The 55,095-nt window shown below is 68.7% G+C and carries 57 protein-coding genes and 1 tRNA gene (1 of these 58 cut by a window edge); 23 read left to right on the forward strand and 35 right to left on the reverse strand.

The annotated features are described in order from the left end of the window. The 4 genes in view from H609_RS0111955 to H609_RS0111970 are tightly spaced (at most 37 nt apart) and all read right to left on the reverse strand, a layout consistent with a single transcriptional unit that may run on beyond the window. Positions 1-578 carry the 5' portion of a methyl-accepting chemotaxis protein gene (locus H609_RS0111955; RefSeq protein ID WP_018865950.1) on the reverse strand. 1,513 nt of this gene lie to the left of the window's left edge, so 578 of the gene's 2,091 nt are visible here — the first part of the coding sequence; the start codon lies at positions 576-578; its stop codon lies off the left edge, out of view. A 36-nt stretch (positions 579-614) separates the two neighbouring features. Next, complete coding sequence (locus H609_RS0111960) at positions 615-1,196, reverse strand: chemotaxis protein CheW (protein WP_018865951.1); 582 nt, start codon at positions 1,194-1,196, stop codon at positions 615-617. Next, positions 1,193-1,558: a PleD family two-component system response regulator gene (locus H609_RS0111965; protein ID WP_018865952.1), complete on the reverse strand. Its 366-nt coding sequence runs from the start codon at positions 1,556-1,558 to the stop codon at positions 1,193-1,195. The genes H609_RS0111960 and H609_RS0111965 overlap by 4 nt, the downstream gene beginning before the upstream one ends. 37 nt (positions 1,559-1,595) lie before the next feature. Continuing rightward, entirely contained in the window at positions 1,596-2,012 is a 417-nt protein-coding gene (locus H609_RS0111970) for a PleD family two-component system response regulator (RefSeq protein WP_026279175.1), read from the reverse strand. Between the two features lie 183 nt (positions 2,013-2,195). Here H609_RS0111970 and gshB point away from each other — a divergent pair, with 183 nt between their 5' ends. The 11 genes from gshB to H609_RS0112025 all read left to right on the forward strand — a co-directional run bounded on the left by gshB (position 2,196) and on the right by H609_RS0112025 (position 10,906). Continuing rightward, complete coding sequence (gene gshB, locus H609_RS0111975) at positions 2,196-3,143, forward strand: glutathione synthase (RefSeq protein WP_018865954.1); 948 nt, start codon at positions 2,196-2,198, stop codon at positions 3,141-3,143. Between the two features lie 5 nt (positions 3,144-3,148). Continuing rightward, positions 3,149-4,186 (forward strand): FAD:protein FMN transferase, encoded by a 1,038-nt coding sequence (locus tag H609_RS0111980; protein ID WP_028485035.1) that lies wholly within the window; start codon positions 3,149-3,151, stop codon positions 4,184-4,186. Beyond that, entirely contained in the window at positions 4,183-4,557 is a 375-nt protein-coding gene (locus H609_RS0111985; protein WP_018865956.1) for a NusG domain II-containing protein, read from the forward strand. The genes H609_RS0111980 and H609_RS0111985 overlap by 4 nt, the downstream gene beginning before the upstream one ends. A gap of 5 nt (positions 4,558-4,562) precedes the next feature. Further along, positions 4,563-5,114, forward strand: a complete 552-nt coding sequence (locus tag H609_RS0111990; protein WP_018865957.1) for a Gx transporter family protein — start codon at positions 4,563-4,565, stop codon at positions 5,112-5,114. Positions 5,115-5,183: 69 nt separating this feature from the next. Beyond that, positions 5,184-6,125, forward strand: coding sequence for an energy transducer TonB (locus H609_RS0111995; protein WP_028485036.1), 942 nt, complete (start codon positions 5,184-5,186; stop codon positions 6,123-6,125). Between the two features lie 62 nt (positions 6,126-6,187). After that, positions 6,188-6,766, forward strand: coding sequence for a YqgE/AlgH family protein (locus tag H609_RS0112000; RefSeq protein WP_018877220.1), 579 nt, complete (start codon positions 6,188-6,190; stop codon positions 6,764-6,766). A gap of 2 nt (positions 6,767-6,768) precedes the next feature. Continuing rightward, complete coding sequence (ruvX, locus tag H609_RS0112005) at positions 6,769-7,164, forward strand: Holliday junction resolvase RuvX (RefSeq protein ID WP_018865960.1); 396 nt, start codon at positions 6,769-6,771, stop codon at positions 7,162-7,164. After that, complete coding sequence (gene pyrR, locus H609_RS0112010; RefSeq protein WP_018865961.1) at positions 7,161-7,679, forward strand: bifunctional pyr operon transcriptional regulator/uracil phosphoribosyltransferase PyrR; 519 nt, start codon at positions 7,161-7,163, stop codon at positions 7,677-7,679. Before ruvX ends, pyrR begins: the two co-directional genes overlap by 4 nt. Before the next feature lie 19 nt (positions 7,680-7,698). Further along, positions 7,699-8,712, forward strand: coding sequence for an aspartate carbamoyltransferase catalytic subunit (locus tag H609_RS0112015; RefSeq protein WP_018865962.1), 1,014 nt, complete (start codon positions 7,699-7,701; stop codon positions 8,710-8,712). Beyond that, a complete protein-coding gene (locus tag H609_RS0112020) occupies positions 8,709-10,001 on the forward strand; it encodes a dihydroorotase (RefSeq protein ID WP_018877219.1) in 1,293 nt (430 codons plus the stop codon). Before H609_RS0112015 ends, H609_RS0112020 begins: the two co-directional genes overlap by 4 nt. Continuing rightward, a complete protein-coding gene (locus H609_RS0112025) occupies positions 9,998-10,906 on the forward strand; it encodes a dihydroorotate dehydrogenase electron transfer subunit (RefSeq protein WP_028485038.1) in 909 nt (302 codons plus the stop codon). Before H609_RS0112020 ends, H609_RS0112025 begins: the two co-directional genes overlap by 4 nt. Positions 10,907-10,957: 51 nt before the next feature. Here the strand turns inward: H609_RS0112025 and H609_RS0112030 are convergent, their stop codons facing one another. Genes H609_RS0112030 through H609_RS0112040 form a run of 3 tightly spaced genes read right to left on the reverse strand, consistent with a single transcriptional unit; the run spans position 10,958 to position 14,361 of the window. Then, on the reverse strand, positions 10,958-12,076 hold the full coding sequence (locus tag H609_RS0112030; RefSeq protein ID WP_018875956.1) for a PilT/PilU family type 4a pilus ATPase: 1,119 nt from the start codon (positions 12,074-12,076) through the stop codon (positions 10,958-10,960). A gap of 24 nt (positions 12,077-12,100) precedes the next feature. Beyond that, positions 12,101-13,273, reverse strand: a complete 1,173-nt coding sequence (locus H609_RS0112035; RefSeq protein ID WP_018865966.1) for a PilT/PilU family type 4a pilus ATPase — start codon at positions 13,271-13,273, stop codon at positions 12,101-12,103. 53 nt (positions 13,274-13,326) lie between these two features. Further along, on the reverse strand, positions 13,327-14,361 hold the full coding sequence (locus tag H609_RS0112040) for a type IV pilus twitching motility protein PilT (RefSeq protein ID WP_018865967.1): 1,035 nt from the start codon (positions 14,359-14,361) through the stop codon (positions 13,327-13,329). 141 nt (positions 14,362-14,502) lie between these two features. Here H609_RS0112040 and H609_RS0112045 point away from each other — a divergent pair, with 141 nt between their 5' ends. After that, positions 14,503-15,204: a YggS family pyridoxal phosphate-dependent enzyme gene (locus H609_RS0112045; protein WP_028485039.1), complete on the forward strand. Its 702-nt coding sequence runs from the start codon at positions 14,503-14,505 to the stop codon at positions 15,202-15,204. Between the two features lie 9 nt (positions 15,205-15,213). Further along, the gene (gene proC, locus H609_RS0112050; RefSeq protein ID WP_028485040.1) at positions 15,214-16,032 is read left to right on the forward strand and encodes a pyrroline-5-carboxylate reductase; all 819 of its coding nucleotides are present in this window, start codon (positions 15,214-15,216) and stop codon (positions 16,030-16,032) included. 588 nt (positions 16,033-16,620) lie between these two features. On the opposite strand, the gene H609_RS0112055 is transcribed toward proC, so the two are convergent. Beyond that, entirely contained in the window at positions 16,621-17,529 is a 909-nt protein-coding gene (locus H609_RS0112055) for a fructosamine kinase family protein (protein ID WP_028485041.1), read from the reverse strand. Positions 17,530-17,597: 68 nt separating this feature from the next. On the opposite strand from H609_RS0112055, the gene H609_RS0112060 reads away from it, so the two are divergent. Then, a complete protein-coding gene (locus H609_RS0112060; RefSeq protein ID WP_018879352.1) occupies positions 17,598-17,981 on the forward strand; it encodes a group III truncated hemoglobin in 384 nt (127 codons plus the stop codon). A gap of 286 nt (positions 17,982-18,267) precedes the next feature. On the opposite strand, the gene H609_RS0112065 is transcribed toward H609_RS0112060, so the two are convergent. The 14 genes from H609_RS0112065 to H609_RS0112130 form a co-directional block, all read right to left on the reverse strand. Continuing rightward, the gene (locus H609_RS0112065) at positions 18,268-20,334 is read right to left on the reverse strand and encodes a transglycosylase SLT domain-containing protein (protein ID WP_028485042.1); all 2,067 of its coding nucleotides are present in this window, start codon (positions 20,332-20,334) and stop codon (positions 18,268-18,270) included. Between the two features lie 115 nt (positions 20,335-20,449). Further along, on the reverse strand, positions 20,450-20,989 hold the full coding sequence (locus tag H609_RS0112070; protein WP_028485043.1) for a pseudouridine synthase: 540 nt from the start codon (positions 20,987-20,989) through the stop codon (positions 20,450-20,452). A 10-nt stretch (positions 20,990-20,999) separates the two neighbouring features. Then, entirely contained in the window at positions 21,000-21,656 is a 657-nt protein-coding gene (locus H609_RS0112075; protein ID WP_028485044.1) for a DUF1007 family protein, read from the reverse strand. Further along, positions 21,653-22,609 (reverse strand): 5'-3' exonuclease H3TH domain-containing protein, encoded by a 957-nt coding sequence (locus H609_RS0112080; RefSeq protein WP_028485045.1) that lies wholly within the window; start codon positions 22,607-22,609, stop codon positions 21,653-21,655. The genes H609_RS0112075 and H609_RS0112080 overlap by 4 nt, the downstream gene beginning before the upstream one ends. Further along, the gene (mdh, locus tag H609_RS0112085; protein WP_018875951.1) at positions 22,593-23,516 is read right to left on the reverse strand and encodes a malate dehydrogenase; all 924 of its coding nucleotides are present in this window, start codon (positions 23,514-23,516) and stop codon (positions 22,593-22,595) included. The genes H609_RS0112080 and mdh overlap by 17 nt, the downstream gene beginning before the upstream one ends. 30 nt (positions 23,517-23,546) lie before the next feature. Beyond that, the gene (locus H609_RS0112090; RefSeq protein ID WP_018867772.1) at positions 23,547-24,767 is read right to left on the reverse strand and encodes a malic enzyme-like NAD(P)-binding protein; all 1,221 of its coding nucleotides are present in this window, start codon (positions 24,765-24,767) and stop codon (positions 23,547-23,549) included. Positions 24,768-24,848: 81 nt separating this feature from the next. Further along, positions 24,849-25,715, reverse strand: coding sequence for a M48 family metallopeptidase (locus H609_RS0112095; RefSeq protein ID WP_018867771.1), 867 nt, complete (start codon positions 25,713-25,715; stop codon positions 24,849-24,851). Positions 25,716-25,730: 15 nt separating this feature from the next. Beyond that, positions 25,731-26,561, reverse strand: a complete 831-nt coding sequence (locus H609_RS0112100; protein WP_028485046.1) for a hypothetical protein — start codon at positions 26,559-26,561, stop codon at positions 25,731-25,733. Between the two features lie 49 nt (positions 26,562-26,610). Next, positions 26,611-26,817: a 50S ribosomal protein L31 gene (rpmE, locus tag H609_RS0112105; protein WP_018867769.1), complete on the reverse strand. Its 207-nt coding sequence runs from the start codon at positions 26,815-26,817 to the stop codon at positions 26,611-26,613. A gap of 367 nt (positions 26,818-27,184) precedes the next feature. Beyond that, a complete protein-coding gene (locus H609_RS0112110; protein ID WP_081659446.1) occupies positions 27,185-28,066 on the reverse strand; it encodes an NAD(P)-dependent oxidoreductase in 882 nt (293 codons plus the stop codon). Positions 28,067-28,075: 9 nt separating this feature from the next. After that, positions 28,076-29,698 (reverse strand): BCCT family transporter, encoded by a 1,623-nt coding sequence (locus tag H609_RS0112115; RefSeq protein WP_028485048.1) that lies wholly within the window; start codon positions 29,696-29,698, stop codon positions 28,076-28,078. Positions 29,699-29,877: 179 nt separating this feature from the next. Further along, positions 29,878-30,489: a 16S rRNA (guanine(966)-N(2))-methyltransferase RsmD gene (gene rsmD, locus H609_RS0112120; RefSeq protein WP_018875948.1), complete on the reverse strand. Its 612-nt coding sequence runs from the start codon at positions 30,487-30,489 to the stop codon at positions 29,878-29,880. Then, the gene (locus tag H609_RS0112125; RefSeq protein ID WP_028485049.1) at positions 30,476-31,780 is read right to left on the reverse strand and encodes a pitrilysin family protein; all 1,305 of its coding nucleotides are present in this window, start codon (positions 31,778-31,780) and stop codon (positions 30,476-30,478) included. Before H609_RS0112125 ends, rsmD begins: the two co-directional genes overlap by 14 nt. A 14-nt stretch (positions 31,781-31,794) precedes the next feature. Then, positions 31,795-33,207, reverse strand: a complete 1,413-nt coding sequence (locus tag H609_RS0112130) for a pitrilysin family protein (protein WP_026280266.1) — start codon at positions 33,205-33,207, stop codon at positions 31,795-31,797. A gap of 55 nt (positions 33,208-33,262) precedes the next feature. Here H609_RS0112130 and ftsY point away from each other — a divergent pair, with 55 nt between their 5' ends. The 4 genes from ftsY (at position 33,263) to rpoH (ending at position 36,872) form a co-directional block, all read left to right on the forward strand. Beyond that, the gene (ftsY, locus tag H609_RS0112135; RefSeq protein WP_018867763.1) at positions 33,263-34,270 is read left to right on the forward strand and encodes a signal recognition particle-docking protein FtsY; all 1,008 of its coding nucleotides are present in this window, start codon (positions 33,263-33,265) and stop codon (positions 34,268-34,270) included. Positions 34,271-34,280: 10 nt separating this feature from the next. Continuing rightward, complete coding sequence (gene ftsE, locus H609_RS0112140; RefSeq protein WP_018867762.1) at positions 34,281-34,958, forward strand: cell division ATP-binding protein FtsE; 678 nt, start codon at positions 34,281-34,283, stop codon at positions 34,956-34,958. Then, the gene (locus tag H609_RS0112145; protein ID WP_028485050.1) at positions 34,955-35,884 is read left to right on the forward strand and encodes an ABC transporter permease; all 930 of its coding nucleotides are present in this window, start codon (positions 34,955-34,957) and stop codon (positions 35,882-35,884) included. The genes ftsE and H609_RS0112145 overlap by 4 nt, the downstream gene beginning before the upstream one ends. A gap of 121 nt (positions 35,885-36,005) precedes the next feature. Next, positions 36,006-36,872 (forward strand): RNA polymerase sigma factor RpoH, encoded by an 867-nt coding sequence (gene rpoH, locus H609_RS0112150; RefSeq protein ID WP_028485051.1) that lies wholly within the window; start codon positions 36,006-36,008, stop codon positions 36,870-36,872. A gap of 296 nt (positions 36,873-37,168) precedes the next feature. Here the strand turns inward: rpoH and ccoS are convergent, their stop codons facing one another. The 10 genes from ccoS to H609_RS0112200 all read right to left on the reverse strand — a co-directional run bounded on the left by ccoS (position 37,169) and on the right by H609_RS0112200 (position 47,819). Beyond that, complete coding sequence (gene ccoS, locus H609_RS13460) at positions 37,169-37,390, reverse strand: cbb3-type cytochrome oxidase assembly protein CcoS (protein WP_018867758.1); 222 nt, start codon at positions 37,388-37,390, stop codon at positions 37,169-37,171. 42 nt (positions 37,391-37,432) lie between these two features. After that, positions 37,433-39,973, reverse strand: coding sequence for a heavy metal translocating P-type ATPase (locus H609_RS0112160; protein WP_038036301.1), 2,541 nt, complete (start codon positions 39,971-39,973; stop codon positions 37,433-37,435). A gap of 17 nt (positions 39,974-39,990) precedes the next feature. Next, positions 39,991-40,824, reverse strand: coding sequence for a FixH family protein (locus tag H609_RS0112165; protein WP_018867756.1), 834 nt, complete (start codon positions 40,822-40,824; stop codon positions 39,991-39,993). A gap of 114 nt (positions 40,825-40,938) precedes the next feature. Beyond that, positions 40,939-42,339 (reverse strand): cytochrome c oxidase accessory protein CcoG, encoded by a 1,401-nt coding sequence (gene ccoG, locus H609_RS0112170; protein WP_018867755.1) that lies wholly within the window; start codon positions 42,337-42,339, stop codon positions 40,939-40,941. Positions 42,340-42,518: 179 nt separating this feature from the next. Beyond that, positions 42,519-43,448, reverse strand: a complete 930-nt coding sequence (gene ccoP / locus H609_RS0112175; RefSeq protein ID WP_018867754.1) for a cytochrome-c oxidase, cbb3-type subunit III — start codon at positions 43,446-43,448, stop codon at positions 42,519-42,521. Then, positions 43,445-43,663 (reverse strand): cbb3-type cytochrome c oxidase subunit 3, encoded by a 219-nt coding sequence (locus H609_RS0112180; RefSeq protein WP_026279315.1) that lies wholly within the window; start codon positions 43,661-43,663, stop codon positions 43,445-43,447. Before H609_RS0112180 ends, ccoP begins: the two co-directional genes overlap by 4 nt. 18 nt (positions 43,664-43,681) lie before the next feature. After that, a complete protein-coding gene (gene ccoO, locus H609_RS0112185; protein ID WP_018877206.1) occupies positions 43,682-44,416 on the reverse strand; it encodes a cytochrome-c oxidase, cbb3-type subunit II in 735 nt (244 codons plus the stop codon). Positions 44,417-44,435: 19 nt separating this feature from the next. Next, positions 44,436-45,920, reverse strand: a complete 1,485-nt coding sequence (gene ccoN / locus H609_RS0112190; RefSeq protein WP_028485053.1) for a cytochrome-c oxidase, cbb3-type subunit I — start codon at positions 45,918-45,920, stop codon at positions 44,436-44,438. Between the two features lie 205 nt (positions 45,921-46,125). Continuing rightward, entirely contained in the window at positions 46,126-46,998 is an 873-nt protein-coding gene (gene bioC, locus H609_RS0112195) for a malonyl-ACP O-methyltransferase BioC (RefSeq protein ID WP_028485054.1), read from the reverse strand. Next, entirely contained in the window at positions 46,995-47,819 is an 825-nt protein-coding gene (locus H609_RS0112200; protein ID WP_028485055.1) for an alpha/beta fold hydrolase, read from the reverse strand. The genes bioC and H609_RS0112200 overlap by 4 nt, the downstream gene beginning before the upstream one ends. Before the next feature lie 47 nt (positions 47,820-47,866). Between H609_RS0112200 and plsY the strand changes: the two genes are divergently transcribed. Then, positions 47,867-48,481, forward strand: a complete 615-nt coding sequence (plsY, locus tag H609_RS0112205; protein ID WP_018875941.1) for a glycerol-3-phosphate 1-O-acyltransferase PlsY — start codon at positions 47,867-47,869, stop codon at positions 48,479-48,481. Between the two features lie 30 nt (positions 48,482-48,511). Here the strand turns inward: plsY and tsaD are convergent, their stop codons facing one another. Both tsaD and H609_RS0112215 read right to left on the reverse strand, forming a co-directional pair. Next, positions 48,512-49,543, reverse strand: a complete 1,032-nt coding sequence (tsaD, locus tag H609_RS0112210; RefSeq protein WP_026280265.1) for a tRNA (adenosine(37)-N6)-threonylcarbamoyltransferase complex transferase subunit TsaD — start codon at positions 49,541-49,543, stop codon at positions 48,512-48,514. 76 nt (positions 49,544-49,619) lie between these two features. Then, complete coding sequence (locus H609_RS0112215; RefSeq protein WP_038036303.1) at positions 49,620-50,819, reverse strand: class I SAM-dependent methyltransferase; 1,200 nt, start codon at positions 50,817-50,819, stop codon at positions 49,620-49,622. 82 nt (positions 50,820-50,901) lie between these two features. Between H609_RS0112215 and H609_RS0112220 the strand changes: the two genes are divergently transcribed. From H609_RS0112220 to H609_RS0112230, 3 genes are all read left to right on the forward strand, one after another. Then, a complete protein-coding gene (locus tag H609_RS0112220; RefSeq protein WP_028485057.1) occupies positions 50,902-51,624 on the forward strand; it encodes a pteridine reductase in 723 nt (240 codons plus the stop codon). Between the two features lie 64 nt (positions 51,625-51,688). Further along, the gene (locus tag H609_RS0112225) at positions 51,689-51,949 is read left to right on the forward strand and encodes an accessory factor UbiK family protein (protein ID WP_018867744.1); all 261 of its coding nucleotides are present in this window, start codon (positions 51,689-51,691) and stop codon (positions 51,947-51,949) included. Positions 51,950-52,007: 58 nt separating this feature from the next. Then, positions 52,008-53,513 (forward strand): YifB family Mg chelatase-like AAA ATPase, encoded by a 1,506-nt coding sequence (locus H609_RS0112230; protein ID WP_028485058.1) that lies wholly within the window; start codon positions 52,008-52,010, stop codon positions 53,511-53,513. Between the two features lie 81 nt (positions 53,514-53,594). On the opposite strand, the gene H609_RS0112235 is transcribed toward H609_RS0112230, so the two are convergent. Next, positions 53,595-54,485, reverse strand: a complete 891-nt coding sequence (locus H609_RS0112235) for a c-type cytochrome (RefSeq protein WP_028485059.1) — start codon at positions 54,483-54,485, stop codon at positions 53,595-53,597. 184 nt (positions 54,486-54,669) lie between these two features. On the opposite strand from H609_RS0112235, the gene H609_RS0112240 reads away from it, so the two are divergent. Next, positions 54,670-54,746: transfer RNA gene (locus H609_RS0112240), tRNA-Arg, on the forward strand. Positions 54,747-55,095: the final 349 nt, after the last annotated feature.

Consider the following 55,095-nt stretch of genomic DNA (forward strand, 5'->3'; position numbering starts at 1 on the left):
GCCTCGGCGCCACCCTGCAGCACCCGGCCGAGGTTGTTGGCGATCCGCTGGATCAGCATGGTCTGGCGTGCCGCCACATAGACCTGCTCGGGCGGCTCGCCGATCTGGGTCATGCGCCGCACGACATCATCGGACAGCCGCGACAGTTCCGGAGAGAAGGCCGCCACCGCGTCGGAGAACTCGGTGATCAACTGGATATCCGAACGCCCGAGGATGACCGTGTTGATATGGTCCCGATAGGCGGACCACTCGCGGTCCACGGTGGCGATGTCCTCCTGCAGGGGTTCCGGCAGCGGCTGCAGCCCTTCGCCCCCGGTGCGGATCCGTTCCAGACGTGCCTCGAAGTCATCCCGCAGCGACTGCAGGTCGGAGAATGCCTGCTCGGAACCCGCGGCGGCCTCCAGCGAGCTGGTGGCCAGCCGCTGCGACAGCAGGCGCAGGTCGTTGGCCAGCGCGATCCGGTCACGATACTGGCTCTGCTCGTACTCGTGGTAGGTAAAGGCCCCGCCGGTCGCGATCAGGGCCAGCACCAGCAGCCCCCCGAGGACAAAATTACGTGCGCGACGACTCGATCCCATCAGTTCATACCCCCTGTCGCAGCCCCGCGCCCCGCGTCATCCGACTGCGGCTGCGGACTGTTCGCTACTGGATGTACCGGCCAAGCCCGTGCCGGTAAAGCGATTGTTGTCATTCAGCAGCAGATCCAGATCCAGCACCGGATGCAGCCGGTGCCCGAGATCGAATCCGCCGGTAATAAAGGGTCGGACAGCCTCGGGGACCGAGACTTCCAGACGGCGTTGGGACGGGATGCAGCGGCGCATCCCCTCGACCTGGCTGACCAGCAGCCCGGCCATACCCTGGCCCTGCGGCGCCACCACGATCCGCTGCCCGGTCGCGTCGTCCGGCAATGGCCGGTCCAGCAACAGCTTGCCCATATCGAACACCGGCAGCACCAGCCCGCGCAGGTTGCCCACCCCCAGCACGGCGGCATCCGCCAGCGGTACGCGGGTGAGCGTCATCGGATCGGCCACTTCGGCGATCGCGTCCATGTCGACCAGAAAGCGGAAATCGCCAACACGCAGCAAGACCCCGCGCCAGCCCGTACCAATGTCCCGCCGCAACTCGCGATTGACGCGGCGCCCTTCGCGATCAAGGCTCGCGATCAGCGCAAACGGCGAGGACAGGTCGGTCTTCATGCGGAGAGGTACTTCCCGATGGTTTCCAGCAGGTTCTTCTCGACCACCGGCTTGGTGATATAGTCCCGGGCCCCCTGGCGCATCGCCCAGACCCGGTCGGTCGCCTGATCCTTGGTGCTGACCACGACGACCGGCACATGCGCCGTCTCCTCGGCCTGGGACAGCTGGCGGGTCGCCTGGAAGCCGTTCAGCCCGGGCATCACGACATCCATCAGCACCAGATCCGGGACCTGCGACTTCGCGGCCGCGACCCCGTCCTCGCCGCTCTCGGCGGTGGTCACCGAATGCCCGTGCTTCTCGAGCATGGTACGCAGCACGTGGATCTCGGTCGGGGAATCGTCAACGATCAGAATACGGGCCATGGGGTTCGTCTTTCCTTGGTTGGTGTGGCGGAACGCGTCATGCCGAGGGGCTGGCGTACTGACGCATGGCACCCAGGAGGTCGTCCCTGGTGAATGGCTTGGTGAGGTAATCCTCCGACCCCACGACGCGGCCTTTCGCCTTGTCGAACACACTGTCCTTGCTGGACAGCATGATGATCGGCGTGGCGCGGAACTGCTTGTTGTTCTTGATCAGCGCGCAGGTCTGGTAGCCATCCAGGCGCGGCATCATGACGTCGATGAAGATAATGTCCGGACGCGACTCGGCGACCTTGGACAGCGCCTCGAAGCCGTCCACGGCGGTAATGACCTCGGCCCCGTGCTTTTGCAGCAAGGATTCGGCGGTGCGCCGAATGGTCTTGCTGTCGTCGATCACCATGACCTTGAGTCCCTGAAACTCGGTGGCCGAGTCCGCTTCGGCAAGCGCGTTAGACACCTTCTCCCCCCCTGGCCATTTCGCCCCGAATCTAGCGGAAGCGGGGCCGTGTGACAAACAGCACACCATGATATTGCATCGCGCGCAGCGCAATGCATCGAACACCGCCACCACCCTCCGGGTGCCGCGCGAGCTTCGATCAGCGTGGCATACTGCCCGGACACCCCGCACGATCGAGGCAACGTGACCACGAACATTGCCATCCTGATGGACCCGGTGGCGGACATCAAACCCTGGAAGGACACCAGCTTCGCGATGATGCTGGCCGCGCAGGCCCGCGGGCACCGCCTGCACTATCTCGAGCCGGCCGATCTGTGGATCGAGGAGGGCCGCGCGAGCGCGCGCAGCCGCCCCATCGAGGTGCGTGACCAGCGCGACGACTTCTTCCGCCTGGGCGATCCGGAGACGGGCCCGGCGGCCCGTTTCGATGTGCTGCTAATGCGCAAGGATCCACCGTTCGATCTCGAATACATCTATGCGACCTACGCCCTCGACCTCGCCGAACGCGAGGGCGTGCGGGTGTCGAACCGGCCGCAGGCCCTGCGCGACGTCAACGAGAAGGCCTTTACCGCGCACTTCCCGCAGTGCTGCCCGCCCACGCTGATCACCCGCGACCGAAGCCGCATCCGCGCCTTCCTCGAGGTGCAGGGCGATATCGTGGTCAAGCCGCTGGACGGGATGGGCGGGGCGTCGGTGTTCCGCATCCGCCAGGGCGACCCGAACACCTCGGTCATCCTCGAGACCATCACCGAATTCGACCAGCGCAGCGTGGTCGCCCAGCGCTTCCTGCCGGAGTTCACCGAGGGTGACAAGCGCATCATCCTGATCGGCGGCGAGCCCTGCCCCGATGCCCTGGCGCGCATCCCCGCCGCGGGCGAGAGCCGTGCCAATCTCGCCGCGGGCGGCCGCGGCGAGGCCCGCCCGCTGACCGAGCGCGACCGCTGGATCTGCCGCGAGATCGCCCCGGAACTCAAGGCCCGCGGCCTGGATTTTGTCGGCATCGACGTCATCGGCGACTACCTGACCGAGATCAACGTCACCAGCCCCACCGGCGTGCGCGAGCTGGACGCCACCGGTCACGACCTCGCCGGCCAGTACATCGACTATCTCACCCGCCCGATCGAAGGATGACCGGCATGCGCCGCGCGACGACCCTCACCCTGCTCCTGCTGCTCGCCACCCTCCTGCTGGCCGCCTGCGGCCGCGAGGAACCGGATACCGAACAGCTGGGCTTCTACGCCTTCGGGACTCTGGTGGACCTCAGCCTGTACCCCGCGGGCCAGTATGACGTGGAGGCCATCGGGACCGCGGTTCAGGAGGAACTGGAGATCCTGCATACCTCCTGGCATGCCTGGGAACCCGGATCCCTTGGCCGGACCAACGAACTGCTGGCCCTGCAGGGCGAATTCAGCGCCCCGCCCTCGGTCCTGCCGCTGATCGAGCGCGGCCGCGAGATGGAGGCCCTCAGCGAGGGGCTGTTCAACCCCGCCCTGGGCAGACTGGTGGCGGCCTGGGGCTTCCATCAGGACGACCCCAAGGGCCCGCCGCCGGACGAGGCAACCCTGGCGGAACTGCTGGACGCCCCCCCGAGCATGCAGGATATCGAACGCAATGGCGTGCGCCTGCGGGGCACCCACCCGGACCTGCAGCTCGATTTCGGCGGGCTGGCCAAGGGGCTGGCGGTAGAGCGGGTGCTGGACCTGCTCGCGGAACTCGGGGTGGAAGCCGCGATCTTCAACGCCGGCGGCGACCTGATGACCCTGGGCCGCCCCGAGACACGCCCGTGGCGCGTGGGCATCCGCCACCCGCACGGCGGCGTGCTCGGCAGCATCGAACTGGACGGCGGCGAAGCCCTGTTCACCTCCGGCGACTACGAACGCGGCTATGACTGGGACGGCACGCGCATCCACCACGTGATCGACCCGCGCACCGGCCGTCCGAGCCAAGGCATCGACAGCGCCACCGTGCTCCACCACGACCCCGCCCTGGCCGACGCCGCTGCCACCACGCTGATGATCGCCGGGCCGGAGGCCTGGCCGGAATACGCCCGCAAGATGGGCATCGACCACGCACTGGTGGTACTGGAAGACCGCATCGAGGCCACGCCGGCACTGGCCGACCGGGTACAACCCGGCCGCGACCGCGAGCCATTCGTGGTGCGCGAACTGCCGTGAACGCCGGCCGGCTGCGCTGGGGTGACGCGCTGATCGGCAGCCTGGCCGCCGGGATCGTGGTGGCGGCCTTCGTGCTGGCCTACACCCCTGCGGGCGATGCCCGGGTGCTGGTCATCAGCCAGGCCGGGGTCGCGCCGCAGCACGAACCCCTGGATCGCGCCCGGGTCCTCGAGGTCCAGGGCCCGGCCGGCATCACCCGTATCGAGATCGAACCGGGCCGGGCACGCTGTGCCGACTCCCCCGGGCGCCAGGACATCTGCGAGTCCAGCGGCTGGCTGCAGGCCCACGGCGACGTTGCCGTCAGCCTGCCCAACCGGCTGACGCTGCAGGTGCTCGGCACCGACCCCGGCTTCGACAGCATGCATTATTGAATCCCGTGGCGCCCGGGCATCCGCAGGCCGGCAGCGACGCCCATGACCGGGCCATCGCCGCGCTCGCCGCCATCGCGATCGGCATCCAGATCCTCGAGGCCGCGATCCCCAGCCCGATCCCGGGCATCAAGCCGGGGCTGGCGAATATCGTCACCCTGATCACGCTGCTGGCCCTGGGCTGGCGCGCGGCCGTGGCGGTCACGCTGCTCCGCGTGGTCGGAAGCAGCCTGCTGCTGGGGACACTACTGAGTCCCGCCTTCTGGCTGTCGCTGGCCGGGGCCGTCGCGAGCCTCGCCCTGCTGGCGGTCCTGCGCCCCTTCGCCCCCCGCCATGTCGGACCGGTCGGTCTGGGCATCGCGGCGGCGATGGCGCACGTCGCGGGCCAGTTCCTGCTCGCCTGGGCGGTGATCATCCCGCATCCCAATCTGCCCCTGGTGCTGCCCCCGCTGTTGCTCGCCGCCCTGATCACCGGCAGCCTGACCGGTATACTGACCGCTCAGGTCCTCGCCGATCCGCGAATCCAGCGTCATGTCCACACTCCACAGCCCAGCCAGTAGCCCCCGTCGAACCCGCGCGCTTGTGGGCGTCGGGGCCGTGCGTGGCCGCCCCGCCGGGCCGGAGGCGGCATGACGCCCCAAGCCAGTCCGGGCACGCCCCCGCCGGAGACGCCGCGCGTGCAGGACCACCTGGGGACCATGATCTTCCTCGCGGTGGTCGCCCACGCGCTGATCATCCTGGGGATCGGCTTCGCGGTCGACCCGATCGAAAGCCCGACCCGCGAACCGCTGGACATCACCTGGGTCACCGATCCCGACGCCCCGCCGCCGGAGCCGGACGAAGCGGTCGAGCACATCGCCACCCGGGACCAGGCCGCCAGCGGCGAGGGCGAGGAGATCCAGGAGGCACAGGCGCCGGAGGCAGAGGATGCCGGGATCGGCGAGCCCGAGCCGGAGGGCCTCGATGCACCATTGCCGGAGGCCGGCCCGCTGGTCATGGACCCGGCACAGCCGGAGCCCGAACCGGAACCCGACGCGGTCACCGCCGACACGCCGGACGCTAGTACCGCGGCACCCGAGGTCGCCGACCCCGAGCCGCTGGAGTCCCCCGACGCCGAAGACCGGCCCTCTGCAGCAACCCTGATGAACCGTGGCCTGGAGAGCGCCCGCGCGGCCCCCGCGGAGGAGCGCCAGGCATTCTCGACCCGGGCCAGCCGCACCCGCTACCTCGACAGCCTCGCCGCGCGCAGCGCCCCCGAGGCTGCCTACCTGCAGGCCTGGATCAACAAGGTCGAACGCCTGGGGAACCTGAACTATCCGGACGAGGCGCGGCGGCGCGGCCTGTCCGGGACCCTGGTCCTGTCGGTGCGCATCAACCCGGCGGGCGAACTGCTCGATATCCAGGTCGCCCGCAGCTCCGGGGAACCGGTCCTGGACCAGGCGGCGATCCGCATCGTGGAGCTGGCGGCCCCCTATGCCCCGTTCACCGACGCCATGCGCGAGGAATACGACGAACTGGTGATCACCCGCACCTGGGCCTTCCGCCGCGACCAGATGCAGCAGATCCGCTGACGGATCGGCCCAGCCCCGCCGGCTGCCTTGCGACCGGCCGGGTCAGCATCGATACTGGAGCCATGAATCCGACGACCGCCCGCCACGAGCCCGACAGCCTGCGCGATCACTTCCTGATCGCGATGCCGAGCCTGAACGATGGCTACTTCAGCCATGCGGTCACCTATATCTGTGACCACGACGAAGAGGGCGCGCTGGGGCTGGTCATCAATCAGCCTACCGAGTTCTCGCTGCGCGAACTGCTGGAGCACGTGGAACTGGAGCCCGGCGAGGACCTGCCGGAGATGCCGGTCTACCGCGGCGGCCCGGTGCAGCCGGAACACGGCTTCGTGCTGCATTCCGCCGAGCAGACCTGGCGCGGCAGCCAGCCCATCACCGACTCCATCATGTTGACCACCTCGCGCGACATCCTCGAGGCAATCAACGCCGGGCAGGGCCCGCGCCGAGTCCTGATCGCGCTGGGCCACGCCGGTTGGGGCCCTGGCCAGCTGGAGAGCGAGCTGGCCGAGAATGCCTGGCTCACCGCCCGCGCCGACGCCGACATCCTCTTTGACCGCCCCAGCGCCGAGCGCTGGCGCGCCGCCGCCGAACTGATCGGCATCGACGTCAATCTGATCAGCTCGGCCTCCGGCCACGCCTGATCGTGGGGCTGCTGGCGTTCGACTACGGGCGACGCCGAATCGGGGTCGCGGTCGGCGAAGAGCTGACCGGCTCGGCCCGCGGCCTGCGCACGTTCGCCAGCGACGCGCCCGACCTGTGGTCCGGCATCGACACGCTGGTGGCGGAATGGGCCCCGGAGGGTTTCGTGGTCGGCTGGCCGACCCAGGCGGACGGCAAGCCCACGCCACTGGCGCGGCGCATCCGGGGCTTCGCCCGCACCCTCGAAGAACGCTACGGGCAACCGGTATACTGGAGCGACGAGCACCTGACATCCCACCTGGCCCGCGAGCGCCGCCGGCCGGGACGCCACGACCCGGGGCTGGACGCCCATGCCGCCGCGGTCATCCTCGAAGGCTGGTTTCTGGAGAACGCATCATGACGCCGGACGTCCCGACCCTGCTCGACGACATGGCCGAACAGGCCCGCCACCATCTCAAGACCCACGGGATCGACCAGCCGATCGTCGTCGGCATCCATTCCGGTGGCGTCTGGATCGCGGAGCACCTGCGCGAACGCCTGGGGGTGGAGCGCCCCCTGGGCAAGCTCGACATCAGCTTCTACCGCGACGACTTCTCGCGCATCGGCATGCACCCGCAGGTACGCCCCTCCGAGTTGCCGGAGGATCTGGACGGAGAGCACGTGCTGCTGGTCGACGACGTCCTGTTCACCGGGCGCACGATCCGCGCGGCGCTGAACGAGCTGTTCGACTACGGCCGCCCCGCCTCGGTAACCCTGGCGGTGCTGGTCGAGCGCGACGGACGCGAACTGCCCATGGAGGCCGCGATCGTCGGGGCCCACATGGAGCTCGGCAAGACCGAACAGATCAAGCTGCGCGGGCCCGAGCCGCTGCGCCTGGAGCGGGTCGCCATCGACCCCGAGGACCTGAAGGCCTGAGCCAGCGGAAGCACGACGGATGACCGAGACCCTGATCGCCCACCCCGGCGCGCGCCTGCCCGAACCGGGCCCGCTGCCCAACCGCCTGCAGCTGACCGACGACGGTCAGCTGCGCCACATGCTGACCATCGAAGGCCTGAACCGGGAGCTCCTCACCGAGATCCTGGACACCGCCGAGTCGTTCGCCAACATGAACGAGAAGGCGGTGAAGAAGGTCCCGCTGCTGCGCGGCAAGACCATCGTCAACCTGTTCTTCGAGGCCAGCACGCGCACCCGCACCACCTTCGAGCTGGCCGCCAAGCGCCTGTCCGCGGATGTGCTGAACGTGAACATCAACACGTCCTCGGCGGTGAAGGGCGAGAGCCTGCTGGACACCCTGCGCAACATCGAGGCGATGAACGTCGACATGTTCGTCGTGCGCCACGAGGAGAGCGGCACCGCGCACTTCATCGCCCGCCACGTGGCCCCGGGCATCAGCGTGCTGAATGCCGGCGACGGCCGCCACGCGCACCCGACCCAGGCGCTGCTGGACATGTTCACCATCCGCCGCCACAAGGGCGACTTCACCAAGCTGAAGGTCGCGATCGTCGGCGACATCCTGCACTCGCGCGTGGCGCGCTCGCAGATCCATGCGCTGAACATCCTGCAGACCGGCGAGGTGCGCGTGGTCGCGCCCTGCTCGCTGCTGCCGGCGGATGTCGACCAGCTCGGCGTGCACGTCTACAACGACCTCGACGCCGGGCTGCAGGATGTCGACGTGATCATCATGCTGCGCCTGCAGCGCGAGCGCATGGAACACGCCCACCTGCCCTCCGAACACGAGTACTACCAGCTGTTCGGCCTGACCTCTCGGCGCCTGCAGCTGGCCCATCCGACCTGCCTGGTCATGCACCCCGGGCCCGCCAACCGCGGGGTGGAGATCGAGTCCGCAGTGGCCGACGGCCCGCACTCGGTGATCCTGGAACAGGTCACCTACGGCATCTCCGTGCGCATGGCGGTGATGTCCATGGTGATGGGGGCCCACCAGGCATGAGCGTGCTGATCGAGAACGCCCGCATCCTCGATCCGGTGGACGGCTTCGATGCCGTCGGCTCGCTGTGCGTGCAGGGCAGCGAGATCCTCGCCCGCGGCCAGGCCCCGGACGGTTTCGAGCCCCGCCGGCGGATCGACGCCAGCGGGCTGTGGCTCATCCCCGGCCTGATCGACCTCGCGGCGCGCCTGCGCGAGCCCGGGCAGGAGCACAAGGCCACCGTCGCCAGCGAGACCCTGGCGGCAGCCCGCGGCGGAATCACCAGCCTGGTGGTGCCGCCGGACACCGAACCTCCGATCGACTCGCCCGCCGAGGTGGAGCTGATCAACCGCCGCGCCCGCCAGGCCTGCGGCGTGCGGGTGTACGTGCTGGGCGCGCTGACCCATCAACTGGAGGGCCAGCAGCTCGCCGAGATGGCGGCCCTGATGCAGGCCGGCGCCCGCGGGGTCAGCAACGCCAGCAAGCCGCTGGCCAGCCTGCTGGTCCTGCGCCGCGCACTGGAATACGCGACCACCTTCGGCCTGACCATCGTGCTGTCCGCCCAGGACCCGGCCCTGACCGGCTCCGGCTGCATGCACGAGGGCGCGGTCTCCACCCGCCTCGGTCTGGCCAGCATCCCCGAGGCGGCGGAGACCGCCGCGCTGGGCGCCATCCTGGCACTGGTCGAACAGACCGGGGCGCGGGTCCATGTGGCCCGCCTGTCCACTCGGCGCGGTGCGGAGATGATCACCAAGGCGCGCGCCGAGGGCCTGCCGGTCAGCGCGGACGTGGCCGCCCACCAGCTGTTCCTGACCGAGGTGGACGTCGCGGAATACGACCCGAACTGCCATGTGATCCCGCCCCTGCGGGGCCAGCGCGACCGCGACGGGCTACGCGCGGCGGTCGCGCGCGGCGACATCAGCGCGATCTGCTCCGACCACCAGCCGCACGAGCCCGACAGCAAACTGGGGCCCTTCGCCGGCACCGAGCCCGGCATCTCGGCGCTGGAGACCCTGCTGCCGCTGACGCTGCGCCTGGTCGAGGACGGGCTGATGAGCCTGCACGAGGCGCTGGCCCGGGTGACCACCGGGCCGGCGGAGATCCTCGACTTTGCCCAGGGCCGCCTGACACCAGGGGCACGCGCCGACTTCGTGCTGTGGGACCCGACCGCGATGCAGGAGGTGCGGCGCGAGGACTGGCTGAGCGCCGGCCACAACACCCCCTTCTTCAACTGGACCTTCTCCGGTCAGGTCCGCGAGACCTGGGTCGCCGGACGCCCGGTCTGGACCCTGACTTCCGAGGACACCGCATGACTGCGCGCGAGACCGCCGCCCGCCCCCACCGGGGCACGATCTTCCAGGAAGAGGGGCGCATCCTGGACCACCACGATGCCGGGGCGGACCAATGGATCCTGCGGGTCTTCGCCCCCGAATGTGCCCGCGCGGCCCAGCCGGGGCAGTTCGCCCACCTGCAGTGCGCGCCGCGACTGCTGATGCGCCGGCCGCTGTCGATCCAGCGCGTGGACCGCGAGGCCGGCTGGGTGGAGTTTCTCTACAAGGTCGTGGGAGACGGCACCCGCGCGCTGTCGCAACAGGTCAAGGGCGACACCCTCAGCGTGCTGGGCCCGATCGGCCAGCCCTTCCGCCTGCACCCGGAGCGGCCGAAGCGGCTGCTGCTGGGCGGCGGGGTCGGCATCCCGCCAATGATCTTCCTGGCCCATCGCCTGCACCTGCAGGGCGAGGCCGGACAGACCCACGCGGTGCTGGGCTCCGAGGTCCCGTTCCCGTTTCACGCGCGCCCCTCCGAGATCCTGTGGCCGGGGCTGCCGGACGGCGCGATTGCGACCCTGCCGCTGCTGGAGGACTGGGGCGTGGCCTGTCGCCTGACCTCGAAGGCCGGGCTGCCGGGCGCCTTTGACAGCTTCGTGACCGATCTCGGGCGCGCCTGGCTGGCCGGGCTGTCGCCGGCGGAACGCGACCAGGTGGAGATCTTCGCCTGCGGCCCGCACCCCATGCTCGAGGCCTGCGCGGAACTGGCGGCGGAGTTCGACCTGCCCTGCCAGGTCTCGCTGGAGGAGTTCATGGCCTGCGCGGTGGGCGGCTGCGCCGGCTGCACGGTCCCGGTGCGCACCCCGGAGGGCGTGGCGATGAAGCGGGTCTGCGTGGATGGCCCGGTGTTCGCGGCGGCGGATGTCTTTCCGGAGCCGGAGCGGGCCTGAGGGAAAGACCCTGGCCTGACTTTGGCTGGGGCTTCGCCGGCGAGCCGGCTCCTACTTGTCAGGGAGCTTGAGCTCCTCCTCGGTTTCGTCGGCGGAGGATACACCGCCGCCGAAGTTCAGGCGCCATTCGAGATCGGCGCGCGAGTCGGCCTTGTTCAGGGCCTCGTCCAGCATCACATCTCCGCTCTTGAACAACTTCACGATGGCCTGATCGAAGGTCTGCATGCCCACGGACGCGCCCTTCGCCATCACCTCCTTGATCTCGCTGATCTTCTCGTCCCGGATCAGCTCCGCGATGTAGGACGTATTGATCAGGATTTCCAGCGCGGCGACACGCCGCCCATCCTTGGTCTGCAGCAGGCGCTGGGCCACGATCGCACGCAGGTTCAGTGACAGGTCCGACAGGATCTGCGGGCGGTTGTCCTCGGGGAACAGGTTGATCACCCGATCCAGCGCCTGGGTGGCGTTGGTTGCGTGCAGGGTCGTCAGCACCAGGTGGCCGGTATCGGCGTAGGTCAGAGCCGCGCGCATGGTCTCGCGCGAACGCACCTCGCCGACCATGATCACGTCCGGCGCCTCGCGCATGCCCTCCTGCAGGGCATGGTCGTAGCTGGGGGTATCAATCCCCACCTCGCGCTGGCCCACGATCGAACGCTTGTGGCTGAACAGGAACTCGATCGGGTCCTCGACCGTGAGGATATGCCCGCTCTTGTTCGTGCTGCGGTAGTCGATCATCGATGCCAGGGTGGTCGATTTCCCGGTGCCCGTTGCCCCCACGATCAGCACCAGCCCGTCGTTGTGCGAGACAAACTCCTTTAGCACGGGGGGCAGGCCCAGCTGCTCGATGGTCGGGATCGCCACACGGATGAAACGGATGACCATCGCGACCTCGCCGCGCTGGCGATAGACGTTCACGCGAAAGCGTCCCAGTCCCTCGCGCGACAGGCCAAAGTTGACCGCGGTCTCGCGCTCGAAGATCTCCGCCTGGTGCTCGTTCATCATCTCGCGGGCGATACTCTCGGCCTGGCCCGGGGCCAGCGCCTTGCGCGAGATGGGCTGGAGCTGGCCGTCGACCTTGATGCTGGCCGGCGCGCCCGTCAGGAAGAACAGGTCCGACGCGGCCTTCTGCGCCATCAGTTTCAGGTAGGGCTCGATCTGCAACTGGCTCATAGTCTGTTTCCCTGACCCGACGCGCTAGCGCAGGTTGAAGTCCTCGGCGCGCTCGTCGACCGCCAGACCCTCGCCTTCATCCTTCACCGCGGGCGCGCCGTCATCCTGGGCACGCTGGCTGTCGAGCTTGATGCGCAGGCGCAGATCGTTCACCGAGTCGGCGTTGCGCAGAGCCTCGTCGTAACTGATCTGGCGATTTTCGTAGAGATCGAACAGGGCCTGGTCGAAGGTCTGCATGCCCTGCTCGCGCGAACGCGACATCAGCTCCTTCATCTCGTGCACCTCGCCCTTCAGGATCAGGTCCGACATCAGCGGGGTGTTGATCATGATCTCCACCGCCGGCACCCGGCCCTCGCCACTCTCCTTGCGCACCAGGCGCTGCGAAATCACTGCCTTCAGGTTCAGCGACAGGTCCATCAGCAGCTGCTCGCGCCGGTCCTCGGGGAAGAAGTTGATGATCCGGTCCAGCGCCTGGTTGGTGCTGTTGGCATGCAGCGTCGACAGGCACAGGTGACCGGTCTCGGCGAAGGCGATGCCGTAGTCCATGGTCTCGCGGTCGCGGATCTCGCCGATCAGGATCACGTCCGGCGCCTGGCGCAGGGTGTTCTTCAGCGCGATCTCGTAGTTCTCGGTGTCCACCCCGACCTCGCGCTGGGTGATGATGCTCTTGTCGTGCTCGTGCACGAACTCGATCGGATCCTCGATGGTGACGATGTGGTCGGCCGTGGTGCGATTGCGGTAGCCGATCATCGCCGCCAGCGAGGTGGACTTGCCCGACCCGGTACCGCCCACGAAGATCACCAGCCCGCGCCGCTCCTGGGTGATCTTCTCCAGCTGCGGCGGCATCTGGATGTCCTCGAATTTCGGGATCACCGAGTTGATCGTGCGCAGCACCATGCCCGGGCTGCCGCGCTGGGTGAAGACATTCACGCGGAAACGCGACACGCCCTGAAGGCCGATCGCGAAGTTGCATTCCTGGTGGCGCTCGAACTCGGCCGACTGCTTGTCGTTCATCAGCGAACGCACCAGCGCCTGGGTGTGCGAGGGCGTCAGCTTCTGCTCGGTCATCGGCACCACGCGGCCGTCGATCTTGGCCGCCGGCGGCATCCCCACGGTAATGAACAGGTCCGACCCGCCCCGGTCCACCAGGGCCCGCAGCAGGTCATGCATGTACTTGATCGCCTTGTCACGATCCATGGCGTTCTCCCCTGATACCCGGTGCGGCGTTCACGCCAAGCGGGCCGTATCGATCAAATGGAATCCGGGTTGGCCGCCTTGCGGCGGGCATCCTCGCGACTGATCACGCCCTGCGCCAGCATGTCCTTCAGGCACTGGTCGAGCGTCTGCATGCCGGTGCCGGCACTGGTCTGGATGGTGGAGTACATCTGCGCGATCTTGTTCTCGCGGATCAGGTTCCGGATCGCCGGCGTGCCGAGCATGATCTCGTGCGCCGCGATCCGCCCGCCGCCGATCTTCTTCATCAGGGTCTGGGCGATGACCGCGCGCAGCGATTCGGACAACATCGCGCGGACCATGTCCTTCTCCGCCGCCGGGAACACGTCGACGATACGGTCGATGGTCTTGGCCGCGGAGCTGGTATGCAGGGTGCCGAACACCAGGTGCCCGGTCTCGGCCGCGGTCAGTGCCAACCGGATCGTCTCGAGGTCGCGCAGCTCGCCCACCAGGATGGTGTCCGGGTCCTCGCGCAGCGCCGAGCGCAGGGCCTCGGAAAAGCCGTGGGTATCGCGGTGCACCTCGCGCTGGTTGACCAGCGACTTCTTCGATTCGTGCACGAACTCGATCGGGTCCTCGATGGTGAGGATATGCCCGTAGTCGTTCTCGTTGCGGTGGTTGACCATGCCCGCCAGCGTGGTGGACTTGCCCGAGCCGGTGGGGCCGGTGACCAGCACGATGCCGCGCGGGTAGTTCGAGATCTCCTCGAAGATGCGCGGGGCGCCCAGCTCTTCGAGGGTCAGGACCTTGGAGGGGATGGTCCGGAACACCGCGGCCGCGCCGCGGTCCTGGTTGAAGGCATTGACACGGAAGCGCGCCAGCCCGGAGACCTCGAACGAGAAGTCCGTCTCCAGGAACTCCTCGTAGTCCTTGCGCTGACGGTCGTTCATGATGTCGTAGATCAGGCCCTGGACCTCTTTGTGATCCATGACCGGCACATTCACCCGGCGCATGTCGCCGTCGATGCGCACCATCGGCGGCATGCCGGCGGAGATGTGCAGGTCCGAGGCCCCGTTCTTGACCGCGAAGGCCAGCAACTGCGTGATATCCATGCATCCCCCTGTTGTCGGGCGCCACGCCAAGGCGCGCCAGCACCCGGGTGGCAGCCGCAACCACCACGCCCTGTCGCTTGATGAAGGGCCGCGTAAAAATCCGCGGTGACCTTGTGTTCTTCCGGACTATATCATAGGGAAATGACCACACCAGACCATGCCCTGAGCGCCGTTCGGACCCGTATCGACGCCGCCTGCCGCGAGGCCGGACGCGACCCGGATACGGTCCGGCTGCTGGCCGTCAGCAAGACGCGCGACGCGGACGAGATCCGCGCCCTGCACGCCTGCGGCCAGTCCGCGTTCGGCGAGAACTACGTGCCCGAACTGGTGGACAAGTACGACGCCCTGGAGGCACCCCCCGCGCCGCTCGGACTCGAGTGGCACTTTATCGGCGCACTGCAGAGCAACAAGACCCGCGCGGTGGCCGAGCGGGCGGCCTGGGTGCATACCGTCGATCGCGAACGCATCGCGCGACGCCTCTCGGACCAGCGCCCGGCAGGCCTGCCGCCGCTGCAGGTCTGTCTGCAGGTCAACATCAGCGAGGAACCGCAGAAGGCCGGCGTGGCGCCCGCCGAGGCCGCCACCCTGGCCAATGCCGTGCGTGACCTGCCGGGCCTGGAACTGCGCGGCCTGATGACCATCCCCGCCGCCGAGGACGACCCGCGGCGCCAGCGGGAACCCTTTGCGCGCCTGCGCGACCTGCGCGATACCCTGCACAGCCAGGGGCATACACTCGACACCCTGTCAATGGGCATGTCCGGCGATCTCGAGGCCGCGATCCTCGAAGGCGCCACCCTGGTGCGGGTCGGCACCGCCCTGTTCGGCCCGCGTCCACCCAAATAAGGAGTCTGCATGACGGAACACCGCTTCGAGGTCGGCTTCATCGGGGCCGGCAACATGGGCGAGGCCCTGATCCAGGGGCTGGTCCAGTCCGGCCACGCCGCCGAACGCATCGCGATCGCCGACAAGAGCGCCGAGCGCGTGCGCGACCTGCAGGCCCGCTACCCGGGTCTGGCCAGCGCCGAGGCCACGGAACTGTCCGCCGAAGCCGCCACCCTGGTCCTCGCCGTCAAGCCGCAGACCCTGCCGGATCTGGCCCCGACCCTGCGCGAGGCGGTGTCCCGCGGCGAGCCCCTGGTGATCTCCGTGGCCGCCGGCATCACCACGGCCCAGCTGGCCGGCTGGCTGGGCGACGCCACGCGCCTGGTCCGGGCGATGCCGAACACCCCGGCCCTGGTGGGCGCCGGGGTCACCGGGCTGTACGCCGCCCCCACCGCCGGCCCCGCGGACCACACCACCGCGACCCAGCTACTGGAAGCGGTCGGACGCGCGATCTGGGTCGAGGACGAGGAGCAGATGCACGCGGTGACCGCCACCTCCGGCAGCGGGCCTGCCTACGTGTTCCTGATGATCGAGGCCATGCAGGAGGCGGCGCAGTCGCTGGGCCTGCCGGCCGATACCGCGCTGGAGCTGACCCTGGGGACCCTCGCCGGCGCCACCCGCCTGGCCACCGAGAGCGACGAGAGCGCTGCCGAACTGCGCCACCGCGTGACCTCCCCCGGGGGCACCACCGAACGCGCCCTGCAGGTACTGGAGGACGGCGACCTGCGCGACCTGATGCGCCGCGCAATGACCGCGGCCGCCGACCGCTCCCGCGAACTCGGCCGCTGAAACCCCAGGGAGACGCTGATTTAATCGCACGTCCGCGCTCGAGTCGCTTTTGCGTGCGAACAAGGCGCGGTGACCGCCGTGCAGTCATTCTGCACAAGGGAACCGCAACGCCGTTCCCGCGCCCGTTTTTGATCAACAACGGGCGGCCGAGCCCCTGCTCTCAATCGCTTGTGGGGTTGGTGCCCCCCGATTCTGAATGAATATGGCCCGATCCTGCGTTGCGCCGCTTGCGGGTAGAACCACTACCCGCTGCACGACGCGCCTTGTCTCGGAAAACAGGGGGCACCAACGCGGACGTGCGATTAAGTCAGCGTCTCCCTAGTTCACCACGAAGCGCACGAAGGCACGAAGAAGGGCCAGGTCAAGAGCGATTCACAGGAAGTTCGGAAGGAGGAAAATGGGTTGGGGGCTGAGGCCGGCGCCAGCCGCGACCGCAAAGGCAAAAGCGCGGGGCCGCGCCCCGCAGCCGCCCCACAAGACCTCTTCCTGACTTCCCTTCTTCCTGTAAACCCGCCCTTGACCTTCTTCGTGACTTCGTGAGCTTCGTGGTAAAACCGCCCTTGCCTTTCAAAGTCTCGACGTGGGCCGTCAGCGCAGTTCGGCGAGGAGCTGGCGGATCATGCGCTCGGCCTGGGCGCCGTAGCCGCCGCCGAACAGGTGGTCGTGGTTGAGGATGTGGTAAAGGTTGTAGAGCGTACGGCGCACGCCATAGCCCGGGTCGATGGGCAGGATCTCCTCGTACGCCGCCACGAAGTCCTGCCCGGGGTAGCCGAACAGCTCCATCATTGCCAGATCGGCCTCGCGGTCGCCGTAGTACACCGCCGGATCAAAGATCGTCGCGCGCCCGTCCGCCAGGAATCCCCAGTTGCCGCTCCACAGGTCGCCGTGCAGCAGCGATGGCTCGGGGCGGTAGTCGACAAAGAAGCCGTCCAGGGAGGCCTCCAGCTCCTCCAGCGCTCCCAGCAACGAGCGCGAGGCCCCGCGCTCGCGCGCCAGCCGGCGCTGGAAGCCCAGGCGCTCGTCGCGATAGAACGAGACCCAGTCGTCGTGCTCGGTATTCGACTGCGGGGTGCTGCCGATGAAGTTGTCGTGATCCAGCCCGAAGCGCGTCCGGGTCTTCCGGTGCATGTCGGCGATCCCGTGCCCCAGGGCCACACCGTCGCGACGCCCGCCCAGCGCGAGATCCTCCATCACCAGGAAGTGGGTACTGCCGGCGGAGCCAGTCCCCACCACCTCGGGGATCTTCAGCCGTTCGCAGCGCGCGAGTTCTTCCAGGCCGCGCGCCTCGGCGGCGAACATCGCGGCGCCATCGCCCCCGCTCAGCTTGACGAAGAAGCGACGCCCGTCGGTCCCGGTCAGGCGCTGCGCCTGGTTGATGGAGCCCCCGGAACAGGCCTGGCTTCCTGTCGGCTCGAACGGCGTTCCGGTATGGTCGGCAATGCACTGGGCCACCGCCGCCGTCACGGCATCGGGGCCCGCTGAATCGAATCGGTTCATCCTCGGCATCCGGGTTGCTCTGCTGTGTGCAGGGTACCGGCTGACGCAGGATTCGTCAGGAGACCCCCATGGCCTTTCGCAAGCTCGAACCCCTGTGCGACAAGATCGGCGCCGAGCGCATCCGCGCGGTGATCGACGACTTCTACCGCCGCCTCTCGGCCGACCCCGAGATCGGTCATCACTTCGAGCGCATTCAGGACTTCCCGGATCACGTGAACCGGATCGCCGATTTCTGGTACCAGAACCTGGGCGGGCGCCTGGAACAGCCGCCGACCATCGACATGGTCGGCAAGCACGCGCCGCTGAACCTGACCGAGGCCGACCTGGCCATCTGGATGCGCCACTTCAAAGCCACCACCGAAGAACACCTGGAGGCCCCGCTGGCGGCCGAATGGCAGCAACTGGCCGACGGCATCGCCAGCCGCATGCGCGAGGACATCATCCGCGGCTAGTTCCAGCACCCTGTTCTTCACCACGAAGCGCACGAAGGCACGAAGAAGGTCAAGGGCGATTCACAGGAAGGACCGAAGGTCAGAAGGAAAATGGATGGATGGCCCGAGGCCGGGTGGTGATGGCCAGGGCCAGGCGGGCCCCGGGTGCGACACAATGGCCTTCACCGTGAGCGCCCTCCCCGGGCGTCTCCCACCAAGAACCCTTCTTACCTTCCCGTCTTCCTGTAAACCGCTTTTGACCTGGCCCTTCTTCGTGCCTTCGTGAGCTTCGTGGTGAACAAACGCCCTAGCAAGCGTTGTCGGTGTAGCCCGGGGCGTCGCAGAAGGCCCGACTGAGGGTGATGCCCGCATCGCCCGGCAGGGCGGCCAGGTGGCGTTCGCGGCTGGCGGCCAGGCGGTCCTGCGGCGTGACCGGATACAGCAGCGTGGACAGCGACGGCGGCTCCTGCCCCAGGCGCACCGCGTACAGGATACGGTAGGCAAACACCCGGCGAATGTAATCGCGAGTCTCGGAGAACGGGATCAGTTCGGCCCAGATATCCGGGTCCATCGCCCGATCCTCCGGCAGCCAGGAGCGCACGCGGTGGGCCCCCGCGTTGTAGGCCGCGGTGGACAGCAGGCTGTGACCGCCAAAGCGGTCGAGGTTGCGCCGCAGGTAGTAGGTCCCGAGCCGGGCGTTGGTCGCCGGGTCGAGGATGTCCCAGTCGGAGTTCACCCGTACCCCGGCCGCCGAGGCGATCGAGCGTCCGGTCGCCGGCATCACCTGCATGATCCCCAGCGCGCCGGCCCCGGAACGCACGTCATGCAGGAACGCGCTCTCCTGGCGCGCGATGGCCATGGCCCAGGCCGGGTCGATGGCCTGTTCGCGGGCCCCGGTCACGATGAGGTCGTCAAAGGCCAGCGGAAAACGCAGCTCGATATCGTCCCAGTTACGCGCCCGCGCAGCGGTGAAGATGGCGCGGTCATGCCAGCCCCAGTCGGCGAAGGTGCGCGCCGCCGACTCCAGTTCCGGCGTATCCCAGCCCGCGATCGCATGGGTCCACTCGCGGCGGGCCTCGGCGTAGCGATCCAGGCGAACCAGCTCGCGCATGCGCTGCATGCCGGCATGCTCACGCATGGCCGCCCGGCGCCCGTCGTCCAGCACCAGGGGCTCATGCCCGATACGGTAGGGCTGGCCCAGCCGGTCAGCGGCCAGGAAGCCGTGGAAGTTGCGCTCGCGGGCGGCGCGCTCGTAGAAGCGCCGGGCAGCCTCCAGCGACTCGGTCTGCTCCAGCGCCCGGGCGTACCAGTACTGCCACGCCGCCTCGTCACGCACGTCGCGATCCATGGCGCGGATCGCATCCATCACCGTCGCCCAGTCGCGCTCGTACAGGGCCGCCCGCACCTGCCACTGGCGCAACTGAGTATCGAACACCTCGGGTTCCAGGCGGGCCATGAAGTCCAGGGCCTCGGGGCGATAGCGCAGGGCCAGACGCAGGGCAAGTGCGTGCTGCACGCGCCCGGCGGCCTCGGTCGACAGCCCGAGCGCGTCCCCGGACGCCTCCCAACCTTCCAGCGCGGCGTCCAGATCCTGTCGGACCCAGCGGGTAAAGGCCCGCTCCAGCAGCGCCTCGGCCGAGCGGTGATCGTCGGCCTGGAAGTCGACCTCCACCACCCGCGCGGGGCGGCTGGCCAGGTCCAGCCAGCGTTCCGCCCAGCGGCGATCGGCATCCGCCAGATAGCGCCGCAGATAACGGGCAAGACCGGTCTGGCCAGCCTTTACGGCAAGCTCGAAACGCTCCCAGGCAAGCTCGCCGGTCAGACCGTCGGCGTCGCGCCAGGCGGCCAGCACGGGGTCGCAGGCGGACGGACGGGATTGTCCGTGCAGCCAGATGGACTCCATGTCTTCCAGCGCGGCATCGCGGTCGCCGGCCTTCAAGAGCGCCTGGCGCCGATAGCAGTCCTGCTCGACCGACAGCGACGGCTTCGCCCCGGTGGCCGCGACAAACTCAAGGTAGTCCTCCCACTGCTCCTCGCGCGCGAGGTGCGTCAGGTAACTACTGCGCAGCCGCGCGGCCAGCGGGGTGTCGTCATGTTCGCGCACGAAGTCGCGCACGGCGTCGGGTTCGGCGCGACCGAGATTGCGCGCGAGTTCGCGGTAATCCAGATAGGGGGTCAGCGGATAGCCGGTCAGGGTGCTGCGCGCGGCGCGGTAGGCGGTCATGTCGCCCCGGTTCAGCGCCCGCTCCGCCAGCAGGAACAGGCTGCGCTCGAAGACGTAGCGGTCGTCCTCCGCGGCCGCCGCCGGCAGCGACGCGGCCAGAGCCAGCAACAGGCCGGCGAGCCCGACGATTACGTTCCTGGAAAGGCGCATGCCCTGCCCTCGCTTCAATGGTTGTTCATCATCGGCCAGCCCCGGGGCGCTTGCAACGGCTTCCGGGCGGTTTCGCGGGGGCATGGCGGCAGATCCGGCAAGAAGCGGCTCTGGATCAGGAATCCAGCACGCGAACCTCGCCGCGCGCCAGGCCGTCGAGGGCCCACGATCCGACCCGGTAGCGCACCAGACGCAGGGTCGGGTGACCCACTGCTGCGGTCATCCGGCGCACCTGGCGATTGCGCCCCTCGCGCAGGGTGATGGCCAGCCAGCGGGTCGGGATATGGCGGCGGAAACGCACCGGCGGATCACGCTCCGGAAGATCCGGTGGATCCATGCGCTCCACCTTCGCCGGGCGCGTGAGGCCATCCTTCAGCTCGATGCCCTCGCGCAGGGCAGCGAGCGCGGCATCGTCGGGCTCGCCCTCGACCTGGACCCAGTAGGTCTTGCTGGTCTTGTGGCGTGGCTGAGTCAGGCGGGCATTCAGGCGGCCGTCGTCGGTCAGGACCATCAGGCCCTCGCTGTCGCGATCCAGGCGTCCGGCCGGGTAGACGCCGGGGATTTCGATGTAGTCGGCCAGCGTCGGCCGCCCCTCAGGGTCGGTGAACTGCGGCAGCACACCCCAGGGCTTGTGGAACAGGACAATCCGGGCCATGAACGGCGCGTCAGTCGCAGCGCAGGGTGACGCGCTCGGCGAAGTAGCGACCGAGGTCGTAATCGACGCTGGCGCCGTAGTCCAGCGCCATCGCGCGCGCCACCATGGCCGGATCCGGGCGCGGACGCTCGAGCCGGACCTGGCAGGTCGCATCCACCAGCCCGGAGGCATCGACAATGCGCGTGCCGTGCGGCTCCTGGTGCAGGATCTCGATGAAATACGTCGGGTCGTAGACCTTGTACTCCAGCGGCGCGACGGCGGGATCCACGGGGGTCTCCAGCTCCAGCCGGAAGCGGAAGTGCAGCAGCCCGTCCTCCATCGCCATGCGCGGTTCCGCGGCGGCGGCGATGCCGATCGCGTCGTCCGCCACCTGCAGATGGCTGTACCAGCGGTACTCGTCGAGGTTGTCCAGGATCTCGCGGGCCAGCCCCTGCAGACGCGCCTCCGGGGTATCCCCCGGCTGATGCTCCTGGGCATCGTCGTAGAGGTATTGCCCGTAGGTCGGATCGAAGCGCCAGTGGTGGAGCATGTGGGTGATCTGCCCCGTGGCGTCGCGCTCGAAGCTGACGCGCAGGTCGATCCACGCATGCGGGTGGGCCTGCGCAGCGGCCGGCAGCAACAACGCCATCAGGATCAGGATCGCGGGGAATATGCGGCTTGCGGTCATGCGGTCTGTCTCGTATCGGCGCCGGCCCAGGCATTGGCGGCGGCCAGCAGAGGTGCATGATAGGTCGGGGCCACCCCCAGATCCCGGAGCCAGACCGCTGCATCCGGGTCGGGGCCCCGGGGCAGCATCTGGTTGACTGCCGGCAGCCCCGGGATCCGGTCGGCGAGACCCGTCAGCCGGCGCGCACGGCGCAGGCGATCGGCCGCCCCGGCGATGGCCGCGGCGACCGCCGGGGCGCGGCGGATATTGCAGCGGGCAACCGCTGCCGGGTCCGCCAGCACGGTGTCGAGGTCGCGCAGCCGGCGCAGGATGCGCGCGGCGCTCTTCGGGCCGACCCCATCGATCCCCGGAATGTTGTCGCTGGCGTCCCCGGCCAGCGCCAGCATGTCCGCGACCTGTTCCGGCCGAATGCGGAAGCGCTTCTCGATCGCGCGGCGATCCAGGTCAGTGCCGCGCTCCGGGTCATGCAGCCGGTCCGCATCACCCAGAATGACCTGGGTCAGATCCTTGTCGGCACTCTTCACGTCGATGCGATACCCGGCCGCGCGGCCGGAGCGGGCCAGACTGGCGATCAGGTCATCGGCCTCGTATTCCGGGTCGGCCAGAGTCGTAAAACCGAGCCTTCCCAGAAGCTCGCGGATCCGTTCGAACTGCTCGCGCAGCTCCGGCGGTGCCGGCGGGCGGTGGGCCTTGTAGGCCGGGTCGAGGCGGTGACGAAACCCCTGGCGCAGCCCGGTATCGAGGCAGAACGCCACGGGCCCCGGCGCACAGGCCGGCAACCACTGACAGAGCGAATGGACCAGGCCGTGCAGCGCGCCGCCCGGGCGGCCCTGCGGGTCGGGATCCAGGCCGCGCGCGAACCAGGCACGGAAGACGAAGATGCTGCTGTCGATCAGCGTCAGGGTCGGCCGTGGCGCATCCGGGAGCGGCGCGGATTCAGGCGAGGCGTTCAAGGTCCTTCCGCACCCCGGCGATCGACTGGTCGAAGGCGGCGCGCTCCTCGGCGTTCAGATCCAGCTCGATGGCGCGTTCCATGCCGCCCTGACCGAGGATACAGGGTACGCCCATGGCGACATCGCGCTCGCCGTATTCGCCGTCCAGCAGCGCAACCGTGGGCAGCACCCGGCGCCGATCCAGGGCGATCGCTTCGACCATCTCGGCGATGGCCGCGGCCGGGGCGCCGTAGGCGCTGGAGGTCTGTTTCAGGGCGAGGATCTCGGCCCCGCCGTGGCGGGTGCGCTCGACGATGTTGTCCAGCGCGGCCTGATCCATGAAGTGATGCAGCGGCACCCCGTTGACCGAGGAATAGCGCAGCATCGGGACCATCGCATCGCCATGGCCGCCCAGTACCAGCGCCTGGATGTCGTGGGTGGACAACCCGGTCTCCAGCGCAATGAAGGCGGCCATGCGCGAGGTATCCAGCACCCCGGCCTGGCCGAATATCCGGTCGCGGCTCCAGCCGGTCTTCTGCCAGGCGCGGTAGGTCAGCACGTCCACCGGGTTGGAGACCACCAGGATGCGGCTCTGCGGGGCATGGACCAGGATGTCCTGCAGGATCAGGTCGAGGATCTCGACGTTCTTGTCCAGCACGTCGGAGCGCGACATGCCGGGCTTGCGCGGCAACCCGGCCGTGATGATCACCAGTTCGGCACCGGCGATCACCGAGGGCTCGTGGCTGCCGCTCAGCCGGGTGTCGAAGCGCAGCAGCGGGGCGGTCTCCTGGATATCCAGGGCAGCACCGGCCGCCGCGCCCTCGCGCACATCCAGCAACGCGATCTCGCGGGCGACATCACGCCGCGCAAGGAACTGGGCGGTGGATTCACCGACGCGCCCGGCGCCGACGATGGCGATCTTCTGCATGCGCTGCTCCTCCTCTGCGGTTGGGGCGGGCTACAAGCGGGCGACCCCGCTGTCGCGGGCAGCCTGACTGATCGCCTGTGGCACGGTATCGATCAGGCGCGGATCGAACGGGGTCGGCAGGATGTAGTGCGGGCCGAACTCGAGCGCATCCCGCCCGTAGGCATCCAGCACGGACTGCGGTACCGGCTCGCGGGCCAGCCCGGCGAGCGCGTGGACCGCCGCGACCAGCATCTCGTCGTTGATGGTCCGCGCGCGCACATCCAGCGCGCCGCGGAAGATGAACGGGAAGCCGAGCACGTTGTTCACCTGATTCGGGTAGTCCGAGCGCCCGGTGGCCATGATCAGGTCGTCACGGGTCTCGTGCGCAAGCTCCGGGCGGATCTCCGGGTCCGGGTTGGACAGCGCGAAGACCACCGGCTTCGGCGCCATGGACCGCAGCATCTCCGGGGTCAGCAGGTCCGGACCGGACAGGCCGATGAAGACATCGGCGTCACGGCAGGCATCCGCCAGGCTGCGCGCCTCGGTGTCCACCGCGAAGATCTGCTTGTACTCGTTCAGGTCGTCGCGCTGGCTGTGGATCACGCCCTTGCGATCCACCATGTACAGGTTCTTCTTGGCCGCGCCCAGGCGGACCAGCAACTGCATGGAGGCGATCCCGGCGGCGCCCGCGCCGACGCAGACGATCTTCGCCTCACTGAGCTTCTTGCCCTGGATCTCCAGCGCGTTGACCAGGCCGGCCGCGGTGATGATCGCAGTGCCGTGCTGATCATCGTGGAAGACCGGGATGTCCAGGCGCTCGGACAGGCGACGCTCGATCTCGAAGCAGTGCGGCGCCGCGATATCCTCGAGGTTGATGCCGCCGAACCCGCCGGCGATGCGCGCGACGGTGTTGATGAAGTCCTCCGGCTGCGGGGCGTCCACCTCGATATCGAAGACGTCGATATTGGCGAAGGTCTTGAACAGCACGCCCTTGCCCTCCATCACCGGCTTGGAGGCCAGGGCACCGACGTTACCCAGCCCCAGCACGGCGGTCCCGTCGGTGATCACCGCGACCAGATTGCCCTTGCCGGTATAGCGATAGGCCAGCTCCGGATCCTCGGCGATCGCGCGCACCGGCGCGGCGACACCCGGCGAGTAGGCCAGGGAGAGGTCGTCCTGGGTCGCCGTGGGCTTGGTGACCTGGATGGCCAGTTTTCCGGCCGGCTGCTGCTCGTGGTACTCCAGCGCGCGCTGATTGAAATCCTTGGACATGGTGTAGCGGGGCCTTTTTTCGATCGGGAACAAATAAACGGCGTGCCGCCCGGCGCGAGTCCGGGCGACGGGAGAGATCCTTCAGTTGACCGGGTGCGTGGGGACGCGGCTGTTGCGCGCCTCTTCGTACAGTGGCCGGAAGCGATCGGCCATCCGGGTGAGGTCACGCTGGCGCGATTCCGGCGCCGGGTGGGTACTGAGGAAGACCGGGTGGCGCCCGTTGGACTGGGCCGCCATCTTGCGCCACAGGCTCGCCGCGGCGTCGGGGTTATAACCCGCGCGGGCCGCCAGCTCCATACCGATCTCGTCGGCCTCGGCCTCCATCGCGCGACTGTGCGGCAGCTGGACCGCCAGTGCCGCGCCCAGCGCCGCCCCGGTCAGGGCAATCTGCGAACGATCCCCCGTCATGGCGTAGCCGGCAACCGCCATGTTGCTGGCCAGCGCCACCGACATCTTCTCCGCGGTGTGGGCCGACAGCGCATGGGCGATCTCGTGCCCGATGATCTGGGCCAGTTCGTCGTCGGTCAGCTCCAGCTGCTCGATGATGCCCGAGTAGATCGCCATCTTGCCGCCCGCCATGGCGAACGCGTTGATGGTGTCCGGGGCCTCGATGACCACGATCTCCCAGTCCCAGTCCGCGGTCTCGGAGCGGTACTTCACGGCCTGGGCGACGACCTTTTCGGTAATGCCATGCACTCGCGCGGTCATCTCGGGGTCGGCATTGATCCGGCCTTCCTCCCGTGCCGGTGCCAGCATCTCCACGTAGGCGGTACGCGAGGCACTGATGGCCTGGCTCTCGGAGACCAGCATCAGCTGCGAGCGACCGGTCACCGGGTTGGTGGTGCACCCGGGGATCGCCACCGCAAGGCCACCGGCAACCAGCACCGCCAGGAGCAGAGAGCCCAGGCGACCGCGGACCGGCCGCCACGACTTGGGAAACGCACGCATTATTCCAGCACCTCGCTAGTCCTCTACCTCGAGATCGAGCGGATGCCGAATGCGCATCCGGAGTCGGTCTCTCCAAGGATACACCTGACCGCGCGCGACCACCGCCTCACCGATCAAGGATTCGGGATCCAGCTCGGGCCAATGATCGCGGTCATCCCCGCGGATCAGCAAATCCAGGGGGCCCTCCAGCACCAGTACCCAGTGGCGCCCGGTCGCGCGCACCGCAGTCACCTCGGCCATCACCCGCAGCCGGCCCTGACGCAGCGCGCCATCCAGCGGATCCAGTACCCGGGCGGGCATGGCCGCCGGGCGCTCCAGCCACAGCCCCCGTTCTGCGGCTCGCGCCTCGGCCTCGGCCGCGTACAGGCAGGCATCCAGCGGCACCGGTCGCGGCCCCGGCCGCGGCATCGCCGCGCCCGCCGCGATCAGATCCGCCGCCAGCAAGGCGCCATCTTCACTCCAGGCATGCATGCGCGGGGTACCTCCCGGATCCCGCGCGGGGTCCGCGGGGCGCAGCGTCAGGCGCTGCCCCGCCGCAGCCAGGCGGATTTCAAGGGCTTCACGTATTCCCTCATGCAGGCGCAGATCGCGCAGCGGAGTCAAGACCTCCGGCAACGGGGCGGCCGGGGCCAGACCGATCAGGCGGATCGTCCGCCCATCGGCCAGGTGCAACCGGTCGAACCCCACGACACGCTCGACCTCGACCTCCTGCAACCCGCGCGGGTCCTGATCCGCCAGCCGGCACTCCGCCGCAGCCATTCCAGCCAGCAGCAGGAGCACGGCCCCCACAACGCAGACGAGGGCGCCCCGCAGGACGCCCTCGTCGGTTCGGACACGGCCCGCCATCGCGGTCACGCACCCGGTCGCGTTGCGCGCCTGACGGCGCGCCGCGGCTTCAGAATGCGAAGCGGCGGTTGAACTTGTCGACCTGGCCGGCGGTATCAACGATCTTCTGCTTGCCGGTGTAGAACGGGTGGCACTGCGAGCACACGTCCACATGCATCTCGTCGCCGGAGGCGAGAGTGGAGCGGGTCTCGAACTGCGTACCGCAGCTGCAGATAACCTTGACGTTGTGGTAGTTCGGATGGATGTCGGCTTTCATGGTCGGCTCACGCAGGTTCTGGCGAAAAGTCCAATAGGATAGCCGGCTCCGGGCCTTCAGCGCAAGACCGGTTTACGGTGCCATTTGGGCAGGGCATTTGAAATCCAGGCGGCAAACCCCTGAATGGCCACGTGGTTTTGCCCACCGAACAACCTGTGGATAACTTTGTGGACGAATTGTCGCCCCCGGAACGAGACGCTCGCGGGACGTCAAGGGGCGCCGCCACCGATGAGACAAAAAACCCCCGCAACACCTTGATCTCAATTGTTTTACTCTCCGAAAACCACCACGACCCGGCGTCCCTGACGGACACAGGCGTACCCGCTCGGACTGCGGAGACGGCTGTGCATAAAGCCGCGGTCCGCCCTCATCGCCCTGGCGAGTCCGGGACAATCGCCGTGTAGATGGCAGAGTAATCCGCGTCCGCCAGGCCCTGGGCCTGCGCCCGATCCAGCAGATCCGCCAGCAACGGCAACCATGGGCCCACCAGATGGGCATCCTCGACCGCCTGCTCGGTCAGGCGCACATCCTTCAGCAAGTGCTTGACCGGAAAATTGGCCGTGCCGAAGTCGCCGGAGACCATCTTGCCCAGCTTCTTGTCGAAGGTCGGGGCGTACAGGGCGCTGTCACGCAGGATGTCCATGAAGGTATCCACCTCCACGCCCTCGCGCCGCACCAGCCCCAGGCTGAGGGAAAACGCAGCGGTCAGGCTCGCAATCAGCTGGTTGAAGGCGAGCTTCAGAGCCGCCCCCTGCCCCACGGCGCCGACGTGCCGGGGCGTCTCGCCCAGGGCCGCCAGCACCGGCCGCGCCCGGACAAAGTCCGCCTCGCGGTCGGCACCCGCCATGATCAGCAGCCGTCCATCGCGCGCCTCCGGGATGGAGCCCAGCACCGGGGCCTCCAGGTAGCAGGCCCCGGCGGCGCGGACCCGCTGTGCCAGGGCCCGGCTCTCGGCCGGCAGGATGGTCGCCATCTGGATCACGCAGCGCCCGTCCAGCGCCCCGTCCGGCAGCTCGTCGAGCACCGCGCCAATGGCGCCGGCATCGCTGAGCATCAGCACCAGCACATCGGCCTCCGCGACGGCCGCGGCGGGGGCGTTGTGGACGGTGACCCCCTCGGCCGCCAGATCGCTCGCGCGAGCGACCGTGCGGTTGTAGGCCACCACGGGAAATCCGGCCTGCAAAAGACGCAGGCCCATGGGTTGCCCCATGAGCCCGCATCCCAGCAGCGCCACTCGGGACGCAGTCATGCTGACCCCCTACTTGATCTTGTCGTCCAGATCATCCGTATACCCGAGCAGGGTATGCGGCGGCGGGGCCTCCTTCTGGTACTTGCTCGGCGTGACCGCCTCGGTCTGGTGCAAGCTTCGCCACAGGCCGATCACCATGATCAACATGATGACCGAGAACGGCAGACCGACACTGATCGCGGCCGCCTGCAGCGCGGCCAGTCCGCCCGCCAGCAGCAGGATGGAGGCGACCACCCCTTCGAGGATGGCCCAGTACACGCGCTGGGTGACGGTCGGGTTACGCACGTCGCCGGAGGCCAGGGTGTCGATGACCAGCGAACCGGAGTCCGAGGAGGTCACGAAGAACGTCACGATCAGCAGCGTCGCCGCCGCCATCACCGCCACGGCCAGCCAGTCGAAGAGCGGCAGGGCCTGGAGGGTGACAAACAGCGCGGTGGACACGTTTTCCGAAACGGCGCCGGCCAGGTCCGCAACGCCGTCGAGCTCGTAGCTCATCGCGGTACCCCCGAACACGGCCAGCCAGACGAAGGCAGCGGCGGTCGGGGCCAGCAGCACCCCGGCGACGAACTCGCGAATGGTGCGCCCGCGCGAGACCCGCGCGATGAACATACCGACGTACGGGGCCCAGGAGATCCACCAGCCCCAGTAGAAGATGGTCCAGGAGGTGGCCCAGCCGGAGTCCTCGATGGTGTCGGCCCACAGGCTCATCTCGGGCAGGGACTGCACATAGACGCCGGTGCTTTCCACCAGCAGACGCAGGATGAACAGGGTCGGCCCCATCACCAGCAGCAGGGCGATCAGGATCGCCGCCAGGCCAATATTGAAGTTGGACAGGCGCTTGATGCCCTTGTCCACACCCAGCGCCACCGAGACGACGGCAATCAGGGTGATGATCGCGACCAGGACGATCTGCATGAAGGTGGATTCCTCGATCCCGAACACGAAGTTCAGGCCCGAGTTGATCTGCATGACGCCAAGGCCCAGCGAGGTCGCCACCCCGAACATGGTGCCAAACAGCGCCACTACGTCGACGAGGTGCCCCCACGGACCATAGATCCGATCACCGATGAACGGGTACAGCGACGAGCGGATCAGCAGCGGGAGGTTGTGGCGGTAGGCGTAGTACGCCAGCGACAGGCCAACGACGATGTAGATCGCCCAGGCGTGCAGGCCCCAGTGGAAGAAGGTGTAGCGCATGGCCTCGGTGGCCGCCTCGGCACTCTCGCCCTCCGCATGCGGCGGGCTGAGGTAGTGGAACATCGGCTCGGCGATGCTCCAGAACAGCAGCCCGATCCCCATGCCCGCGGAGAACAGCATCGCGAACCACGCGGCGTAGCTGAAACGCGGGGTCTCGAACTGGTCGCCCAGGCGCACGCCGCCGTAGCGGCTGAACATCAGATACAGGGAAAAGACCAGGAATACCGTCACGACCAGCATGTAATACCAGCCGAGATACTGCCCGATGCCACTTTGGAGCTGCTCGAAGATCGCCTCGGCACGATCCGGGAAGATGGCCCCGAAAGCCACGAAGGCTGCGATTATCAGGCTGGCGGTATAGAAGACCGGGCTGCAGATCACGCCAAAGCCGCCGAGGCGGGTTTGCGTCAGACCGGGGGTGGACTGCTCATCCATTCGGTTTCCCCTTTTTTTCCTGTGGCAAGCGCAAGACCGAGCGGTCCGGTTCCGGAGTTTTCCGGAAGCCGCGCGGGGAGGCGCCCGATGGGCGTTGTCGCGGTAGGTGGGACAGCATCACCGTAGCGAAAGACTCGCCGCACTGCAAAACCGCGACAGGCGTCACGGCCCGCGCGGCCTCACGCCTCGGTGCGGGTCGAGTTCCGGGCCAGCAGCAGGGCCCGAGCCTGCCCGCCCTGGCGCTCGCGCTCGATCTGCCAGCCCCCCGCGGCGAGAAAGGCGAGATCCGCCTCGGACTCGATCTCCACATAAACCCGGCTGTCGGCGTGCAGCCAGCCCTGCGCGAGCAGGCCCTCCAGCACCGGAGGGACATGCCCCTGCCCGAACGGCGGGTCCACCAGCACGAGATCGTAGGCAAGGCCCTCGGGGGGTGGGCCGGCCAGCAGGCGCCGGGCGTCATCCCGACGCACGCTGACCTGCCCGGCGCCCAGGGTCTCGCAGTTGGCCTGGAGCTGGGCCGCGGCGCGCGCATCGCGCTCGACCAGGAGCACCGCATGGGCCCCGCGCGAGGCCGCCTCCAGCCCCAGCGCCCCGGTTCCGGCGAACAGATCCAGCACCCGTGCGCCCGGCAACCGGGGCTGCAGCCAGTTGAACACCGTCTCGCGCAGGGCATCGGCAGTCGGCCGCAGGCCGCCCACCGCAGGGACCGGCAGCCAGCGTCGCCGCCAGGCGCCGCCGATGATGCGGATGCGCGCCGGGCGCCCGGCGGGGGCCCGCCTACTCCTGCCCACCCACGATCACCGTGACCATCGCATCCGGGTTGATGCGCTCGCGCAGCCGGGCATTCAGTTCATCCAGCTCCACCGCCTCCATGCGCTCGATGTAGCGCTCCAGGTAGTCCAGCGGCAGGTCGTAGAAGGCCATCATCCCCAGCAGTCCGACGATATCGCTGTTCGAGGCCAGCGACAGCGGGAAGCTGTTGACCACGTTCTCGCGCGAGGCCTCGAGTTCTTCGGCATCGACCCCGTCGGCGTGCCAGCGCACGAGCGCCTCGCGCAGGGCGGTCACCGCCTCGTCCGCCTGGTCCACGCCGGTCTGCATACCGATACGGAAGGGGCCCTCGGCCGCCATCGGCTGCAGGCGACTGCTCACGGAATAGGCCAGACCACGCTGGCTGCGGATCTCCCGAAACAGCCGCGAGGTAAAGCCGCCGCCCCCGAAGGCGTGATTTGCAAGCGTCAGGGCGTAATGATCCTCGTCGCCACGTCGCAGCGCCGGGGCGCCCATCAGGATATGGGCCTGCTCGGAGGGAAACTCGATACGCTCCTCCACCGGCTCGTCGCGCGGCTCCACGGCCGGCAGCGGCTCCGCCGCCGCGCCCTGCGGCAGCGCCGCGGAGATCCGGTCGGCCACCGCCTCAGCCTCCTCGCGCGTCAGGCCACCAGTGATCGCCAGGGCACCGTTTCCGGTGGTGTAGAAGCGCTCATAGAACGCACGGGCATCCGCCGGCGCCAGGGCCTCCAGGGTCTCGCGCTTGCCGCCCGGCCAGTTGGCGTACGGGTGGTCGCCATACATCAGTTCGTAGAAGCGCCGGCTGGCGACGCTGCCCGGGTCCTGGCGCTCGCGCTGCAGCCCCTGCAGGGCCTGGCGCCGTGCCCGCTCGAAGTCGGCCTCGGGGAAGGCCGGCGCGGCCAGCACGGCGGTCAGGGTCTCCACCGCGGTATTCATCCAGTCCGGCTCGGTCAGGCTGCGCAGGCTGACGATGGCCATGTCGCGCAGCGAATCGGTGCTGAATTGCGCGCCCACCGACTCGAAACGCTCGGCCAGTTCGTCCGAATCCATCTCCTCCGTGCCGTGGCGCAGGGCGCTGCTGGTCAGCGAGGCCAGGCCGTGCTGGTCACCGTCGCGCGAGGCGCCGCCGTCGAACGTAAGACGCAAGTCGACCATCGGCAGGTCCGGCGCGGCCACATAGAGCACGCGCAGGCCCTCGTCGGTCTCCCACTGCTCGATCTCCACCGCCTGGGCCGGCAGCGCCAGCGCCAGCAGCCACACGAAGGCCGTCAGCCATCCTGCACGCATCATCTTGCCTCCCGTCATCACATGCCCCCCGCGGTTTCGCCATAGGGTTGCGCCGCCCCCGGATCGGGCGGGTCTTCGCCATCCAGGGGCTGCGGGTCGAGGATCCCGACCGTGCGGCGCTGCGGCACCAGATACTCGCGGGCCACGCGCTGCACGTCCTCGGCGGTGACCGCCCGCACGCGCTCGACGAAGCGATCGCCTTCCTGCCAGCCGACCCCGATGGTCTGCAGCATGCCCAGCTGGAAGGCCTGCGAGCGCACCGAATCGCGCTGGTACACCTCGGAGGCGATCACCCGCGCCTGCACCCGCTCGAGCTCGCTGTCGCTGACCGGCTCGTCCTTCAGGCGCTCCACCTGTTCCAGCAGGGCGGCCTCCAGCGTGTCGACGTCGGTATCCGCCGTGGGCACGGCCGCGATCAGGAACAGGTCATCCAGCCGGCTGAAGGGGCTGTAGCGGGCCGACGTCGCGCCGGCCAGCTCCTCGCCGCGCACGATCTCGCGGGCAAAGCGCGAGGCCTCGCCGGAATCGAGGATCCCGGCCGCCACCATCAGGGCATAGGCATCCACCGGATCCTCGACGGTGTTCAGCACCGGAGTCTTCCAGCCCATCATCAGATAGGGGAGTTCGGCCGGGGCCTCCACCGTGATACGGCGCTCGCCCTTCTGCGGGGTCTCGCTGCGCGGCTTCGCCTCCGGCAGCTCCCCGGCGGGGATGTCGCCGAAGTGCTCGCGGGCGGCGTCGATCACCCGCTCAGCGTCGACATCGCCCACCACTACGACGACCGCGTTGTTGGGGTGGTAGTAGCGGTCGTACCACGCCTGGTTATCCTCCAGGGTGTAGGCCTCGATGTCGCTCATCCAGCCGATCACCGGGTTGCCGTAGGGGTGGTTGAAGAAGGCGGTGGCCATCAGCTGCTCGCGCAGCAGGGCGTTCGGCTGATCCTCCACCCGCAGGCGGCGCTCCTCCTGGACCACGCTCAGTTCCGGGCGGAACTCGTCTTCCTGCAGCTTGAGGTTCTGCATGCGTTCCGCCTCCATCGCCATCACCGTCTCCCAGTGATCGCGCCCGATCACCTGGAAGTAGCCGGTGTAGTCACGACCGGTAAAGGCGTTCTCGCGTCCGCCCAGGCGCGAGATGATGCGCGAGAATTCGCCCGGCTCGTAGCGTTCGGAGCCGCGGAACATCATGTGCTCCAGCATGTGCGAGATCCCCGTCACACCGCTGTGCTCGTCGGCCGAGCCGACCCGGTACCAGACCATATTGGCCACGACCGGGGCCCGCCGGTCCTCCAGCACCAGCACCGTCAGCCCGTTGTCCAGCGTGGCCTCGACCACGTCCGATTCGATCTCCGGCGGCGCGGCCGACCCGACCGCCGGCCAGGCGCACACCAGCGCTGTAATGAGCACTGTGACCAGTTTTTTACCGCGCATGATTCATGAATCCTCGTGCTAGCATTGGCGAACTCTCTACTTGACCACATCGAGCATGTTCGGTTTCCGCAAGAAGAAGTCCGAAGACTCCACGGCCGCCCCGCCGGAGACGGCGAACGCCGAGCCGGAAAAGCCTGCCCGCGGGGGCTGGTTCCAGCGCCTGCGCCAGGGCCTGGCCAAGACCGGGCAGGCCCTGGGCGGCGATCTGGGGTCGCTGTTCCGGCGCAAGATCGACGACGAACTGTTCGAGGAGCTGGAAGAACGCCTGCTCCTCGCGGACGTGGGCCTGGATGCGACCCAGCGGATCATGGATCGTATCACCCGCGAGGTAAAACGCGGCCAGCTGGATGATGCCGAGGCGCTGATGGACGCCCTCGAGGCGGCCATGATCGAGATCCTCGAGCCGGTCTCGCAGCCGCTGGAGATCCCGGAGGCCGAACGCCCGTTCTCGATCCTCGTGGTCGGCATCAACGGCGCCGGCAAGACCACCACCATCGGCAAGCTGGCGCACCACCTCCAGGCCAACGGCCGCTCGGTGCTGCTGGCGGCCGGCGACACCTTCCGCGCCGCGGCGGTGGAACAGCTGCAGACCTGGGGCGAGCGCAACAACGCCCCGGTGATCGCCCAGGGCACCGGGGCCGATTCCGCATCGGTGGTCTACGACGGGCTGCAGGCGGCGCAGGCGCGCGGCATCGATGTGATGATCGCGGACACCGCCGGGCGCCTGCATACCCAGACCAACCTGATGGACGAGGTGCGCAAGGTAAAACGCGTGATGGGGCGGCTGGACGAACACGCCCCGGACGAGGTCCTGCTGGTGGTGGATGGCGGCACCGGGCAGAACGCCCTGAATCAGGCGCGCCAGTTCCACGAGGCGCTGGGCCTGACCGGGATCGTGGTGACCAAGCTGGACGGGACCGCCAAGGGCGGCGTCCTGTTCGCGCTGGCCGAACAGCTGGGGGTGCCGGTGCGCTTCATCGGGGTCGGAGAGAAGGCCGAGGACCTGCAGGTCTTCGATGCACGCGCCTTCGTTCGCGCCCTGCTCGGCCGCGACAGCGACTGACCCGCTCCGGATGATCCAGCTGCAACGCGTCACCAAGCGGTTCGGCAGCGCGGCAGAGGCGCTCAGCAATGTCAGCCTGCGCGTGGATGCGGGCGCGATGGCCTTCATCACCGGGCCCTCCGGTGCCGGCAAGAGCACGCTGCTGCGACTGATCGCCGGGCTCGAGCGGCCCACCCGCGGCCGCATCCGCGTCAACGGCCACGACCTCGACCGCCTCTCCAGCCGCGCCATCCCCGGCTTTCGCCGCAGTATCGGACTGGTGTTCCAGGATCACCGCCTGCTGTTCGACCGTCCGGTGTTCGACAACGTCGCCCTGCCGCTGGAGATCCTCGCCTATCGCCGCCCGGAGATGCGCAAGCGCGTACGCGCGGCCCTCGACAAGGTCGGTCTGCTGCACAAGGAGGCGGTGAACCCGCGCACCCTGTCCGCGGGGGAACAGCAGCGGGTCGGGATTGCCCGGGCCATCGTCCACCGCCCGGTCCTGCTGCTGGCGGACGAGCCCACCGGGAACCTTGACCCGGCGCTGTCGCGCGAGATCCTGCAGCTGTTCGACGACTTCAACCGGGTCGGCATGACCGCGTTGATCGCCAGCCACGACCTGGGGCTGGTGGAGCGCATGGGCAAGCCGGTCCTGCACCTGGAGGACGGCCGCATCGAGGCGCGCGGCGCCGCGGAGTCCGCGACGTGAAACCCGGACGCCGCCTCCTGGACACCGTCCCGGCCTGGCTGGAGGCGCACCGGGATGCCGCCCGGCGCAGCCTCCAGCGCCGCCTGCAGGCACCCGTCCTGAGCCTGATCAGTATCGCCGTGCTGGGGTTCATCCTCGCCCTGCCCGCCTACCTCTGGGTCCTGCTGGACAATGCGCGCGCATTGTCCGCCCACGTCGACCACGAGCCGCGCATCGCCCTCTATCTCGATGCCGTGGAGCCGGACACGGAGGCGGCGCTCGAACGCCACCTGGAGACCGATGCGCGGATCGAGCGCTGGACCTGGATCGACGCCGAAGAGGCCCTGGCACGCTACCGCGAGGGCCTGAGCGACCCGGGCCTGCTGGACTGGCTGGATGACAACCCCCTGCCGGATGTCGTGGACGTGCTCCCGGCCACCGCCGAGCCGGAAACCGTCGCGGCCCTGCGCCAGGCGCTCGCCGACACGGCACCGGGCGCCACAGTGGTCAGCGACGACGAGTGGGTCCGGCAACTCAACAGCCTGCATCAGCTGGGGCTGCGCATCCTGGCGGTCGTCGGGGCGCTACTGGGTCTGGGGGCCCTCCTGATCCTCGCGCTGGCCACCGCCTCCGAACTGCGCGAACGGCGCGAGGAGATCGCCATCTCGCGCATCAGCGGGGCCACCCACCGCTTCCTGCGGCGGCCGTCGCTGTACGGTGGCCTGATCACCGGGCTGGGGGGCGGGGTCTTCGCCGGCCTCCTGCTGCTGGTCGGGATCGGCCTCAGCCGGGCACCCCTGGAACAGGCGGCCGCGGCATTCGACCTTTCGTTCCAGCTGGCGCTCCCCGGAGGCAGCCATCTGCTCACCCTGCTGCTGGCCGGGCTGCTCCTGGGCTGGCTGGGGGCCCGACTGGGCAGCGGTCATGCGCTGCGGGATGCGCCCTAATGAAACGCGATTAATGTACACGCTCGCGTTGGCAGAACACAGCCGGAACTTTTACAGGGTTTAGCACTCTCACCCTCAGACTGCTAATCTAGAGCCATAGAATCGGGAGGAATCACCACGCATGACCCAGGCCCTGACCACCCCGCGCGTCGACATGCCCGTACCGGTGGGCGACCTCGATCACTACATGCAGGCCGTTGGCCGCATCGATGTGCTGGACGCCGAACAGGAACGCGAACTGGCCGTGGCGCTGCACGAGCGCCAGGATCTGGATGCCGCGCGCCAGCTGATCCTGCACAACCTGCGCTTCGTGATCCACGTCGCGCGCGGCTACCAGGGCTACGGCCTGCCGCTGGGTGACCTGATCCAGGAAGGCAACGTGGGCCTGATGAAGGCCGTGCGCCGCTTCGACCCCAACCAGGGCGTGCGCCTGGTGTCCTTTGCCGTGCACTGGATCCGCGCCGAGATCCACGAGTTCATCCTGCGCAACTGGCGCATCGTGAAGGTGGCGACGACCAAGGCGCAGCGCAAGCTGTTCTTCAACCTGCGCAGCGCCAAGCAGCGCCTCGGCTGGCTGTCGAACGCCGAGGTCTCCGCCGTCGCGCAGGATCTGGGCGTGTCGGAGAAGGACGTCTGGGAGATGGAGCGCCGCCTGTCGAGCCAGGACGCGAGCTTCGACCCGGGCCCCGAGGCGGACGACGAACAGGGCTATCAGGCCCCGTCCGAACGCCTGAGCCTGGAGGACCTGAGCGACGACCCGGCGCACGTCACGGAAGACGAAGACTGGGACCGTCACTACCAGGAGCGACTGAGCCAGACCCTGGGCGAACTCGACGAGCGCGCCCGCGACATCCTGATGCGCCGCTACATGGCGGACCAGAAGGCGACGCTGCACGAACTGGCTGCGGAATATGCCGTCTCGGCGGAGCGCATCCGCCAGATCGAGAACAACGCAATCAAGCGCATCCGCGCCGCCTTCGACGACTGACCCGGGCCTGCGGCCCGGCGATCCCGGCCCCGAACGCAGAAAGGCCCCGGCACAAGCCGGGGCCTTTCTGGTTGCCGAACGGGCGACATGGCCCCGCCGGCCCGTTCCGCGCCGGATCAGCCGAACAGGATCACCGAGAAGAAGCTGATCCAGGACCAGATGATCAGGGCTGCCGTAAAGGTCAGCGGGAAGTTCTCAAAGGTAAACCAGTCGCGCATCTCGCAATCCTCGGAATTTTCCAACCAGAATAGGCGAAGGGTAAGCGGCACCGCGACGCGGCGCAAGTTCGACCGACGTCAGCGCTCGGACTTTTGGCCCGGACGGCCCTCGCGGTCCCGCCCGGGCGGGTCGTCTCCCGAACGGGTGGGGATCCGCGGGTCGTCGTCATCCATCAGGATGCGGTGCGCCGGGCCCTGGAGATCGTCGTACTGGCCGGAACGGATCGCCCAGAAGAGCACCAGCCCCACGACAAGGGCAAACAGCATCGCCAGCGGAATCAGGAGGTACAGGATGGTCATGCCCCCAGTGTACCCAGCCAGACCAGCCGCTTAAACCAGTACCTACACCGGCGGCCGCGGCGGCGCCACGGGCTCGGCAGGGCGAATGGGGCTGCGCTCCGCGGTCTCCCGCGCCGGTCGCAGCCGCAGGGCGTTGCCCACCACCAGCAGCGAACTGAGGGACATGCCCAGTGCCGCCAGCCAGGGGGTCAGCAGGCCGGCGGCCGCCACTGGCAGCGCCACCACGTTGTAGCCGATTGCCCAGGCAATGTTCTGACGGATCACGCGCCGGGTGTGGCGCGCCTGATCCAGGGCCTGCGGCAAGTGGTCCAGGCGATCCGACAGCAGGACCAGGTCGGCCTGGGTCTGGGCCAGCTGGGTGCCGCCGCCCATCGCCATCGACACGTCGGCGCCGGCCAGCACCGGGGCATCGTTGATGCCCTCGCCGGCCATCAGCACCACCCGGCCCTCGGCCTGGCGCGCCCGCACGTACGCGAGCTTGTCCTCCGGCGTCAGCCCCCCCTCGGCCTCGGCGATGTCCATCTGCGCGGCAAACGCCTTGGCGGCCTCGGGGCGGTCTCCGGTCAGCAGGACCACCCGCAGGCCGCGCGCCCGCAGGTCACCGAGCACATCCCGCACCTCCGGACGCGGGGTGTCGGCCAGCCAGAACAACGCGACGGGCTGATCGTCGACGACCAGCCAGACCGGCGTGGCCAGCGGATAGTCCGCGGGTGCGGCCGGACTCGGTGCGTCGACGCCGGAGGGCAGCATGGAGGCCCCGCCAATCGACACCCGGCGCCCCTCGATGCGGCCCTCGAGGCCCCGGCCCGGCAGGTTCCGGACCCCGGTGGCGTGGATGCGGGAGGCCCCCGCCGACCCGGCCAGGGCCCGGGCCAGGGGGTGTTCGGAATGGGACTCCAGCGCCGCCGCCCACGCCAGCCAGTCGTCGCCCTCGGGGGCGGGCTGCAGCTCCTCGCGGGCGACCAGGCGCGGCATGCCGGCGGTCAGGGTACCGGTCTTGTCGAGGCAGACCATGTCGACCCGCGGCAAGGCCTCCAGGGCACTGCCGCGGGTCACCAGCAGACCCATGCGCGAGAGTGCGCCGGTGGTGGCCGTCAGCGCGACCGGGGTCGCCAGCGCCAGGGCGCAGGGACAGGTCGCGACCAGCATCGCGACCATCACCCAGAGGGCGCGGGCCGGGTCGATCCAGGCGTACCAGACCAGGCCGGCCAGTGCCGTAAGCACCAGTACCGCGCCCACGAACCAGCCGGTACCGGCCTCGGCGATCCGAGCCATACGGGGCTTCTCGGTCTGCGCGCGGTCGAGCAGGCGCTGGATCGCGGCCAGGGTGGTCTCCGCGCCGACGCGCTGGACCTCGACGGACAGAGGGCCGTCGACGTTGACGGTGCCCCCGGTCACGGCATCGCCGGGGCGGGCCGGGTGGGGCTCCGGCTCGCCGGTCAGCAGGGCGCGGTTGACCGTGGATTCGCCCGCGCGCACGACACCGTCGGTCGGGATGGTCTCGCCGGGGCGGACCCGCACCCGGTCGCCGGGGGCCAGTTCGCCGACCGGGACCGCCTCGATCTGCCCGTCGGGGCCCTCGCGGTTGGCAATCGCCGGCACCAGTCGGTCGAGGCGGTCGATGGCATGGCTGGCGCGCTGGCGCGCGATCAGCTCCAGGTAGCGACTGGTCAGCAGGAAGAACACGAACATGACCACGGATTCGAAGTAGACGTGTTCACCGGTGCCGAGGATCACCGCGTAGAGGCTGGCGAGGTAGGTGACGATGATCGCCAGGCTCACCGGTACGTCCATGCCGAGCTGGCGATGGCGCAGGTCGCGCCAGGCGCTCTGGTAGAACGGGATCGCGGAGTAGAGCACCACTGGCGTGGTGAGCGCGGCGGCGACCCAGCGCATGAACTGCAGCAGGTCCTCGTGCTCGGTGTCCTCAGCGCCCAGCCAGAGGGCCACGGCCAGCATCATCACCTGCATCATGCCAAGGGCGGCCACGGCGATCCGGCGCAGGGCCAGCCCGCGTTCGCGGGCGATGGCCTGCTCGCGGGTGCCGGGGTCGTAGGGGTGGGCGTGATAGCCGATGTCGCGGATCGCCTTGAGGATATCCGACAGGGCGATCCGTTCGGGGTCCCAGACGACCTGGGCGCGATGGGTGGAATAGTTGACGCGAAAGCTCTCCACACCCGGGAGGGTCTGGACATGGCGCTCGTTGAGCCAGACACAGGCCGCGCAGGTGATGCCTTCCAGCATCAGGGCCGCTTCGCGGCGCTCGCCGACCGCACCCGCCGGCGTGACGAACTGCTGCTGCACGCCGGGATGATCGAACAGTTCCAGCTCGCGCAGCTCGTCCGGGATCAGGGGACTGCCGCTTTCCGCCGGCGGGGCATCGCGGTGATGGTAATAGGCCCCCAGGCCGCGCTCGATAATCGCCCCGGCCACGGCCTGGCAGCCGGGGCAGCAGGTAGGCTCTTCCCGCCCCTCGAAGGTGACGGGATAGTACGCGCCCGCGGGCACAGCGAGCCCGCAGTGGAAACACTGGGTCGGGGCCGCGGACGCTGCCGGGGCCTGCGAGTCGGACGCGAGCGCCACGGCGGGAGCGCGGGGGGTCAGCCGGACTGGGCGCTGCGCACGCGGGTCCGGGCCTGCTGTTCCAGGAGCTGGTCATCGCGCTGGACCTGGAAGCGCAGATCCCAGCGCCCCGGGGCCGGCAGTGCGACCTCGACCTGGTACAGGCCTTCGCCCATGTGCTGCATCTCGAAGCCCTGGTCGCGGCGCTCGTCGGCGAGCCACATGAAGATGCCGCGGATGCTGGCGTCGTTGATCGGGACGCCATCGGCATCCCGGACCTCTACCTGGAGCGTGGCGGCCTCGCCCTCGGTGGGGCGCTCGACCCAGCCCTGACGAACCTGCCAGCCCTTCTCGCGCTGGGCCTGGAGCTCCGACACGCGGTGTACGGCCAGGGCCTGCTTGCGGCTCTCCATGCCGGCCACGGTGCCCGGGAATGCCGAGGTCACCTGCTCCGCCCGGTTCTCCGGCTCCGGCAGGATGGAACCGATAAACTGCTGCGGCATCCCGTTATGGGCCAGCGTGATCAGGACGGCCTGGACGGACGCGACGATCGTGAAAAACCCCACGAGAACCAGCGGAGCCCAGTGCAGCCGGCCAATCTTGGCCTTGCCGCCACTCTCGGCCTCCGCCTCTTTCTGCGTGAAGACGATCCCCAGCCCGTAGGGCACGATGATGTACAGCGCGAGATGGATGGCGAAGACATCCGCGCCCTGCCAGGTCAGGATCGAGTAGGGAATGAACACAAACAGCATGAGGGCGACGACCACAGCCGATGTGCTGTAGGCCTTGAGCCGCGTGAAGCGGTAGATCAGCGCGAACAGGATGGCCAGGGCCGCGGTACCGACGCCGAGGGTAATGACGAGATTGCTCATGATGTCTTCTTCGTTTCCTGCGTGATCGCAAGCTAGGGGCTCGCGGGGTGCCGCGCGATTTCCGGCAGCACGATTACTGTTTCTCGCCCGGGCGCAGTGCGCAACGGAACACCGTTAGCGATGACTGAACTGGGACGTCACTTCGAGCGGTTCAATATGACCCTCGCGATCCGTAATCACAAAACGGAACGGCTGCGGCGAGGGAGCGCCCTCGGGCACGTCGTGGCGCACGCGCGCGACCACGGTGAGTCGCTCCCCGGGCTCCAGGCGGATCCGCTCCACCTGCCCGAGGTCGAGCTCCGCGCCGTCGAGCCCGGCGAGTCCGATCTGGAAGTCCAGCTCCCGGTCCGCGGTATTGTTCAGGCGAATCTCGTAGCCGTTCTGGATGCGCCCGTCGGACATCTGCACATACAGCGGCTGGCGCACCTGGTTCACGTTGGCGTCCACGGGCGGGCGACCCACGATGCTGGCAACCAGTGCAACGATAACGACCAGCACGGCCGCCCCATAACCCAGCGTCTTGCCCCTCAGGAACCGAGTCTTGCCGCCCTCCTGCTCGCGCTCCGAGGTATAGGCGATCAGCCCGCGTGGCCAGCCCTGCTTGTCCATGATCGTGTCGCAGGCATCGATGCACAGCGCACAGTGAATGCACTGGTACTGCAGCCCATCGCGGATATCAATGCCGGTCGGGCACACCTGCACGCAGTAGCCGCAGTCAATGCAGTCCCCGACGCCGGCGGCCTGGCGCTGCTCGCGGGTCTTCAGACCGGCCTGGACCTTGGCGCGGCCGGCGGTGCCCTCGCCGCGTGATTCGTCGTACGACACGATCATGGTGTCGCGGTCGAACATCACGCTCTGGAAACGCGCGTAGGGGCACATGAACGTGCAGACCTGCTCGCGGGCCAGCCCGGCAAACGTGTAGGTGGTGGCGGTCAGGATCCCCGCGGTCACATAGGCGGCGTAGACCGCCTGGCCGGTAAAGAAGTCCGCCACGATGGAAGGCGCATCGCCCCAGTACAGGACGAACCCGAGCCCGGTGGCGAAAGCCACCAGCAGCCAGGACGCATGGGTGAGACCATATTTCGCCAGCTTTTCGGCGTTCCAGGGCTGTTTGGCGAGCCGGAGGCGTGCGGGCCGCTCCCCCTGAATTTTGCGCTCCAGCCACATGAAAACATCGGTCCACAGGGTCTGGAAGCAGAAGTAGCCGCAGAACACGCGCCCGGCCACACCGGTCACAAAAAACAGCAGCAATGCGGCGAGGACCAGAAAGCCTGCCAGCCAGAAGATATCCTGCGGATAGACGACCAGGTCGAAGATATGGAACTGGCGCCCGGGGATGTCGAACAGCACCGCCTGGTCCGGCCCGTATTCACGTTCCCAGCGGATCCACGGCAGACCGAAGAACACCCCGTAGGCCAGGAGGAGAATCCCGGTCTTCAGGTTGCGAAACCGCCCCTTGACCGACCGCGGGTGGATCGGGATTCGCGCCTCGTACAGCGGCTGGGACTGGGACATCGGATCCTCCCGGAGCGTATCCGGCAGTGCGGCCCGGCGGCAATACGCGGGCCGCGGCAACAGTTCAAAACAAAAAGGGGCACCCTCGGGCGTCAATCCACCCGGCGGGCACCCCTGTCAACGCGTGCATCCTGGCAGGCCTCCGCACCCCCGGGGCTCGCCAGGTCGACGGAGCCGGCCTATTGCCCCCCGCCCAGGGAATGCACGTAGGCAGTCAGCATCTTGATCTCCGCATCCGACAGTCGATCACCGAATGCCGGCATCTCACGCTGGATACCATCGCGAATGAAATTGGCGACCAGGCGCTGACGCTCGCTATCGCTTTCCGCGCCGCGCACGTCGACCAGACCCCACAGATCGTTGGTCAGGTTGGGCGCGCCCTGCGAGGTCAGCCCCTGGGCGTCCATGCCGTGGCACTGGAAGCAGCCACCGTCGGTCCCGGTAAAGATCCGGGCGCCGGCATCGGCGTCGTCCTGATCCACGCTGTAGTCGTTCAGCGACAGCACGTAGGCGGCGACCTGATTCAGTTGGTCGCTGCTCAGGGTGTCGCGGTACCCGGGCATGTAGCCCAGGCGGCCCTGGTGCAGGGTTTCCTCGATCTGTTCGACCGTTCCGCCCCACTTCCAGTGGTCATTGCGCAGGTTCGGGTACTGCCCGACCACGCCCGCGCCACCGACCTGGTGACACGCCGCACACCAGGTACCGAAGGAGCCCTGGGCGTACGCGTTGACGAAGCTCATGCTTTCAGCGTCCTGCAGGATCGTTTCGTAATCCTGGGCGGCCACCTGTTCCAGCATCTCGCGCTGGCGCACCGCGTAGGTGCCGGTCTGCATGTCCTTCGCGAGCAACGCACGGGTGTTCCAGTGCATGGTGCGCTCTTCGCCGCCCTGCTCGAAGGTGATGGTGTTGAAGCCCTTGGTGAAGCTGTCGCCAATCGGCCAGGCCGGGTAGATCAGCCAGTACACCAGCGCGAACACGATCGTGGCGTAGAAGCCCCACAGCCACCAACGCGGGAGCGGATTGTTGTATTCCTGAAGGTTGCCGTCCCAGACGTGCCCAGTGGTCTCGACCTGGTTCGGGTCCTTATCACGGTTGTCCTGTGTGCTCATTGCTCGTCACTCTTGGTTTTGTCACGCCGGGCCACGGGCTCCCGATGTGAATCATCGTCGTCCAGAGGAATGTAGCGATACGTCTCGAACTTCCGGGCACGCCGACGATTGGAAAACAGGAAGATCACGACCCCGATAAAGGTGCTCATGAAGAGGATGAGGGCAACGATCTTGCTGTTGCCCATATCCGTGATCCATTCCCAAAGTCCCGTCATCGTGGCGCCCGTCCTCCCTTACCGGAATTCGGCAAAGTGCCCGTCGTCGTATTCGCTGAAGTCGACCATGGTCCCGAGGACCTGGAGATAGGCCACGAGGGCATCCATCTCGGTGATCGTCCCGGGGTTGCCGTCGAAGTTCTCGGCCTGCGCCTGCGCCACCAGATTGTCCTCGGCGTCGCGGATGTCGAACATCCGGGCGTGTTGCTCCCCGAACTTCTCGACGTTGGCCTGGTATTCCTCGTCGGTGAGCGAGTACGGCACGCCCACGCGCTTCAGCGCGATCATGCGACGATCGATATCGGAGTAATCGAGCGGCGTGGTCGCCAGCCAGGGGTAGCCCGGCATGATCGACTCCGGCACCAGCGACTGCGGGTCGATCAGGTGCTGGACCTGCCACTCGTTGGAGTACTTGCCCCCCACGCGCGCCAGGTCCGGACCGGTGCGCTTCGAGCCCCACTGGAACGGATGGTCGTACTGCGATTCGGCCGCCAGCGAGTAGTGACCGTAGCGCAGCATCTCGTCACGGAACGGACGCACCATCTGCGAGTGGCAGGTGTAGCAGCCCTCGCGGACGTAGATGTCACGCCCGCGCTGTTCCAGAGGCGTATACGGACGCACGCCGTCCACTTCCTCGATCGTGTCGTCGATGTAGAACAGCGGCACGATCTCGACCAGGCCGCCGACGCTGATCACCGCCAGGGTGAGGATGATCAGCAGGCCGGCATTGGTTTCAACGCTTTCATGCTTCATGGATCTAGTCTCTCCCTAATCAGGCCGTGCGGGCTTCGGCGGACGCGGCCTGGGCCTCGCGGGCCTCGGCCTTGATGCCCGAGCGAACGGTCATCGCGATGTTGAACGCCATGATCAGCATGCCGGCCAGGAAGAACCCGCCACCAATGGCACGCACCACGTACGGCTTGTGCAGGAACACCACCGACTCGGTGAAGGTGTAGGCCAGGTTCCCGTACTGGTCAAAGGCGCGCAGCATCAGGCCCTGACCGATACCGGCCACCCACATCGCGGTGATGTACAGCACGATCCCGATGGTCGCCAGGAAGAAGTGCACATACACCAGCTTCAGGCTGTACAGGTTGACGTTCCACAGCCGCGGGATCAGGTGATACAGCGAGCCGAAGGAGATCATCGCCACCCAGCCGAGGGCGCCGGAGTGTACGTGGCCCACGGTCCAGTCGGTGTAGTGCGACAGCGCGTTCACGCTCTTCAGGGACATCATCGGACCCTCGAAGGTCGACATGCCGTAGAACGCCAGCGCGGTGATCAGGAACAGCATGATCGGGTCGGTGCGCAGCTTATCCCAAGCGCCCGACAGGGTCATGATGCCGTTGATCATGCCGCCCCAGGAGGGCAGCAGCAGAAGGATGGAGAAGGTCGCCGCCAGGGTGGAGACCCAGTCCGGCAGCGCGGTCCAGTGCAGGTGGTGCGCACCCACCCACATGTACAGGAAGACCAGCGCCCAGAAATGGATGATGGACAGCTTGTACGAGTAGATCGGGCGACCGGCCTGCTTCGGCACGAAGTAGTACATCATCCCGAGGAACGCGGCCGTCAGGAAGAAGCCCACCGCGTTATGGCCGTACCACCACTGGGTCATCGCATCCTGCACCCCGGAGAAGATGGAGTAGGAATGCGGGTGGAACAGGCCGACCGGGACCTGGATGTTGTTGAAGATGTGCAGCAGCGCGGTGGCCAGGATAAAGGCCATGAAGAACCAGTTCGCCACGTAGATATGCGGCTGGTTCCGACGCAGCAGGGTCATCAGGTAGATCATGAAGTAGGCGACCCAGACCACCAGGATGATGATGTCGATCTGCCAGTTGAACTCGGCGTATTCGCGGCCCTGGGTGATCCCCATCATGTAGGTGATCACGCCGAGGACCAGCGCCAGGTTCCACCCGTAGAAGGTGAAGCTCGCCATGGAGTCACTCCACAGCCGGGTCTGACAGGTCCGCTGCACCACGTAGTAGGACGTGGCGAACAGCGCGTTACCCCCGAAACCGAAGATCACGGCCGTGGTGTGGACCGGACGGAAGCGCCCGAAGGTGATCTGCGCGATATCGAAGTTCAGGAACGGGAACGCCAGCTGCGAGGCGATCCAGACACCGGCGGCCATCCCGAACACGCCCCAGAGGACGGCGGCAATGGCAAACCGCTTGATAATCGCGTAGTTGTACTGCTCGGAAGTCGCGACTGACGCTGCGGGTGCGGCACCCGCCGTAGTGGCTGCTTGTGACATGACTTTTCCACCTTGCTGCGGGGAACACGGATGTCCCGATGGTTCGGGGGCGTGAACTCTACCCCATTCCGGGCCCACAAAAAACCAATACCGCCTGTGTCACTCGGATATTGAGCGGGACGGGCGGAACTTTTCCTGCCCAAGAGAATACATCTTCCGGTGGATCGCCCGCGAGGGACGCGGGCGGCATTTTCGTTGATCCAGATCAACGAACCGGCTGAACCGGGATCACGCGCCCGTCTGGCCGCGACGGGGGCGGCGCATCCGGCACCCAGGCATGACCATAGACCACCTCCCAGGTCGCGGGCAGACGACCCTCCACGCCGAAGTCGCGGGCATAGGCCTCGGCGACGGCCACCAGACGCCGGGGGCCAAACAGACCCGACGAACGCCCCGCCAGGGCGTTGCGCACCCCGACCCCGCGCAGGTCGCGGATCAGGCCGGTCATATCCGGGTAGGTCAGGGTCAGGGCCTCCTGGTCCATCACCGGATCGGCAAAGCCGGATCGCACAAGGGCATCGCCGATGTCGTGCATGTCCATGAAGGCGTTGACATGTGCCCCGGCGCCGCCGTCCACGGCCGCGAAGGCGGCGCGCAACTCGCGCAAGGTGTCCGGGCCAAAGGTGGTAAACAGCCACAGCCCGCCCGGGCGCAGGATACGCCGCACCTCGGCGAAGGCCTGGTCGAGGTCGCTGCACCACTGCAGGGCCGAGCTGGAAACCGCCAGATCAAAGGACCGCTCGGCCAGCGGCAGGGCCTCAAGGTCACCGCAGACCACCTGCGGCCGCCGCAGCCAGCGCCCGCGCCGCCGCGCCCGCGCAACCATCTCCGGGGCGAAGTCCACGCCGGCCAGGCGCGCCCCGCGGTAGCGGCGGCTCAGGTGATCCAGGGCCTCGCCGATGCCGCAACCCAGATCGACGATGCGTTCCGGCTCCATCCGGATCCAGTCCAGACGCTCCAGCATCCGCTCCTGCACCTCGCGCTGCAGGACCGCATGCTCCTCGTAGGTGGCGGCGGCCCGTGCAAAGGCCTCGCGCACCCGCGCCTTGTCGAGATCGAAGCTGTCGGGTCGGGTCATGCGGACTCCCCTGCACTGCAGTGATCCAGAAACTCGGAAACAAATCCGGCCAGCCGCTGCGGCCGCGCCCACCAGTCCGCATGACCGCCCGCCCCGCGACCGGTCCGGCCATCGGGGCGCAAGCTCGTCAGTCCCGCCTCCACCGCGGCCGGCACCAGCGCGTCCTCCGGCTCCAGCCAGCACGCCACCGGCGCCTGCACCTCGGCCCAGGCGGTACGCAGGTCGGCACCCTGCAGCAGATCCAGACCCGCCGCCAGTCCATCCGGAGAGGCGGGGGCCTCCCGCATCCGATCCGCCAGTGCGCGCGCGAGCGAGGCCGCATCGGGACTGCCACGAGCACAGAGCATCGCCAGACGCCGATTGAGTCGGCGGCGGTCGCCTCCGAGGGCGGCGCGGAAGTCCTCCAGCTCGTCCAGCGGCAGGGCGGCCGGCCAGTCATCATTACGGATGAAGCGTGGCGTTGCCCCAATCAGTACAAGCCCCTGCGGGCCCGTCCACTGGCGCGCCGCCGCGAGCGCCACCAGGCCGCCCAGGGACCAGCCAGCCCAGACCGGGCACTCGACGTCAGCCGGCAGCGCGGCGATCAGGGCCGCGGCGGCGCCCTCCGCATCCGCCAGCCGCCAGCCGTCGCCCGCGGCCCCATGACCGGGCAGATCCGGCGCCAGTACCCGCGTGCCGGCCGGCAGCTTGGCCCGCAGGGGCGCCCAGACCGCGCCGGAAAAGCCCCAGCCGTGCAACAGCACCAGCGTCGGGTCATGGACCGGACGGGTCACACCCCCCATCTCAGCGCGCTGAACGCCGGCCACCGGCTTGCGTATCATGTGCGCTCGCAATCTCTTGCCCATCCGCGCAGACAGGCTCACCGCTCATGGCTATTACAATCGGCATCATCATCGCGTATCTGCTGGGATCGCTTTCCACGGCCATACTGGTCAGCAAGCTGCTGCGTCTGCCGGACCCGCGCACCACCGGGTCGAAGAACCCCGGCGCCACGAATGTCCTGCGCTCGGGCGGCAAGAAGGCGGCCATCATCACGCTCATCGGGGATGTCGGCAAGGGCTGGCTGCCGGTGTTCGTCGCGCTCCAGCTGGAGCTCTTCCCCGGCTGGGCGATCGGCCTGATCGGCCTGGCCGCCTTCCTCGGTCACGTGTTCCCCGTGTACTACCGCCTTCAGGGCGGCAAGGGTGTGGCCACCGCACTTGGCGTGATCCTCGCGATCAGCCCGGCGGCCGGCGGACTGGTGCTGCTCACCTGGCTCGTGGTCGCCGCGATCTGGCGATATTCGTCGCTGGCGGCCCTGGTCGCGGCCGGCATGGCCCCGGTGTACACGATCCTGCTGGGCATGGATCACTGGATCAGCGCCGCGGTCGCGCTGATGAGCGTAATCCTGTTCATCCGCCACGACAGCAATATCCGCCGCCTGATGCGCGGCGAGGAATCGCGCATCGGCCAGAAGAACAAGGCCCCCGCCCCCGGAGACTGACAGCCCGCCGAGCACGGGCCGGGCAGGGCTTCAGCCCGGTCCGGCCGGAACCGGCGCCTCCAGTTCGGCCAGGGGCCAGCGGGCCCGCGCGGCGACAACCGGGGCCCCGGCATCCCCGACGCCACCGGCCTGCAGCCGCCGCAGCCCGGCCAGCGCGATCATCGCCCCATTGTCGGTGCAGAACTCCGGGCGCGGAAAATACACCGGCACCCCCTGGCGTTGCGCCATGGCCTGCAGCCCCGCGCGCAGCGTGGTGTTGGCGGCCACGCCACCGGCCACCACCAGCGCCGGGGCCCCGGTCTGCTCCAGACCGCGCCGGGTCTTTTCGACCAGAGTGTCGGTCACGGCCTCCTCGAAGGCGCGGGCGACATCCTCCGGGCGGTAACTTTGCTTCTTCAGCGCGGTCAGGACGGCGGTCTTCAGGCCGGAGAAGCTCATGTCCAGCCCCGGGCGATCCAGCATGGGGCGCGGCAGCCGCAGGGCATCCGGCTCGCCCTGTTCCGCCAGGCGCGCCAGCGCCGGGCCACCCGGATACCCCAGCCCCAGCAGCTTGGCGGTCTTGTCGAAGGCCTCGCCGGCGGCATCGTCGATGCTCTCGCCGATCAGGTCGTAGTCGCCCAGGGCCCGGGCATGGATCAGCTGGGTATGCCCCCCGGAGACCTGCAGCACCAGGAACGGGAAGTCGAGCCCGGTATCCTCCAGGAACGGCGCCAGCAGGTGGCCCTCCAGGTGATGCACCGCCAGCGCCGGGATACCCCAGCCCCAGGCCAGGGAGCGAGCCACCGAGGCACCGGTCAGTAGCGCCCCCAGCAGTCCCGGCCCGCCGGTGTAGGCCACCGCATCCAGGTCCGGCCCGTCCACGCCCGCCTCCTCCAGCACCGCGCGCACCAGCGGCAGGAGCCGCCGGATGTGGTCACGCGAGGCCAGTTCCGGCACCACGCCGCCGTAGATTGCGTGCAGATCCGTCTGGCTGTACAGCCGGTGCGCGAGCAGGCCACGGTCGCTGTCGATCAGCGCCACGCCCGTCTCGTCACAGGAGGTTTCGATACCCAGTACCTTCATGGCGCCAGCATGCCGGGTTTCGTCGATGCCACCAAGCATCCCCGGAACGACCGCGCCATTGCGCCAGGACCGGGGTTCACAGGCGCCCCCGGCGATCGGGGATACCCCCCAGCGGCAGATGCGCGCAGCCGCGACCGAGAGCCACAACCTGGAAGCGCTCGCCCATCTCGCCCGGCAGGGTCAGCATGCGCACGGCCTGCGCCGCCTGCATGGTCAGGCGGGCATCCTCGCCGCTGCCGACGCGCGCCTCGAAACGCTGCGGAAGCCCCGCCCCCAGGAGGAATTCGCCCTGCCCGGCGTAGGCCAGCACATCGAGGCCCGCGACATCCGCCGCCTCGGCCACGCCGGTGAAGTCGACACTGGCAGTCAGGTCCATCAGCCCCGGATGGGCCAGAGGGTCCTGGATCATCTGCTGGCGGTAGTAGCCGACCAGGGTCCCCTGGTGCCGTTCCGGGGCGTAGTAGGCGGCCTGCGGAAAGCCGTAATCCACGATCACGGCCACCCCCTGCTCCAGCCCCTCGGCGAGCGCGCGCACCCACGCCGCCTGCGCCGGCCGCCACTCGGACAGGTAGCCCTCGGGCCAGGGGCCATAGTCGGCCGCCAGCCGCGTCACGGGTTCGGCCAGGGCCGGCGGGGCCTCGCGCTCGGCCAGGGTCAGCGACCCGTCCGCCTCGGTGGTGACGCCGACCTGCCACACGCGTCCCGCGCGCCAGCGGAACAGCTCCACCGGCAGGGCATCCAGCACCTCGTTGGCCAGCACCACGCCGCGAACTGGGGTGTCGGGCAAGGCGTCCAGCCAGGCCACCCGTGCGTACTCCTCGGGCGTGAGCACCGACTCCAGGTGCGCCTGCTGCCGGGCCCGCAGGTCCGGGCTGACCTCGATGATCCAATAGCGCTCCCAGGCCACCCCGAGTTCGCGCAGGGTAGCGATCACGTCCCCCGCCAGGCGCCCGCTGCCAGCACCGAACTCCAGCAGCGTGCCGGCGCCGTCGAGGTCATCACGCAGCACCGGGGCCAGCCAGGTCGCCAGGGTCTCGCCGAACAGCGGCGAGAGCTCCGGCGCGGTGACGAAGTCCCCGCCCTCGCCCAGCTTGTGGGCCCCGTTCACGTAATAGCCCAGGCCCGGCGCATACAGGGCCGCCTGCATGTAATCGACGAACGGAAGGAACCCGCCACCTGCCGCAACACTCTGTTGCAGGTGAGCGCGCAGACGCGCGGCGATCTCCCGGGCAACCGGATCGTCGGCGGTGTTTGTGCTAGGTTTCGGCGGCAACATGGCGACGCATGGTACCAACCCGGGGACGGACGTGGCGCAGGCACCCACCGACAGCACGAGCAGGACATCCGACCCGGCGGGCGTGGTGCTGATCACCGGGGCCGCGCGGCGCGTCGGCGCCACCATTGCCCGGCACCTGCATGCGGCCGGGTTGCGGGTGCTGATCCATTACCGCGGCTCTCGCGACGAGGCCGACGCGCTCGCCGCCGAGCTGAACGCGGCGCGCCCCGACAGCGCCCGCACCCTGCAGGCCGACCTGCTCGACCCCAAGGCCATCGAACGCCTCGCCCGCGACACCGAGGCGGCCTGGGGGCGGCTGGACTTTCTCGTCAACAACGCCTCGACGTTCTATCCAACCCCCGTGGGCGAGATCCGCGAATCCGCCTGGGACGACCTGATCGGCTCCAACCTGAAGGCGCCGACCTTCCTCACCCAGGCCTGCAACCCGGCGCTGCAGCGGGCGCGGGGCGCGGTCGTCAATATCGTGGATATCCACGCGCTGCGCCCGCTCAAGGGCTACCCGGTATATTCGGCGGCCAAGGCCGGGCTCTGGGCCCTGACCCAGGCCTTTGCCCGCGAACTGGGGCCCGGCGTGCGGGTCAACGGAGTCGCGCCCGGCGCGATACTGGCGCCGGAGGATGCGCAGAATACCGGCACCCACGAGGCCATGATCGAGCGCACCGCCCTCAAGCGCGAGGGCAGCCCGGGGGATATCGCCCGCACCGTGCGGTTCCTGCTGCTGGATGCGCCCTACATTACCGGCCAGATCATCCCGGTGGATGGCGGGCGCTCCGCATCGCAGTAGCCGTACCCGGGGTCAGCCGCGCTACACTGGCCAGAACCAAGAACACGCGTCAGGAGACCACCCGATGATCGATTCCAAACGCTTCGACGATCTGGCTCGCCGGATCACCGAGAGCCTCCCGGAGTCCGTGCGCCATATGCAGGAAGACGTGCAGCGGCAGGTCCGCTCATCGCTGCAAAGCGGCTTCGAGCGCATGGACCTGGTCACCCGCGAGGACTTCGACATCCAGGTCGCCCTGCTGGAGCGCACCCGCGAACGCCTCGCCGAACTGGAGGCTCGCGTAGCCGCGCTGGAGGGGCGGCCGGACGACACCCCGGGGCAGTAGCCACCACTGAAACCACCCGCCGGGGACGGACCCCCGGCGGCCGAACGGAGGGGCACGGATGCCCGTCACCATTGCCTACGCCCGCGCCATCGACGGCATTCATGCCCCGCTGGTGACCATTGAGACCCATCTGGCCAATGGACTCCCGGCCTTCCAGATCGTCGGCCTGCCGGAGGCCGCGGTGCGCGAGAGCCGTGATCGCGTGCGCGCGGCGATCCAGACCAGCGGCTTCGAATTCCCGCGGCGGCGCATCACCGTCAACCTGGCCCCCGCAGACCTGCCCAAGGACGGCGGCCGCTTCGACCTCGGCATCGCCCTGGGCATCCTCGCCGCCAGCCAGCAAATCCCGGCCGAAGCCCTGGCGGCACACGAATTCCTCGGCGAACTGGGGCTGGACGGCCAGTTGCGGCCGGTGGGCGGCACACTGGCGGCCGGACTCGCCGCCGCGGATGCCGACCGCGCCCTGGTGGTCAACCCGGAGGACGGCGCCGAGGCGGCACTGGCGAGGCGCGCGCGAGTCCTCACCGGGTCACACCTGACTGCGGTATGCGCGGCGCTGGCCGGGCGCGACGCCCTGGCACCCGCCCGGCCGCCCGAGCCGAACCCGCCGAGCCACCCGGACCTCGCGGACGTACGCGGCCAGCACCAGGCACGGCGCGCCCTGGAGATCGCCGCAGCCGGCGGGCACCACCTGCTGATGGTCGGCCCGCCCGGCAGCGGCAAATCGATGCTGGCGGCGCGCATCCCCGGCATCCTGCCGCCGATGGACGAGGCCGAGGCGCTGGAGACGGCCGCCATCCACAGCCTGCGCGGCAGCTCCCACCTGCGGGGTGACTGGCGGGCCCGCCCGTTCCGCTCCCCCCATCACACCGCATCGGGCGTGGCCCTGGTGGGCGGCGGGAGCACCCCGCGCCCCGGGGAGATCTCGCTGGCGCACCAGGGCGTGCTGTTCCTGGACGAACTGACGGAGTTCGACCGCTCGGTTCTGGACGTGCTGCGCGAGCCGCTGGAGACCGGCGTAATCCACATCTCGCGTGCCGCGCGCCAGGCCGAGTTCCCGGCCCGCTTCCAGCTGGTGGGCGCGATGAACCCCTGCCCGCAGGGTTTCGACTGCGACCTGGCCGAACGCTGCGAATGCACCCCGGAGCAGCGGGCCCGGCACCGCAAGCGCCTGTCCGCCCCCCTGCTGGACCGGATCGACCTCGCCATCGAGGTGCCCCGGATCCCGCCGGCCGACCTGGCCGGCGCGACCGAGCCCACCGAGACGTCCGCTGCGGTCGCGACGCGCGTGACCCGGGCGCGGAACCGGCAGCAGGCGCGCCAGGAAAGGCTCAACAGCACTCTGGATGGCGCGGGACTCGACCAACACGCCGCCCTTGCGGCCGCCGACCGCGAGCTACTGGACAAGGCGGCCGAGCGCTTCCGTCTCTCGGCACGGGCCTATCACCGCATCCTGCGCGTGGCGCGCAGCATCGCCGATCTGGAGGGCGCGGAAGCGATTGCCACCCGACATCTCACCGAGGCGCTGAGCTACCGCGCCCTGGACCACTGGCGTACCCAGTAAACGGGGAAGCGTCGGCCCGCAAAGAAAAGGCCCCGCCCGGTCTACCGGGCGGGGCCTTTGTACGCGGCAACGACGCGACGATCAGTCTTCGAAGGTCGCCACGTAGACCGCCAGATCGGCGATGTCCTGATCCGACAGGTTCGCGGCATTCGGCGCCATCAGGGCCGTCTGGTCACCGACGGTCTCGCCGGCGCGGTAGCGCACCAGCTTGTCGGCGATGTACTCGGCATCCCGGCCGGCCAACGCCGGGAAGACCGGGGTGCCCTGACCCTGCGCACCATGGCAGGCCACGCAGGTGTTGTAACGCGACTGACCGCGCTCAACATCACCCTCGTCGACCGCAATAGCGGCCACGGCTTCGGCCTCTTCCTCGGCGGCCGCTTCGCCCGTGTCGGTGGTGGCCACCGGCTCCTCGCCTTCAGCGGCGGCGTCGTCCGCGGCGGCGTCGTCCGCGGCGGTGTCGCCGTTTCCGTTGGAACTGCCCTCGTAGCCGTGATCAACGCCTGCCTGATCGAGCATGTAGGCCACGACTTCATTCATCTGCTCGTCGGTCAGGCTGGAGTCGCCACCGCGGGCCGGCATCGCGCCGATGCCGTTGATCGAGTTCTCGAACAGGGTCTCCAGACCCTTGTCGTTCAGACGGTTAGTCCACTCGTCCGTGTCATCCTTGAGCGGGGCACCGGAGGCGCCCGAGTCATGGCAGGCGGCGCAGACGTTGGCGTAGATGTCGCCCGGGCTGAGGTCCGCGGCTTCCTCGGCGGTATCCACCTCACCGGAGACCACCCGGCCGATCGGCGCGATGCGCTCGGCAATACGCTCCTCGCTCACGGCCTCCGCCTGCGAGCCCATCATGCCCCCAATCCAGCTCGCAAGCTGCGACACCAGAAACAGGACTGTCGCCAGCAGGGCCAGGGACGAGATAAACAGCAACACCTTGTTCCCGGTGTCCATCTTGATCGGTTGATTTCCCACTTCTCTCCCTCCGAGATCCTGGCCATGCATGGCCTTGTGGTGTGCTCTTTCGAAAGCGCTCGCGCGGTACGCGCAAATCGGGCGCAGAGTATAGGGCATCATGCCAGGCGCGACCACAAACCCAGCGGCGCGGTCAAATATGGCTGGACGCACCCGCGGCCCCGCCCTTATCATTGCAGCCCTTGCGCCCGTAGCTCAGCTGGATAGAGCGCTGCCCTCCGGAGGCAGAGGTCAGAGGTTCGAATCCTCTCGGGCGCGCCATTACGCAAAAAGGGACACTCGTGGTCCCTTTTTGCGTAATGGGGTGTCTGAGGGCCCGATTCGAACCTCCGTTCGAGCCGAGGCCCGCAACGCGGGCCGACGCGCGGTACCGCCGCAGGCGGTGCCGGCCCGAAGGGCCAAGCGACCGCAGGTCGCGCAGCCATCCTCTCGGGCGCGACGCCCGAACACCCCGGGCGTAGCCCCAAGCTCCATTCAAGCCGAGACCCGCAGCGCGGGCTGAGCGCGCCACAGCCACGGCCCGTGCCGGCTCGAAGGACCGGCGGCGCAACGAGCCCAGCCCCTCGGCGGCAGCCTCGGGACGTTCGCCGACACGAAGCCAGCCTCGCGC

Source organism: Thioalkalivibrio sp. ALE17 (genome assembly GCF_000425605.1).
In the GTDB taxonomy this organism is placed as follows: Bacteria; Pseudomonadota; Gammaproteobacteria; order Ectothiorhodospirales; family Ectothiorhodospiraceae; genus Thioalkalivibrio.

Bases quoted from the DNA above. Each gene is read 5' to 3' on its own strand.
- ccoG (WP_018867755.1), bottom strand. From the start codon at position 42,339: ATGTCCCAGTCCCAGCCGCTGTACGAGGCGCGAATCCCGATCCACCCG.
- H609_RS0112230 (WP_028485058.1), top strand. From the start codon at position 52,008: ATGCCCGTCACCATTGCCTACGCCCGCGCCATCGACGGCATTCATGCC.
- H609_RS0112025 (WP_028485038.1), top strand. From the start codon at position 9,998: ATGACTGCGCGCGAGACCGCCGCCCGCCCCCACCGGGGCACGATCTTC.
- plsY (WP_018875941.1), top strand. From the start codon at position 47,867: ATGGCTATTACAATCGGCATCATCATCGCGTATCTGCTGGGATCGCTT.
- H609_RS0112200 (WP_028485055.1), bottom strand. From the start codon at position 47,819: ATGATACGCAAGCCGGTGGCCGGCGTTCAGCGCGCTGAGATGGGGGGT.
- H609_RS0112065 (WP_028485042.1), bottom strand. From the start codon at position 20,334: ATGCGCCTTTCCAGGAACGTAATCGTCGGGCTCGCCGGCCTGTTGCTG.
- H609_RS0111965 (WP_018865952.1), bottom strand. From the start codon at position 1,558: ATGGCCCGTATTCTGATCGTTGACGATTCCCCGACCGAGATCCACGTG.
- bioC (WP_028485054.1), bottom strand. From the start codon at position 46,998: ATGACCCGACCCGACAGCTTCGATCTCGACAAGGCGCGGGTGCGCGAG.
- H609_RS0112090 (WP_018867772.1), bottom strand. From the start codon at position 24,767: ATGTCCAAGGATTTCAATCAGCGCGCGCTGGAGTACCACGAGCAGCAG.
- ftsE (WP_018867762.1), top strand. From the start codon at position 34,281: ATGATCCAGCTGCAACGCGTCACCAAGCGGTTCGGCAGCGCGGCAGAG.
- H609_RS0112070 (WP_028485043.1), bottom strand. From the start codon at position 20,989: ATGGCCCGGATTGTCCTGTTCCACAAGCCCTGGGGTGTGCTGCCGCAG.
- H609_RS0112075 (WP_028485044.1), bottom strand. From the start codon at position 21,656: ATGACCGCAAGCCGCATATTCCCCGCGATCCTGATCCTGATGGCGTTG.
- tsaD (WP_026280265.1), bottom strand. From the start codon at position 49,543: ATGAAGGTACTGGGTATCGAAACCTCCTGTGACGAGACGGGCGTGGCG.
- rpmE (WP_018867769.1), bottom strand. From the start codon at position 26,817: ATGAAAGCCGACATCCATCCGAACTACCACAACGTCAAGGTTATCTGC.
- H609_RS0112055 (WP_028485041.1), bottom strand. From the start codon at position 17,529: ATGAACCGATTCGATTCAGCGGGCCCCGATGCCGTGACGGCGGCGGTG.
- H609_RS0112165 (WP_018867756.1), bottom strand. From the start codon at position 40,824: ATGAGCAATCTCGTCATTACCCTCGGCGTCGGTACCGCGGCCCTGGCC.
- H609_RS0112000 (WP_018877220.1), top strand. From the start codon at position 6,188: ATGAATCCGACGACCGCCCGCCACGAGCCCGACAGCCTGCGCGATCAC.
- H609_RS0111960 (WP_018865951.1), bottom strand. From the start codon at position 1,196: ATGAAGACCGACCTGTCCTCGCCGTTTGCGCTGATCGCGAGCCTTGAT.
- H609_RS0112130 (WP_026280266.1), bottom strand. From the start codon at position 33,207: ATGCGCGGTAAAAAACTGGTCACAGTGCTCATTACAGCGCTGGTGTGC.
- ccoP (WP_018867754.1), bottom strand. From the start codon at position 43,448: ATGAGCACACAGGACAACCGTGATAAGGACCCGAACCAGGTCGAGACC.
- H609_RS0112115 (WP_028485048.1), bottom strand. From the start codon at position 29,698: ATGGATGAGCAGTCCACCCCCGGTCTGACGCAAACCCGCCTCGGCGGC.
- H609_RS0112095 (WP_018867771.1), bottom strand. From the start codon at position 25,715: ATGCGTGCGTTTCCCAAGTCGTGGCGGCCGGTCCGCGGTCGCCTGGGC.
- mdh (WP_018875951.1), bottom strand. From the start codon at position 23,516: ATGCAGAAGATCGCCATCGTCGGCGCCGGGCGCGTCGGTGAATCCACC.
- pyrR (WP_018865961.1), top strand. From the start codon at position 7,161: ATGACGCCGGACGTCCCGACCCTGCTCGACGACATGGCCGAACAGGCC.
- H609_RS0112015 (WP_018865962.1), top strand. From the start codon at position 7,699: ATGACCGAGACCCTGATCGCCCACCCCGGCGCGCGCCTGCCCGAACCG.
- ftsY (WP_018867763.1), top strand. From the start codon at position 33,263: ATGTTCGGTTTCCGCAAGAAGAAGTCCGAAGACTCCACGGCCGCCCCG.
- H609_RS0112100 (WP_028485046.1), bottom strand. From the start codon at position 26,561: ATGGCGGGCCGTGTCCGAACCGACGAGGGCGTCCTGCGGGGCGCCCTC.
- H609_RS0112020 (WP_018877219.1), top strand. From the start codon at position 8,709: ATGAGCGTGCTGATCGAGAACGCCCGCATCCTCGATCCGGTGGACGGC.
- H609_RS0112035 (WP_018865966.1), bottom strand. From the start codon at position 13,273: ATGGATCGTGACAAGGCGATCAAGTACATGCATGACCTGCTGCGGGCC.
- H609_RS0112045 (WP_028485039.1), top strand. From the start codon at position 14,503: ATGACCACACCAGACCATGCCCTGAGCGCCGTTCGGACCCGTATCGAC.
- rpoH (WP_028485051.1), top strand. From the start codon at position 36,006: ATGACCCAGGCCCTGACCACCCCGCGCGTCGACATGCCCGTACCGGTG.
- H609_RS0112040 (WP_018865967.1), bottom strand. From the start codon at position 14,361: ATGGATATCACGCAGTTGCTGGCCTTCGCGGTCAAGAACGGGGCCTCG.
- H609_RS0112060 (WP_018879352.1), top strand. From the start codon at position 17,598: ATGGCCTTTCGCAAGCTCGAACCCCTGTGCGACAAGATCGGCGCCGAG.
- H609_RS0112125 (WP_028485049.1), bottom strand. From the start codon at position 31,780: ATGATGCGTGCAGGATGGCTGACGGCCTTCGTGTGGCTGCTGGCGCTG.
- H609_RS0112225 (WP_018867744.1), top strand. From the start codon at position 51,689: ATGATCGATTCCAAACGCTTCGACGATCTGGCTCGCCGGATCACCGAG.
- H609_RS0111995 (WP_028485036.1), top strand. From the start codon at position 5,184: ATGACGCCCCAAGCCAGTCCGGGCACGCCCCCGCCGGAGACGCCGCGC.
- H609_RS0111980 (WP_028485035.1), top strand. From the start codon at position 3,149: ATGCGCCGCGCGACGACCCTCACCCTGCTCCTGCTGCTCGCCACCCTC.
- H609_RS0112030 (WP_018875956.1), bottom strand. From the start codon at position 12,076: ATGAGCCAGTTGCAGATCGAGCCCTACCTGAAACTGATGGCGCAGAAG.
- proC (WP_028485040.1), top strand. From the start codon at position 15,214: ATGACGGAACACCGCTTCGAGGTCGGCTTCATCGGGGCCGGCAACATG.
- H609_RS0112110 (WP_081659446.1), bottom strand. From the start codon at position 28,066: ATGACTGCGTCCCGAGTGGCGCTGCTGGGATGCGGGCTCATGGGGCAA.
- ccoO (WP_018877206.1), bottom strand. From the start codon at position 44,416: ATGAAGCATGAAAGCGTTGAAACCAATGCCGGCCTGCTGATCATCCTC.
- H609_RS0112215 (WP_038036303.1), bottom strand. From the start codon at position 50,819: ATGTTGCCGCCGAAACCTAGCACAAACACCGCCGACGATCCGGTTGCC.
- H609_RS0112180 (WP_026279315.1), bottom strand. From the start codon at position 43,663: ATGACGGGACTTTGGGAATGGATCACGGATATGGGCAACAGCAAGATC.
- ccoS (WP_018867758.1), bottom strand. From the start codon at position 37,390: ATGACCATCCTGTACCTCCTGATTCCGCTGGCGATGCTGTTTGCCCTT.
- ccoN (WP_028485053.1), bottom strand. From the start codon at position 45,920: ATGTCACAAGCAGCCACTACGGCGGGTGCCGCACCCGCAGCGTCAGTC.